The following is a 54,545-nucleotide window of genomic DNA, read 5'->3' as shown; positions in this document are numbered from 1 at the left end:
AGGACGGACAGACCGTACCGCTGCCGGGTTCGTCGGCCCGCTCCGGAATCGTGTGTTCGGTCCCACAGTTGTCACACTCGAGCCAAACAGACATACGATATCCTACGAGCGACGCCTGTATGACGGCACTGCGGGAAAGCGACGGGTCGGGCCGGAACCGGGTGGCTCCGGCAACGCTGGGACTCGCGCCCTGAATCTCGGAACTCGTCGAGCCGGGGAAAACGAAAGAACGTCAGCCCGCAGCGTCGAGCGCGGACTGACCGGCGTGCGAGACCGCGGCGTTAGTCGAGGAACCCTTCGATGTGGTCGGCGACTTCCTCGGGAGTATCGCCGACGGGGACGCCGGCGTCGTTGAGCGCGCTGATCTTGCTCTCCGCGGTCCCGGTCCCGGAGCCGGAGACGATCGCACCGGCGTGGCCCATTCGCTTGCCCGGTGGCGCGGTGCGGCCGGCGATGAAGCCCGCGACCGGCGTGTCGACGTAGTCGTCGATGAACGCGGCGGCCTCTTCCTCGTCCTCGCCGCCGATCTCGCCGCACATGACGATGGCGTCGGTGTCGGGGTCGTCCTCGAAGAGTTCGAGGGCGTCGACGAAGTCCGTCCCGATGATCGGATCGCCGCCGATACCGATGGCCGTGGTCTGGCCGATACCGCGGTTGGTCAGGCTATCGACGACCTGGTAGGTCAGCGTCCCCGACCGGGAGACCAGACCGACGTTCCCCTCGGAGAAGATGTTGCCGGGGAGAATGCCCAGTTTGGCCTCGCCGGGCGTGATGAGGCCGGGACAGTTCGGACCGATGAGTCGCGTGTCGGTCTCGGAGAGGCGCTTGTTGACCCGCGCCATGTCCTGGGTCGGGATGCCCTCCGTGATCGCGACCGCGAGGTCGAGCCCCGAATCGAGCGATTCGAAGACGGCGTCGCCGGCGAACGCCGGCGGGACGAAGATGACGGACGTGTCCGCGTTCTCCTCGTCGACCGCTTCGTGGACCGTGTCGTAGACCGGCACGCCGCTGACTTCTTGTCCGCCCTTGCCGGGGACCGCACCGGCAACGACGTTGGTGCCGTACTCCATCATCTGCTCGGCGTGGAACTTCCCTTCCCCGCCGGTGATGCCCTGTACCACGACGCGCGTGTCGTCGTCGACTAGTACACTCATTACTCGCTCACCTCTCCAGCGTACTCGACGGCACGCTGAACCGCGTCCTCGAGGGTCTGTTCGACCGTCACGAGGTCCTCGTTCAGAATCTCCATCCCTTCCTCCCAGTTCGTCCCGGCCAGTCGGACGACGACCGGCTTGGGGATCTCGTCGAACTGCTCGAGCGCCTCGTTGATCCCGCGGGCGACCTCGTCGCCGCGCGTGATCCCGCCGAAGATGTTGAAGACGACCGAATCCACGTTGTCGTCCGAGAACACCATGTCCAGCGCGTTCGCGATGCGGGCGGCCTTCGCGCCGCCGCCGACGTCCAGGAAGTTCGCGGGCTCGCCACCGTAGTGGTCGACGAGGTCGAGTGTCGTCATCACGAGTCCGGCACCGTTGCCGATGATACCCGTGTTGCCCTCGAGTCGGACGTAGTCGAAGCCGTACTCGTCGGCCTTCTGCTCGAGTTCGTCGCCGCCGGCCGCTTCCTCCTCCATCTCGGCGAGTTCGGGCTGGCGGAACAGCGCGTCCTCGTCGATGTTCATCACGGCGTCGGCCGCGATGACCTCGTTGTCGCTGGTGACCATCAGCGGATTGATCTCGGCGTCGGCGCCGTCCTTGTCGTCCCAGAGCTGATAGAGGGTCGTGAGAACGCTCGAGACGTCGCGCGCGACGGACTGATCGACGCCGGCGTCGTAGACGGCCTTCCGGGCCTGGTAGGGATGCATCCCGAAGGCGGGATCGATGTGTTCGCGGGCGATCGCTTCGGGATCCTCCTCGGCGACCTCCTCGATGTTGACGCCACCCCTGGTCGAGACCATCGCGACGGGTTTGCCCTCGCCGCGGTCCATCGTGATCCCGACGTAGAGTTCGTTCGTGAAGTCGACCGCTTCCTCGACGAGGACGCGATCCACGTGATACCCCTTCAGATCCATTCCGAGGATGGACTCGGCCGCCTCGCGGGCCTCGTCCGCGTCGTCGACGAGTTTGATCCCGCCGGCTTTCCCCCGGCCGCCGACCTGTACCTGTGCCTTCACCGCGACTGGATAGCCGATTTCCTCGGCCGCGGTGACGACGCCGTCGACGTCGGACGCGAGCTGCGAGTCCGGCGTCGGTACCCCGGCATCGGCGAAGACCTGCTTCGCCTGGTACTCGTGTAATTTCATACCATTCGAACGGCCGTTCCGACCTTGCTTAAATCCTGCCAGTTTCCACTCGGCACCGGGTATCCATCGACGTGTATCAACGACACGACCGATGTGAGTCCCGTAGCGTGTTCTCGTTCGCTACGTTTGTGTGGATTTTCAATTGAAGCGGGAGAGAGACAATCACGCGTCCGAACTCGACCCCGCAGCGGCGTCACGAGTGGTCGATCTTCAATACCGTCAGCAACCGTCCGTCCGAGATAGACTGCGGAACGCCTCGGACTCAAGCGTATAGGGTATGACAGTACACTCACGGTATTGCCACTCGCATGCACGGTACTGACACGCATATACACGGTACTGCCACTCGCATGCACGGTACTGACACGCATATACACGGTACTGCCACTCATATGTACGGTACTGTCCCCTACACCCGCGCCAGCTCCCTCCACCCTGGCCGCGAGCACCGGAGCACCGAGCGGTTCGACGTCGACTCGAGGGGCGACCTCCAGCAGAGCATTCAATGCTCGCCTATACTAACGACGCGTAGAGGTCGCCCTGTGACCAACCCTACCGCAACGCATCGATCGTCGGGGTGGCTGTCGTCGGTAACGGCCGTGCTCCGATTTCTGGTCCACAGCAATCTCTTTATCTCGCTGGCGACGGTCAGCGTGGCCGTCACGACGATACTTCTCGTGAACCTCTCGCTCGAGCCCCTGCCGCTGTTCATCGTCTTCGCGGCGACGATGTTCGTCTACACCGTCAATCGGTTCACGGATCTCGAGGAAGACGAGCAAAACGTCCCGCGGCGCGCGGCGTTTACGAAGCGGTACGGCCGCCTCTGGCTGACGGCCGGGATCGTCCTCTACGTCGCCGCGATCGGGATCGCCGTCGCGCTCGGTCTGCCGGGGGCCGCGTATCTGTTCCTCCCGCTCGCGGTCGCGCTGCTGTACTCCCTCGGCGGCGTCAAACGAACCTTCCTCGTGAAGAACCTCGTCGTCGGGCTCGCGTGGGGTGCGATCCCGCTGGGAGTCGGCTACTACTATGATCGGGTCGCTTCGCTCGAGATCCTGTTCCTGTTCGCCTACGTGACGGTCATGATCACGATCGCTGCGGTGATCTTCGACGTGAAGGACATCGAGGGGGATCGCGAAGAGAGCATTCCGACGGTTCCGAACCTGTTCAGCCCGCGAACAACGCGCGTCGGGTCGCTACTCGCGACTGTCGCCGTCGCCGCCGCGGTCGTCGCCCTCGTAGCGACGGGCATGCTACCGCGCGAGTTCCTCGTCGTGCTCGCGATGAACGCCTACGTCTGTGCGTACATTCCCTTCGCGACGCCCGACCGCGGCCCGCTGTACTACGGCTTCGTCGTCGACGGCGAGCACGTTTTCCTCGCCGCCCTCGTCTGCGCGCTCGAGTGGCTGGTCTGGTGAATCACACCCCGTTCTCAGTCGTCGTCTGCGACGCCGGTCGCCCGCAGGTACTCCTCGAGCAGCGTCGGAAACTGCCCCCCGCGGACGTACCGGAGACCGAACTCGTCGGCCCAGGAGATGATGCCTCGATCCTCGGTGACGACGCCGGCGTCTAACTCTCGAGCGAGAACCAACAGGTCGAAGTCCTCTCGAGAGTCGAGCACGCCCTGCCGGAGCGCCTGACGATACTTGTCACGCATGTCCGAGAGAATTCGATCGGCGTCGGTCATGTACTCCTCGCGCCCGTCGTCGGCGTTCGAGCCACCGGCGAGCGCTTCGGGATCGAGCTGTTCGACTTCGCGGATCGCCTTCTCCGAGACGCGGAGGCCGCGGTCCACGCGGTCGCTCATCTCGTCGATGAAGTTGTAGACGATGTTCGCCGGAATCGTGACGCCGTACCGGTCGGGGCTCTTGCGAACGACCCACGTGTTGAGCCGCGAGAACACCGCGTCGTCGACGTCTCGCTCACGCAGCATCGTCGCGAGTTCGTCGTGGATCGACGGCGGCACGTAACAGGAGATGTTGAGTTCGAGCCGTGCAGTCGCGACGAGATCGAGCAGGCGGATCACGGCGTCCTCGAGCGATTCGTCGTCCCGACGGATCTCCTCGGTGATGAACAGCGACGTGTCGAGGACGAACCGTTGGCGCGGCAGTTCACCGGGCATAGTCGTCAGTTGAACGGGAATCCACATAGACCTCATCCCGCGATCGATTCGGAGCGGCGAACGGCCGAACCGATCGACGATCGGGGGTCGACCGGGTGTTTTTCACCGGGAACGTGGTCGGAGAGGTATGGACCGCAACGAGTACCTCGAGCGGCTCGAGGCAACCACGGAGGAGGCCGACGACCTCTTCGAGCACTTCGAGCAGCGGTCGGCGGCCGGCCGGACGCACTACGTGCTTACCGCCGCTCGCCACGGCGTGGAGCGTGGAACTATCATCGTCGAGGAGAGTGATGTCGTCGTTCGCGGCTATCCGAGTATTCCACGGATTCTCGTTCTCGATCCCGGTATTCCCTCGTTTTTCGAGGCGAGCGAGACGATCGCAATCGAGGAGAAGCTCGACGGCTTCAACGTCCGGATCGCAGCTGTTGGAGCGGGTGCCGGGGAGTCCCTCGCGTTCACCAGGAGCGGCTACGTCTGCCCGTTTACGACGGCGCGAGCGCGCGAATGCCTCCCGCTCGAGGAGTTCTTTTCGAGCCATCCGGCGAAAGTCCTCTGTACCGAACTGATCGGACCGGAGACGCCGTACACGACCCACGACTACGAGGGCGTCGACACCCACGAGTTCCGGGTGATCGACATCCGTGACCGCGAGTCTGGCGAGCCCCTCCCCGTCGCCGATCGGCGGTCTCGCTGTGAGGAGTACGGATTCGGACAACCGCGCCACTTCGGGCGGGTGGACCCGTCGACCGCAAGTACGACGGTCAAAGGGACGATCGACGAACTCGATACGGCGGGACGAGAGGGCGTCGTCCTGAAGTCGGCTGACGGGCAATCGATGGTCAAGTACACGACCGAATCACAGCACCACGAGGAACTCGCGTACGCCTTCTCGCTTCCCTTCGATCACGGCCGTGACTTCGTCCTTTCCCGAATCGTTCGGGACGCATTTCAGGCGGCCGAATTGGACGAGACCGATGCTCGGCTCAGAGCGCGGGCGCACACGCTCGGCGAATCGATCCTCGAGCCGATGGTCTCGACCATTCGGGACGTGGCGGACGGCGAAACCGTCGGGGAACGGCACACGGTCAGGGGCGATCCCGACGCGATCGACGCACTTCTCGAGCACCTGCGCGAGCAATCACTGACGCTCGAGTTCGAGTCCGATCGGCGGGAAGACGGTGAGCGTGTCGTCGAGTTCGTGAAGGTGGCCGAATCGAGTCGGGACCGGATCCGGTACTATCTGGACGGTGGGACACGAGACGAATGACGGGAGAAGCGGTACGAATCCCGAGTCCTGTCCGACAGTAGCGGGTCGAACGAGCCGCTCAGTCTCGTGGAGCCTCGGCCTCGATATCGGACACAGATGCGGGATCGGTCTGGCTCGACGCAGGGGCCGAATCGACGCCGCGGAATTCGAATCTGGCACCGCCGCGCTCGCTCTCGACGGCCGTGACGGTCCAGCCGTGAGCCGTCGCGATTCCGTCAACGATGCTCAGCCCGAATCCCGTTCCCGCCGGATTGGTCGTGTAGCCGTCCTCGAAAACGTCTTCCTCGTCGAGCAGTCCCCGACCGTCGTCGGCAACGTAGAACCCTATCGATCCACCGCCATCGTCCACGGCGATGGTGCCCACCTCGACCTCGAGCGACGACCTGATCGGGTCCGCGCCGTCGTCCGTTCCGTCCGGTGTACCGTGTTCGACGCTGTTCCGAAACAGGTTCTCGAACAGGCGTGTTACCCGCTTCGCGTCGGCGAGAATCGTCATATCGAACGTCACGGAGAGGGTGGCATCGCCGGTGTCGACGCTCTCCCAGGCTCGCTCGGCGAGATCGGCGAGTGCGACCGGTTCGGGATCGGTGACCGCCGAGCCCTCCCGGGCGAGCGCGAGCACGTCCTCGATGATCGTCTCCATTCGGTCGTGTGATCGCTCGATCTCGTCGAAATACTGGACCGGATCGTCGGCCTCGCGAGCGAGATTCAGATAGCCGTCCGCGACGTTCAGCGGGTTTCGAAGGTCGTGTGACACGATGTTCGCGAACTGTTCCAGACGCTCGTTCTGTTGCTCGAGGCGTTCTTCGTGGCGTTTCCGTTCGGTGATGTCACGGATGATGAGCAGCCAGCCGACGTGGCGATCTCGGCTGTCCTCGATCGGCGTCGACCGGACGTGGTAGGCGACGGTATCGAGCGAAAACTCCCGCTCCGATTCGACGGGGGCAGTCGTGATCTCGTCGTACTGTTCTTCCAACACGGAATAGCCGTCGATCAACGAGTGGACGTCGGTTCCGATCACCGATCTGTCGGTGCCCTCGAACAGGTCCCGCGCGGCGGGGTTGATATCGATAATCCGGTCGTCCGTGTCGACGACGAAGACGGCGTCAGTGACAGTATCGATGACTCGATCGCGGGCGATCGGGACGATGTCGGCCAGTCGGTAGCGAACGATGGCGACCGCGTACAACGATCCGGTCACGACGAACCCGATCGGTGACGTATCGAACTCGACGAAACCGGCGGCGTAGACGCCGTTTGCGACCCAGGTCGCGAGCGTTCCGGCGAGGAGTGCGGCACTCTGGCCCTTGTACAGCGACCGGGACCGGTAGAGAAATCCGAGTATGAGGACCGTCACCAGTCCCGAAACGAGGTACGCGTAGCCGACGTGTGCCCAGAGCAGCGGGCCGGGCTCGAGGACCCCGTCGAACGACTCGAAAAAGAGATGAAACGGATTGACGACGGCGAGGATGGCCAACAGTATCGGTTCGGCCGACAGGACGGCGAGTGTCGGAGTCGTGAGGAACTTCTCCCGTCCGGTGTACACGAGGGTGAAGACGAGAGACGCCATCGTCGCGAATCCGACGCCCAGGAATAACGTTCCGGTCAGTACGGTGGTTGCAAGGGGATGATCGATAACGGACAGCAACACCAGCGACACGTCCCACAACCCCGCCGCGAGGACGGCCCCGAGAAGCGAGATCACACCGGTCTTCCCGCGGTGCTGCCAGAGAACCACCGCGAGTGCAGCGCTCACCAGCGCCGAAAGGATGTAAATCAATAGGATGGGGTCAAGTCCCTGTATCATCGTCCGTACTCGAGTGCCGAGTATGTAAAGTGCAATGGCCATTTCGCAGGATACCAATGCTTGCGCCGGTCCGAAAGAGGGGCTCATCACAAACACGTGAGATCGCGGTCGGCGGTCCGCGCCCGTCTCGGTCGGTCGATCGGGAACGAACCATTTAGGCACCGGCCGACGGTACGGTGGTGTATGCCCGTCCCCAAATCGGAGTTCGAGAACCTCCCGCCGTGTGACTTCTACACGCCGGCGGAGCTCCTCGAGGACGACCAGATGTACACCGTCTACGAGATCGCTCGATTGTTGCAGGGACTCGAGCCCGACGCGGATATCGATCGCGAGACCGAGGACATTCTGCTCGACTGGGCGATCCCGTGGGTCATGACCAACGCCGAGGACCTCGTGGTCGCCGAGCCGCGGGACGAAGACGAACCCGGCTACTACGGCCTGAGCGAATGATCCTCCTCGTGGTCGGTGCCGATCGCGTCGACGCCGGCAAGACCACGTTCTCAGCCGGCCTGCTCGATCGAACCGGCGCGGCCGGTTACAAGCCCCGCGCCGGCAACGACTTCTGGTTCGACCACGACGACTGCCGTCGCGCCCTCGACGGCGGGCGGCTCTACGGCAAAGATGCGATGCGGCTCTCGGCGGCAGACGGCCGGGGCCGACCGCCCGAACGACTCAATCCCGTCCACCGGCTCTGGCGACCCACCCCCGGCGACGGAAGCGGCCTACTCGGGAGGACCGATCGGGAGTTCGTCGTCGACCGGATCGGTCGCGGGATCGACGAGTCGCTGTTCGTCCGCAACGCGACCGCCGAGATTCCGGACGCTGTCGCCGACGCCCTCCCGCTCGCGGACGCGATCCCCGTCGAGACCGTCGAGGAGTACAACGACCTCGCCGAACGGGAGTACGTCCCCGCGTTCGAACGACTGGCCGACGAGATCGAGGCGGCCGAGGTCGCCGTCGTCGAATCCTACAGCGACATCGCGCTCCCGCTCGCGTCGCTGGATCCCGCGTCGATCGCCGCCGTCGCGGCTGTCGAACCCGGTCGCGTTGGGATTTACGACGGCGATCGCTACCGTCGGGCCTGCGAGATCGCGAACTCGAGCCCCAGAGACGGAACGCTCGAGAAGCGCGTCCCCGACGTACTCGAGTATCTCGATCCCCTCGAGCGCGTCCGGCTGCCACCGCTCGACAGCGACGCGCGTGACGATCCCGCACGGATCGCACGCGCGTACGATCGCGCCTACAACGCGTTGCTCGACGCCGCTGGGCGAGTATCGGTCTCACCGATTTCCGACTGATCTAACGGCTCTCCGCGAGGATCCAGCCCGCAAACTCGAGGCCGGACGAACCGAGTCTACATCTGTCGCGCCATCTGCGCCGACAGTTCGACGTGATCGTAGGGGTCGCTCGTCACGCTCGGCCCGTGACCGGTGTGCATCGCCTCGAGTTCCGGATCGATCCGCTCGAGCACCCGATCGATGCTCTCGATCAGGGCCCCCCGGTCGCCCTCCTCGAGATCAGTTCGACCGAAGCTCCCGTTCTGGAAGACGAGGTCGCCCGCGAACAGCACACTCGCGTCGGCCGAGTACAAGCAGAGGTGATCGTCCTTATGTCCCGGTGTGTGGAGCGCGACGTAGTCGTCGTCGCCCAACTGGACCGTCTCCTCGTCCGCGATCGCGTGGTCGACGCCGTCGATCGAGGTGTCGTACCCCCACGCGTCGACGTCGAAAGCGTCTTTCACCGCCGGGAGGTTTCCGACGTGGTCGCGGTGCGTATGCGTCAGGATGACGGCGTCGATTTCGTCGATTCGATCGCGGACGGCGTCGACGAGGTCGAAGTTCGCACCCGTATCGACGAGCACGGGCCGGTCGCCGGGGACGAGAAAGACGTTGCTGGTAAACGCCTGTACGCCTTCCGCGAGGTTCGTTATCATGGCCGGCGCTACTCGGTCGAGTGATTTGTGGCTATCGACACGGGTCGGAGCGAGCCGAGGGGACGGTGCAACGTGACCCGGCGTTTCGAGAGTTTCGGGCGGATGGCTCTCGGGAACGCTCCACCGACTGCCCGGCCTGTGATCCAGTTTGCGTCGATACCGCTATTCACAAGGATTTTTAGCACCGGCACGTACTGAGTAGACGAATGAACCGGTCGGGCTCCGTCGGATTCGTCGGTCTCGTCATCCTCGCGCTCGTGACCGGGGTCTGCGGACCGATCGCGTTGGCTGACACTGGATCCGCTTCGCCATCAGTGACGGAGCCGGCTCCGACCGAGACGCGATCCGCGACGATGGTCACCCAGGCGGACGGGAGCCCGCTCGTCACCCAGGAAACGCAGGACTTCGACAATACGACGTTCGAGATCACCGTCCACGAGAACGGCAGCGCGACGTGGACGTTCAGATACGAGCGGCGGTTCGCGAACGATGACAACGCGACCGCTGCCAGGGAGAACTTCGAGGCCTTCGCCGAGGAGTTCGAAGCCAACGAGACGGATCTGTACGACGGGTTTACCAATCAATCGCGTACCCTGACCGAAATCGGTGGACAGGCGACCGGTCGAGAGATGGACGCGACGAACTTCCGTCGCTCAGCGCAGGTCGAAGAACAGTTCACCGCCACGGGCGCTACCGGGAACGAATCCACCGCGACGGGCGTCGTCGAAATGTCGTTTACCTGGACGGAATTCGGCGTCGTCGAAGCGGACCGGATCGTCGTCGGCGACGTCTTCGAAAGTATCCCGCTCGCATCCAATCAGGCGATCGTGATCGAGGCGGGCGGCGATCTCACCTTCCGATCCATCGAACCCGACGATGGACAGTACGCCGGCGCCTCGCTCGAGGACGCGGAGTCGGTTCGGTGGAGCGGCCAGCGAGAGTTCATCGACGGCCGGCCCCGGGCGGTGTTCGATCGGCCCGGCGCCGCGAGTAACGCAGCCGGACTCCTCGCGACGATAAGTAGTCTCGGTCTGGGCTGGTATCTCGTCGGTGCCCTCCTCTGTGCAGGCATCGGCGTCGCAGCCGTGGTCTGGTACCGACGACGCGGCCCCGGTAGCGAGAAAGTCGCCGCTACGGCGTCCGATTCTACCGGCGATTCGGCGCCGCCGCCAGCAGCGGCCGACACGAATGATGAGTCCGACGGTGAGCCCGAACCACTCTCCGACGAGGAACTCATGACGGACGAGGACCGCGTCGTCACGCTCATCCAGGAGAACGGCGGCCGGATGAAACAGGTCAATATCGTCGAGGAAACCGGCTGGTCGAAGTCCAAGGTCAGCATGCTGCTCTCCGATATGGAAGACGACGGCACCATCAGCAAGCTCCGCGTCGGCCGCGAGAACATCATCAGCCTCGAGGGCTTCGAACCGGAAGCGACCAAGTCGCCGTTCGACGAGTAACGGCCACCGACGAAACGCCGGCCACTGATCCGCTCTCGCGTGGCAGAGGTCGACAGCCCCGAAACGAAACGGAATCCTTAAACATCGTACTGCGCAACGATTGAATAGAGACGACGCCCGCTCCGACGTCCTGTGGACCACCGCGACGCAGGGCCCGGAGCGAGACGGCGCGTCGCGCTCCGATGGTGTAGTCCGGCCAATCATATTGCCCTCTCACGGCAATGACCTGGGTTCGAATCCCAGTCGGAGCATCCTTTTCGCGACCTACACCGTGAGCAAGCCGTATATTCGACAATGATCACAGGCAATTCGGCTCAAACTGAGGAATGCCGAGCAACAGTTCGACTGGCACGCTCAGCTACCGGTCGACGAATCGGTAGATCTGACTACGGAAGGTCGTCCATTGACCGATGGTTCTTAAAATTTGTCACTTTCGAAGAATCGTAAGAAGTCTCTATTCAAATAGGGATATGCTAACTACGGAGTGTAAACCCACACGCAGTATGATTTGATATAACAGCTGTTGCCCGTTTCGACGCTTTGTTTCACTCTACTTATAAACATTTGTGGAGAACTATTAATATACTACAACTCAGTATCAGCATAAGAAGGGATGATTTACTTGAAGAGAGACAATCAGGTGCAACAGTATCGAACAGTGGGATCCGCAGGGAAGACTACTAATGCGTTCCAGTAGACGGCAGCTGCTCGCGACACTGGGGTCCGGAACACTTGCAGGGTGTTTCGGAGGAAGCGATAGCGAAGGGGCGAAGGCATCGCTACTCCTCAATTGGAAACCCAACGGCCTCCACGTTCCGTACTTTACCGCCGCTGAACGAGGGTTCTACGAAGCGGAAACGCTCGAGTTGACGGGGATCGAACCCGGAGAGGGGTCCGACTTTTCGGCAACGCAGGCCGGGTTAGGCAATTCGAAATTTGCGATTACGAGCGCCGGCCAAGTCCTGAACGCGAACGCCAACGAGCTTGACGTCATCGCAGTCGGCATTATCATGCAGCGGGGACCGGTTCAGGTGTTTACCGCCCGTGACAATTTCGGAGCGGAACTCTCAGGGAGTGAACAGCTGGCCGGCGTCACACTCGGAAGCGGTCCCGGGATGGTTCGGCAGATGACGGAGGCGTATCTCGAGCACGAAGGAGTTCTCGATGACGTCGAATACGTCGATAGCGGATTCGATACGGTTCAGCAATTGCTGTCCGGAGAAATCGACGCAGCGAGCGGTGTGTTCAGTGACGTCGTCGATGCTCGCCATCAAGGGTACGATATCGAGACGCTCTCGGTTACCGACGTGATCCCCTCCTACGGTCACGTGATTGCGACGTCGCGATCGTTCGCCGAATCAAATCCCGACACGGTTCGATCGTTCCTTCGGGCGACCGCTCGCGGGGCAGTCTGGGCGAACGACAACCCCGACGACGCGACGGGACTGCTCCTCGAGGCCGTGCCGGAACTCGAGGACACTCGCGCGAATCAGCGCGACAAGTGGAACGAGCTCCGGACGGAGTTCATGCTGTCGGAAGCGGTTCGAGAACACGGCTGGGGGTGGAACGAGTCTGCCGTCTGGGAGTCCCTCCGAACGACGCTTGCGGACGGCGATTACCCGGGTGGAGACGTGACGTCCGAGGACGCCTGGACGAACGACTATCTCGACACGGACGACGAACACATCGGCGAATACGGCGAGCTGGTCGAGCCGACGTGATGAGCGACGACAACGCGGGAACGATGCCTGATCAACCGACGAAGTGGCTCCCGAATTCGTCACCAGCGGTCCGACAGCGTCTTCGCCGCCGGCTCGACGGCGGTTTTCGTGGACCCGCACTCGGGACGATACTGTGCGTGCTCACCATCGGGTGCTGGCATGCAGCTGTCGTCCTCTCTGATCTCCCGACAGTCGTGCTTCCCGCTCCGGCGGAGGTGGGTGTCGCGCTCATTGATCTCCGTTGGATACTCGCCGGCGACGCTGCAGTAACAGCGCTGACCGCCGGACTCGGACTAACGGTGGGGCTCGTTATCGGGACGGTACTGGCGTTTTTCATGGCCATCTCTCGATCCGCTGCAGCAGTTATTCTCCCCTACGTAGTTGCGCTCCGTATCGCGCCACTCGTTGCCATCGCGCCGCTCCTGTTCCTCTGGTTTGGTCGTGGGGTACCGGGAAAAGCGCTCCTCGTGACGACCATCACTGTCTTTCCGATAACCATCGCGTCGCTCGACGGACTGCGATCAACGCCCGAGTCGTATCTCACGCTTCTCCGGTCTGTCGGTGCGTCGCCGTCGATGGTCTTCCTCCACGTTCGACTTCCAGCGGCTGCTCCGAGCGTCTTTGCTGGAATAAAAAATGCGTCAACACTCGCAGTGATTGGGGCGGTCGTTGCCGAATTCGTGACACTCGACGCGGGTATCGGTTATCGAGTGTTCGAAACGTCCACTTCCCTCCAGACAGCCAATTCGTACGCTGCACTCGCCGTTCTCTCCGGGCTCGGACTCCTCTTCTACGGCATCCCATCTCTCCTGGAACGGGCAGTCAGAACGAGATTCAACTGACTCAGGAAAGCGGCAGTCGGCGATGGACTATCCGCTGGCAAACGCCGACCAGCCCGTACAGCGCGAGTCCAAGGACCACGAGGACGACGAGTGCGGCGATAATAATATCAGTCCGAAGGTTTTCCAGACCCAGGAGGATGAGGTAGCCGAGCCCGGTGCTCGCGACGACCCATTCGGCGACGATCGTACCGACGACTGTGAGCGTGACCGATTGTTTCAATCCGGCGAACACGTCCGGAACCGCGTACGGCAACCTGAGATGAACGAACGTGTTCACCCTGCTCGTGTCGACCGAACGGAGTAACTCGACGTGTCGTTCCGGCGTCCGTGAGAGCCCTGCAACAGTGTGCAATACCAGCGGGAAGAAGGCGATGAGCGCGATGAACACGATCGCGGTTGTCATTCCCGTTCCGAGATAGATCAGCAAGAGGGGTGCGATCGCTATCTTCGGGAGCACCCGAACGGTGACCAGATACGGATACAGTGCCGTCCGAAGTACTGGAACAGTCCCCATGAGAACACCGAGCCCGAATCCGGTGACGATACCGATACCGCCGCCGTAAACGACCTTTTCGAGCGTCGAAACGAGGTTCCGGAGATACAACAGTGGGCTACCGAACAGTTGTGCGAGGACTGCCCCCGGTGACGGTAACAGAAATGATGGGATAGCCAGCAGCGCCGTTCCGAGCCACCACATCGAAACGCCGACGAGCAGTGCTGCTACCGGGAGCATCATTTCGCTCCGCCGAACATCGATCGTGTTCTCCCTCATCGTCCGTCTTCCACACTGTCGTACAGCTTCCGCCTGATATCCGCGACCTGTTTTTGGTATTCGACGCTTCCAAACAGCTCCGTATCCCGCTGGTCCGAAAAGTCGATCTCGAGCGTCGTTTCGATCCGTCCCGGCGCGTCCGTGACGACGGCACACCGGTCACCCAGAAACGCCGCTTCCGGAACGCTATGGGTGATGAACAACGTCGTTTTCTGTTCCCGTTCGTGGAGTCGGCGGAGTTCGACTCCGAGCTGGTCTCGCGTGAGCTCATCGAGCGCGCCGAACGGTTCGTCCAGAAGCAAGACGTCGGCATCCAGATGGAGGGCTCTGACAATAGCGACGCGCTGTTTCATTCCGCCGGAGAGCTCTCGTGGATACGCATCGACGAACTCATCGAGCCCGACCGATTCCAACAGTGAGCGCGCCTGTGCCTCGTCCGGGGGTTTTCCCGCCATTCGTCGGAGGAACTGGACGTTCTCGAGTGCCGTCTTCCACGGGAGAAGCGTGTGGTCCTGGAAGACGAAGCCGAGGTCACCGGCGTCACGACTGACCGCTGGTTCATTGCCGTCTATCGTGACGGTCCCTGCGGTCGGCGACTCCAGTCCGCCGATCACGCGAAGCAGCGTCGTTTTCCCACAGCCTGACGGGCCGACGATGGTGACGAACTCGCTCGGCTGGATCTGCAGGTCGATATCGGCGATCGCAGTGACCGTTTCGAAGGCGACGGTCACGTCGTCGATGGCTATCATGGTCTCGAAAATCGTTGCGTGTGGGCCAACGCTGTCCGCACGCGCTCCCACTCGTCGTCTCGGTGGACGCCCCAGCCGTCGTTTCGGCGGGCTTTACTGTCGGCAAACGACTCGATCGCCCGCCGAAACGTCCGCTCGATTTCCTCGTCCTCGGCGGCGACGTCGGCTGCGATTCGTCTCGCCGCCGGTGTCGGATCCGATCGTCCGGCACGCCACCCCAACATCGTCCCTGTCAGAAACCGCTCGAGCTGCGCCGTCGTCGTCTCGCTGGTCGATGGATCGACGACGAGCGCTGGCCCGTAAATCGGGAATTGGTCCGAGATCGTGAGCACGTCCACGATCTCGTCGTGGGGAAGCGTCCACGGGTCCGAGAACGATCCTGCGACGACGTCGGCGTCGCCGGTACGGAGGGCGTCCGACTCTTCGCCGGTCGTTTCGAATATCTCGACGTCGTCGGCGACGCCGGCCTGTGAAAGGAACAGTTCGGCTAGCAGTCGTGTTTCCGTGTTCGGAGACATGCCGATGCAGCGATCACGGAGCTGGTCGCTCTCGGCGAGTGGCTCGCCGAAAACCGTTCGCGTCGTATACAGCACGGTCATCGCTCGCTGATAGAGCACTGCGAGCGGGGTGATCGAGTCGCCGCCGTGTCGGCCATCGATGAGGACGGCAGCACCGACTATTCCGACGTCGACGTCGCCGGTAGCGACGGCTCGAAGCGCCTGTTCCGAGCCGCTATAGTGGACGAACTCGACATCGACCGGGTCGTATGCCCCTTCCATCCGTGCCGCGTAGAACGGCACGTGAAGGCCGTTCGGTTGCCAGTTGAATCCGAGGCGAATCGCTCCACGGTCGGTGGTAGTTGAACCCGACAGATCGGCGTTCACGGTATCGGTAAGTCGTGCGGCGCGTGTCGCGTATGCGTCGTACATCGCCGTCTCGACCGAGTGGTCGGTTGACCACGCTTTCGGCGGCCGCCCTTGCTCGCTGTCTAGCGTCGTTTCCGTCACTAGTCCCCGACCGGAAAGCCGTGACAGTGCGTCGGCGACGGCCTGGGTACCGAGACCGGTGCCGAGACGAATATCTAGCTGTCGTGCCCGTGGATCCTCGATACGATCGTCTTCGGTTCGGCGAACGAGGTACGCAAGGACCCGAGCGGACTGCGCTCCGAGTCCGATTTCGAAGTCAGCGGCGAGCTGCTCATCGTCACTGTCCAGCACCCAGTGCTCCGCTGACTTCATCGTGCTGGCACCATTGTGGCGGTATTGTTCGCATGTCAGTATAAGCGTACTCCCGACTGAGAGACGCCCTTCGTTCGCGGTAGTCGAGTTTCGGTTGCGGCAGTCGAGACGCGATCTGATCGACTAGCTGCTCGAGCGACAATGCGGTTATTCCGGGGATGTCTCGTTGCCTGCGAGATCCAGGTCGACGAACCGATCGTCGTCGTGTCGATCGATTTCCTCGATCGCCGCGTCGAAATGGGCGGCAGTCAGGGTGATCTGGTCGGGATCCGTGGTCGTACTGTCGACGTACTGTCGGACGGCGACGGTCGCGGCCTCGCGACAGATCGCCTCGATATCGGCACCGACGTGACCGTCGGTTCGTTCGGCGAGAACATCTAGATCGACATCGGCAGCGAGGGGCCGATCGCGCGTATGAACTGTAAAAATCTGTCGTCGGGCGTCCTCGTCCGGGGCATCGACGTGGACGTGTCGATCGAATCGCCCGGGACGCATCAGCGCATCGTCGAGAAGGTCAGGGCGATTCGTCGTCGCGATAACGACGACGTCTTCGAGTTCTTCCAGCCCGTCGAGCTCGGTCAGTAGCTGTGAAACGACGCGTTCGCTGACACTGGAGTCGGCGCTTGCGCCGCCGCGTTCGGCCGCGATCGCGTCGATCTCGTCGAAGAACAGGACAGTTGGAGCGTTCGTTCGCGCTTTCTCGAACACGTCGCGAACGCCTTTTTCGGATTCGCCGACGTACTTGTTGAGTAACTCGGGACCCTTGATCGAGATGAAGTTCGATTGGGCCTCGTTAGCGACGACCTTTGCCAGCAGCGTCTTGCCGGTTCCCGGCGGCCCGTGCAGCAATACCCCCTTGGCCGGCCGAAGTGCCACTCGATCGAAGGCGTCGGGGTGTTCCAGCGGCCACTGGACGGTCTCACGAAGTCGTTGGATCGTTTCCGTCAGTCCGCCGACATCGTCCCAGGTGGCGTCCGGCACTTCCACGAATACCTCCCGGAGCGCAGAGGGGGTCGTACTCCGAAGCGCTGCCTCGAAATCCGCTGCCGTGAGCGTCATGGATGCCAGCGCCGCGTCGTCCGGGTGAGCCTCGTCCGGATGAACGTCGTTCCGACGGAGGGTGTGTAACGCCGCTTCGCGAGTGAGGGACTCCAGATCCGCGCCGACGAATCCGTGTGTGCATTCGGCGAGCGACGCGACGTCGACGTCGGCGGCGAGTGGCATCCCGCGAGTCAGAATTCGAAGGATCTCCTCGCGGCCGTCGCGGTCGGGGACGCCGATTTCGATCTCGCGATCGAACCGGCCGGATCGACGCAGCGCCGGGTCCAGCGTCTCGGGTTGGGTGGTCGTTCCGATGACGACGAGACGGTTGTCGGCCTCGAAATCGTCCATGAGCGAAACCAGTGGCCCGACGCCGTCGATCGAGTTCCCGGTATCGTTCTGCGTTCCGGCGATCGCGTCGAGTTCGTCGATGAAGACGATCGCGGGTTCGTTCGCGGCGGCGTTCTCGAATCGATTCCGGAGGCGTTCCGCCGTTTCGTCGCGGTGTGTCGAAACGACTGCGGGGCCGCTGACGGTTTCGACGTGGATATTCGCCTCGTTCGCGATCGCCCGGACGATGAGCGTCTTTCCCGTTCCGGGTGGCCCGTACAGTAACACGCCGTTCGTCGGTTCGATGCCGAGCCGGCCGAACAGGTCGGGTGAACACAGCGGCAGTTCGACGGTCTCTCGAATCCGGGCGAGCTCCGCGTCCAGGCCGCCGATATCGGTGAAAGTAACTCCCGTCGAGCCGCCGGGGCGGTCGACAGCAGCCGAAAGATCCTCAGCGGGATCCGGTGCCACCGAAATACGCGTCCAGTCGCGCACGAGAACGATATCACCAGGTGACGCCGCGGTGATGCGAACCGGAACTGTCCGCCGAGCGGGATCGTCCACCGCTCGCGATCGGACGGAGACCGGAACGACCTGTCCCACGACGACGGCCCGACTGATGAGTTCGTCTCGCAGGGAGAGATCGAGAGTGGTTCCGTCGTCGAACCCCTTCGGGAGTGCGACTGTGATACTGTCGGCGGGAGAAACCTCGACCGGTTCGACGGTTACCGTCTCTCCGATGTCGACGTCTGCAGTCCGTCGAATCAGTTCGTTCGTGCGGATGGTCCCGTCCTCGATATCGTCGGACGGCATAACTTGTGTGACTGCGCGGTTCCCGTCCGATCCGCGAGCGAGGAGGAAATCGCCGCTGTCGAGCGCGAGTTCGGCGAGCGTTTGACGACTAACGACAGTGAGACCATGGCCAGGATCGCGGTCGGCAAGCGTCTTGACAATGAGTTCCATACGCTTCGCTCGAGCAGTAGTGTTGCGGGACTTATAAAAGCATAGTAGTATCGAGGATTACTTGTATAGTTTCGGGGTTTTTCACACGTTGCAGATCTAGAGTCTCATTTTATACTCTCCACTCAAATACCCCGTCTGTATATATGTGTAATATGTATGAAAGGATAGAAAAGCTATTTGTGGTATCATATGGCATAGGTCAGTGGTGCTGAGATGATTAATGCTAACAGACCTCAACCAACGGCCGAAGAAGCAGCACAGTTGACCGAATACCTCGGCGCTGACGACTCGGTCGTCGATGAGGAACTGACGCTATCGGCGCTGAAATCGGGGATAACTGGGGAGATCAACGACGAATTCGCCTCGATGGGCGAGGCGATCCGAAACGATCTCGAGGGGTCGCTCGACGCGGAGTTGCTCACTGCTGCGTTGTCAGACCTCGAAGCAGAGATCGATCGGCTGTCGGCGGTTCGGGAAGCGGGCATTCCGGACGGGAAGCGCGAACCCGAGCAACTCTACCGGGAACTCGTCGAACCGGGGTGGCGACTGTACGACCACCTCGTCGACGTCGGCTTCTTCGAAAGCGTCGACGAGAACGCCGTGCGATTCTCCGCCGAACATATCAGGAACACCGGTTACGGTCTGGTCGAGGCGAACCCGCTTACGTCAGAACTCGAGACGATCGGCTTCGACGAAGGGGAACAGCTCAGTCTGATCGCGGACCTGCTAAACAACGACAGGGAACTCGCGCGGTGGGTTCCGACGAAGGAGATCCCGGCCGACGTCGAGTTCAACGTCGACTTCGTCCCGCCGCTCCACCAGCGGGCCGCCGGTGGGACGCTGCTGTGGATACAGACACTCGACGTCCACCTGTGGCAGAAACGAGTGCTCATCACCGACGAGATACTCGACGACGGCTACTGGGACGTCAAGGGAATGCTGGGGGGGCTGTACCTGCTGGGTCGGGCCGCACGAGAGATCGCGTCCGAGACGGAACGAACCCTCACGGACGGACAGCTGATGGCGGCACTGACGGCCAGTGCGGCCATCATGATCATCAACCAGCAGAAAATCTGCCAGGACGTGTTTTACATCACCGAGGAGATGCGGGCGGAACCAGAAGCGAGGTAATCACAAATGTCAATAGAAGAAGACAGAGCGGTTCAGGCTGCACAGGATACGGTCGTTCGAGAGACCGATAACGGCTACCGGGTGCTCGGCTCGCCCGAGGAGTCGGTTACCCATCAACACGACATCGATCGCATACCGCAGTTCGACGTTACCCAGGAGATGGTAAGCGGATCCGGTGAAAATCAGGAGGCGTGGCTGACGTATGGCGGTAACTACGAAATGCACCGCTATACGACGGCCGACGTCATCGGCCCGGACAATGTCAACGACCTCGAGGTCGAGTACGACATCAGCGTCGGTTCCGGGTCGAGTATGGAGGGATCGCCGGTCATCGTTCCCGGCGATCCGACGGTCATGTATCAGTCGAACGGGCCGAATCACATCAAGGCGATCGACGCCCGTAACGGCGACGTGCTGTGGAGTTACACCTACGCAGTGCCGTCAGACGTGGTACTGTGCTGTGACGATAACAATCGTGGACCCGCCGTCTGGCAGGACAAGGTGTACATGACGACACTTGACTCGGGGGTCGTCGCACTCAACCGCTATACCGGCGAGGAGGAGTGGTACACGTCCACGGCTGACCACGAACGGGGCTACTCCGCGACGTGGGCACCGATCGTTCACGACGGAACCATCTACACGGGATCCGCCGGCGGCGAGTACGGTGTCCGAGGTTTCCACACGGCTATCGACGCCGAGACCGGTGAACAGAAGTGGTTCACGCGGACCTGCCCCGAGGAGGAGTTCGTCGGCGACTCCATCAATCAGGCGGCCGGCACTAACTGGATGACGGCGACGTACGACGAGGAGCGGGACGTCCTGTACATGCCGGTCGGCAACCCAGGACCGGACTTCGACGGCTCCGTCCGTCCGGGACCGAACCGCAACACGTGCGGGACGCTGTGTATCGACGCCGAGACCGGCGAGCGCCTCTGGTTCCACCAGGAGTCGCCCCACGACGTCTGGGACTACGACTCGGCATCGCCGCGGATGCTCATCCGCGACCTCGAGTTCGACCACCGCGACGAGGTACGGGACACCGTCGTCAACGCCGGCAAGACCGGCTGGGCGTACTCGATGGACGCCGAGACGGGGCAGCTCATCACTCGATCGGATCCGGGTGTCCAGCAGCTGAACATGTTCAGCATGATCCCGCACATCGACGACGGCCGCCGCGGAACGTTCATGCCCGGCGGGATGGGCGGCTGTGACTGGCATCCGGCGACGTACAACCACGAGACCGGGCTAGTGTACTACAAGATGCACAACAATGCTCAGGAGGCGTGGTGGCGATTCGAGGAGTTCGAGGAAGGCCGCAAGTACTGGGGCGGTATCCTCGAAGACGAGACCGAGGCGATGCCCGACGAGTACAACGGCCACATCAGTTCCATCTCCGCGTTCGATCCGACGACGGGGAAACTCGTCTGGCGCGACTGGATCGACAGCGACACCTACCTGTGGGGAGGGACGATGTCGACCACGACGGGTCTGATGTTCGCCGGCACCCAGAACGGCCAGTTCATCGCCTACGACGCCGAGACCGGCGAGCGCCTCTGGGAGTTCGACACCGGCGATGCCCCGCTCTCGTCCAGCCCCATCAGCTGGTACGATCCCGACGAGGGCAAACAGTACATTGCCATTCAAGTCGGCGGTAGCGGCTGGCTCCGACGCGGCAAGCGGGACGACCGCGTCGTCGTCTTCTCGTTGGCCGAGTGAGTCAACCGCTAGTTGTTATTTTTCGTGTCGTCGAATCATCGGTCGCATCGAGTCGCATCACGTCGCCCGGTGATTCACAGGTAGGACAAGCTAACACGCCCTTGATCGCCGTCCTCGATTTCACGTGGGGGAACGTCGCCCCGCAGCGTCTACACCGAGCGTTCTGGCGAGTACCGAGCGACGTTTGCTTTTGCGGAATGCCCTGGACGATGCCGTGGCCACAGGTCGGACAGGTGAGCCCGTCACCACTCGCTCTTTCACCGAGTCTCCGGGGGAATCTCTCACCGCAGTCGACGCAGCGGGCGTCTATCGGCTGGTTCATTATCGGATACTGCCGTCGAGTACGGTTCGGCCTCTTGCTTGCAAAAGTGTGCCTGCGGGGCGCAGAAGTCGCAGTGGCTCCTCGAGCGGTCGTTTCCGGCTGTAGCGACCGTTGGATACCCCGTTCTCGTATCGGTCGCAGTTACCCAGTCGTCGTTTTCGGCGAGGCCACGTCACGCGATCAAGCGGTCATCGACCACTGTTCGACGGTATATTCGCCGTCGTCGAGCCCGCAACTCACCGCAGTCTATGAAACCCAGCGGCACGTATCTCATCCCGTCCTCACCCTGCCATGGCACCGAACACACTCACTATCGAACTTACCGGACGGGAGAAACGTGACGTCGTTCGCGCACTCCGTACGTTCGCGGACGAGAAAGAAGCGGACGGAGCGTCGGCCGAAGCGGATCAGCTCCGAAGTCTGGCGAGTCGCATCGAACGCGAATGAGTTCCATTCCGTACTCCCCTGACATCGCCGGCACCGAATAATCCTGTGAACAGTGATAACTTATATCGTGCTGTGTGTTGATTTGTGCCATATGTCGCCAACAGATCATTACCGACAGACGCCTCGAAACGGGACCGAACAGTCGACGACCACTGAGACGAACGACGCTGGAGACGGCGATACCCCGTCCGAGACGGGGGCCGTCGAAGGATTGATCGAAGAGCTCGTCGAATCACAGACGAACGAATTGCGTGACGAACTCGACGCGCTCGAGCGACAGATCGAGACGGTCGACGACTTTGCTCGCATCAGTCTGAACGAGCGGAAGGTCAAACAGAACGAGGCGAAGCTCTCCGAATTCTCGGAATCACTCACGGCGTTCGCCGAGAAAGCGTTCAACAATATCAACGCGCTCGAGGACCGCCTCGACAGGCAGGCGCTCTTGCTCGTGGCGATCCTCGACTCCCTCGAGGACGATGTCGACCTCTCGACGGTCCGTCGCTACGAGAACGATCGGCTTATCGCTGACACCGCTCCCAACGAGCGGCTGGCAGCGGCGATTCAGGGAGCGGACCCGAACGAGAAATAGGCACGAGCGTCCCGGCGGGGGGACGAGGGCTTTCCATCGTCGCCCGACCCGAGGGCCGGAGCAGCGCTATCCTCGCAGTAGAACCGGACGGAAGCAGCGCTAGACTTCCCGTTCGCCGACGACGTTCTGAAGGTAGTCGGCGCGCCTGGCCTCGTAGATAACCTTCAGTTCGTCGCTCGCGGGTTTTGCCACGCACGTCAGTCGAAGGTTCCGCTCGTCGACTTCCTCGTCGGTCAGAAACAGGTTCATATCCATCTCGAGGTCGCCCTCGACGAGGAACGCACAGCAGTTTGCACAGGAGGCGGCCCGGCACTCGAACGGCCAGTTGTGGTCCGCGTTCTCGGCCCCGTCGAGGAGATACTCGTTCTTACTGATCGCTATCGTCCCGTACTCGCGGTCGGTAAGGTCGGCCGCAGCCGCCTTCTCGAAAAGGGTCTCGTCGTCGCGACTCCACCCGTGGCGCTGCAACGCTCCGTAGCTGAGGTACTCCACGGTGGCAGTCTCGTCGTCTTCCGCCTGGTCCAGGCTTCGATCCCCTCCGCGTCCGGCTTTGATGTTCGGCAGCTCTCGATCGTCAGACATACGTTCACAATGAACATCGATGTGTACCCATTTATTTCCACGGACGATACCCGTTTCAGCGCGTGTGGTCAATCGGAGGAGGAACCGACGCTACTCGCTGGCGTCATTGAGTTCGAGCAGCGGATCGGAACGCGCGCTGGGTCGGTCCATCGTGTTCGCGATCGACCGCCTCGAGTGCCTCTTCGAAGGACACGGCAATGATATCGATCGTTACGGTCCTGGTCTGCGGCTTTCTCGAAGCGGCCGTCTTCGGCGTTCCAGCCGTTCTAACGATGGCACTACACCTGGGATACTCGAACTTCGCTGGCGGGAAATCCATATATCGTCGAATAACGGGGAGGCTATTTTCTCGCGCGGACTGCTCGATCGCTCGGGACAGTGCCGACAACAATGACGTACCCGTCGTCACGTTCGACTACGTCACTGACGGTGAGTCCGGCTTCAGCGACTAGTTCCCCCCAATAGGCCGCCGGCTTGGCAGCCTCATTGTGCGGGTACGGAAGTGCGAGCACGCCGACCGTCCCACCGGGCGTACAGACGCGATGTGCTTCGGTGAGTGCCTCGCGGGCATCGGTAGCCGAAAGGTCGTGGAGCACGCGACAGAGCGTCACGGTGTCGACGGTATCCGCCGCCAGTGGGATACGTGCAGCGTCTCCTCGTATCGGGGTCGCATCGACGCCGGCAAGCCGTGCGTTCCGGCTCGCTAAACGCGGTCCATTGCCGAGAATGATCCGATCGTCGAACACGTCGACGGCGAGAAGCGAGCAGTGGTCGGGGATGGCGGGTGCGAGTCCGACGAGGGACCGCCCGGTTCCACATCCGATATCGAGTACCCGCTCGGACTCCGAAAGCGGGATTTCGGCGGCCAGTGCCTCGTACTTTTCGCGATCGAGTACCCAAGGCGGCGGGGAAAGCAGCGACATCGCTGCCGACCGGACGGTTGCACCTCCCCAGCAGACCAATACGAGGGCGACTGCGATCGCGGTCCGTCCTCGAGGTCGACGCTCGGACTGGCCAATGGCGAGGCCCGTTATAACGGCCAGCAAACCCAACACCAGTCGGCGACCGCGTTCTCGCCAGTGATACAGCCCGAAATTATACCGATGCGACGGAGTCGGTTCCCCGCCTCTCATTCTCCCGACAGGGGTTCACCTCGACGCGTGATTTTTGTTGCTGGAAGCCCAGCTCGGTCAGCGTGTTCGCGGACTGCGTCCTCGCTTTCCGCGCTGTAGTGACAGAACGTTCCGACAATCGCTCCGTTTTCGTTCGTTAACACCTCCGAATCGACCCAGCGGATGCCGACACCCTCCTCACGGAGTTCGTTCAGCGTCTCTCCGGATTGCTCCGCTGCCGCATCCAATTCGTCGGTCGTAATCGGCTCCGGAAGCTCCCGCAGAATCAGGAAGTCGTCTGTTGGCGGACTCATGCATCAACTACTATAACAAATGTATTTGTAATACTTTCGGGCGATATGAGAGGAACTCTACCGCCAAGAGTGCTGAGAAGATGGAAAATTATTCTTCAGGCAATGCGTCAAACAGGCCAGTGACAACCTCCTCGCCGGAAACGGGAGGATTTGCTCCTCGAGTACCGGTCGTGGCGGCCTACGGTGGCGTGTCGCCGCTCCCGTCGGTGGCGATGGTCTCTTCGTCGTTGTGGCCTTCCTGTGCGCTTTGTAGATATTCCCGCCCTGCTTCCGTCTGCCAGAGCTTTTCGTCGAAGACGGAGGAATTGGCGTGGAATTTGTGCACCGTTGTGAGCTTCGTGTTATCGAACTGCGCGATGAGCGATCCGTGCTTTTTGAAGAAGTGGTGCATCCATCGCTCCGCCTCGCTGTCAGTGTTGAACTGCATGAGAAGCTGCCAATGGTAGCTGCTATCCGCGTTACAGAACATGACGACATGCGGGTCCTCCATGAGTTCCCAGTAGCATGCTTCCCACTGCTGCTCGAAGTTGGGGTAGTGAAACGCGATTCGAAAGCTGTGATAATCGAGAATTCGTTTATTGGGAAGAATGGACTCGCGGAAGACGTCTCTGTCAGACAGATCGTGGAGAAGTTCGTTCACCCGGTTGTGTGACAGTTCAATTTCGTACTCCTCCGCAAGAATTCCTCTAATTTCCCGAACGGGGGCCGTCGGGTTATCCATCCGGACTTTCAGAAGAACGATCTCTCTCGGAGAAAGGTCGACATCACCGTCGCCTCTAGTATTCATTCTGCTCTCGAGAGTGGCTTGATACAGTCGCGTAATAAACCTTCATACAATTACCGAATAAGAGGGTTCGATTCCGTAGGCACCGTCTAGTTAGCGCAGTTTGAGAAGCGAGCAGGTCGTAGAGCTAGTTTGGCCATGCAGCTCGCAGACCTGCTCAGCGAGTGCTACGTAGCGGAATTTGATGAATCTTGGGAGCGAGATCGGACGGCGATTGCGTCAGGGTGTTCGCAGTTCGACTCCACGCGACCGGCTGTTCGCTTCGAGAGGCACAAGCTATTCTTCGTTTGCTCGGCGTTGAACGCTCTCATCGAGCAATCTGGCACTGGGTACATCGGCTGGCTGACAGCGTACCAGACCCGCCGACGACTTCGCCGTCGCAGGTCGCCATTGATGAGACCGTTGTCAAGACCAACGGCGATTGGTCTTGGGTATATGCTGCAATCGACTTAGATTCGCGGTTGATTCTCGATATCGCAGTCTTCGGACGACGGGGCACAGATCCAGCCACTGCGTTCCTGTATAAGTTGACCGAGAAACACGATCTCTCCGAGGCGGTGTTTCTCGTTGATAGCTATGGCTATCTGACTTCCCTCTCCCGATTGGAATTGAGCGGCCAGCTCGACTACGTTGATCGAAACCTGATCGAAAAGTGGTTTCACACCTTGAAGATGCGCGTTGACCGCTTCCATAATTCATGGGTGGGCAGTCGGGCGAGCGTCAGAGAATGGATTGAGCAGTTTAGACACTACTACAATGTACAACGACCGCACCAATCACTTAACGGATAGACGCCAGTGGAGGTGCTCAACTAGACAGTGCCGTGCAGAAGATTTATCAATAGTAATGATGTATGGTAATTAGAATTATGCGAAGACGTAACATACTCAAGACCATCGGCGGTATCGCAGGAGCAGGAATAGTCGGGACGGTTACTGTCAGCGCCGACGACTGTCCAGGTGACTTTATCAAGCCAGGTGGTCCGTTCCCACCAGAGACGGCGAACATCAACTATAACTCGTTCACGAGCAACGAGACACTCTACAACACGCTCGAGAAACTCGATACAAAGAGCAACCTTGAGTACGAACCGATCGGCGAGACGTGGGAGGGACGACCCATCCCCTATGTACGCATCGACGGGGGTGACACCGACGTCTTCTATGTGACTCAGCAACACGGCAACGAGCAGCACACGACAGAGGCCGTCCTGAAACTCCTTCAGAAGTTCGCCGCTGGAGGACGCCAGGTCGACAAGATCCTTGATGAACTGACACTCCACGTCATCCCACGACACAACCCCGACGGTTGGGCGCCGGCGGACGACAACGAGATGCCACAGCGAGAAAACGCGCGGCCGGAGGACATCTGTCACGACGGTCCGTACTTTGGACCGGATCAGTGTGGTCCGGTCGATCCGAACCGGCAGCACTATTTCGGTATCGACCCGGATGTCCTTGCCGACGCCGATGGTATCAACCCAGATCTGATTCCAGATGAGAACCCGTCACCTGAGACGCAGGCGATGCTCGACAGGACTGCGGAGGTTGACGCTGACATTATCTGTGACTGGCATCACCAGGGTACCTATCGGAACGAAGACTGCGAGCTAATCAACGCGTCGACGCTGTGGCCTCTCAACGAGGCAGCGCCCGAAGCGGCGGTGAACCTCTCGCGGAAGATTTCCGCACATGCCTATCAAGAGACCAAAGACCTTGGTCACACGACCTGGGACACCTATCCCGGCGGGACCACCGCCAACATTGCACGGAACGGTCACGGTGTTCGAGGTCGCGGTAGCGTCCTCTTCGAGTTCCGCGGTCAGGCGGAAGATCTCGGCAACGCGGGGAACGGAATGATCACGACCATCATCAACACGGTCATGAACGAAATCTTAGAGGGTCTCGCATCTGACGAACTTTACGAGGTTGACCCTGCTGCAGCCGATGATATTCCTCCCCGCGGGGATTACTTCTGGAAAGAACTGCCGCGGGAGGAGTGGAACCCAGAGCACGAAGCGTATGCGGAGTGACGACTAATTCAACCGATTCCCTATCAACTAACGCGTGCAATGAGAATTACGGCTAACGTGTCCCATCCGCGCTATTGAACGCCAATACTCTCGCCAGTTGGCCAGAGACAGGTCTCTGAAGCGCAGGCTTGGATCTTAGTCCGTTGGATGCGTGTTCGATTTGTACCGATCCGTACTCCTGCGGGTTGACGATCATGTGGGGCACGTATCCCACCCCATTCCCGAGGTCGTCCTTGCTCACTGTGGGTGATAACTTAGAAACAGACGTTCATGACTAAATTATACTATTTTCTACCACCGCCTATAGTGCTAATACTTATCATGGTTGCTAATGCCAATCACCTATGGGACAAGATGGCCCTAAAGCAGAGTCGAATGACTCGGCAGAAGATACCACAGAACGCGTTACGACAACAAAGCGGACGTTCCTTCAAGGAACAGGCGTCACGCTGGGAGCCAGCATGGTCCCAGTCGGAGCCAGTAGCGCATTCGAGCGATCGGAAATAGCGTCTACATCCAATACCGTCACAGAAGCTGCCGACGGAATGGTCTCGAGCGTCCATTCGCAGGCGACGGAAGCCGGCGTGGAGGTTCTCGAGAACGGGGGGAACGCAATTGATGCGGCGGTCGCTGTCCAGTTCGCGCTCAACGTTGTTCAGCCCCACTCGTCGGGGATCGGTGGCGGTGGGTTCATGCTCGTCTATAGTGCCAAAGAGGATGAGATCATCGCGATCGACAATCGGGAGCGAGCTCCCCTCGGAGCGCAACCCGATATGTTTCTGAACAACCAAGGTGAGGAGGTCCCGTTCTTAGCGCGCCACACGAACGGCAAGGCAGTCGGCGTCCCCGGGACGCTGAAGGCCGCTGACGTAGCAGTCAAACGGTTCGGACGAACAGCGCTCAGCGAACTTATACAGCCGGCTATCGAGTTGGCTGCACCAGACGGGCGAACGGTTACTGTCGACGAGTTTCTGGCGAGTTCCATCGCGGACAACGTCGAAGATGGGGCACTCACACCGACTGCTCAAGAAGTGTTCGCTCCGGGGGGCGAGCCCCTCGAGGTGGGCGACGAACTCGTTCAGCCGGACCTCGCTGACACCCTCCGTACCATCCGCGACGACGGCATCGGCCCGTTCTATACGGGAGGGGTTGCAGAAGATATTGCCGAGACAGTTCAGGGTGCAGCACGCTACCGAAAGACTGGCGGGAGCATGACCGTCGACGACCTCGGCCGATACAACGTCAACATCACCAGACCCACCTACGAGACCTGCGACGGTGACGCACACGAGATCACTGTCCGGACGATGCGTTCGCCGACATCCGGTGGCTACGTCATCGCACAGATTCTCTCCCTCCTTGAGCCGTTCGATCTGGCGCAGTACGATCGGCGGTCGTTCGACGTGTACCACCGGCTGATCGAAGCGTTCCAGCTCGTGTTTGCCGATCGCAACGAGTACCTCGGCGACGAGGAGTTCGTCGACATCCCGTGGCAGGGAATGCTCGACGACGAGTACGTCGACGCTCGCCGACAGATTATCGACCCGGAAAAAGCGACGGACGCGACTCGCGAGCCCGGGGACCCCTTCGCGTACCAGCCCGGCGGACAGTATTATACGAGCCCTAGAGACCTCGAGCAGACCAAACACGGCAGCAACGCCTCGGGCGCACGAAACGGGGAACGCAACAAACCCCACACGAACAGTGCCGTGAGCCATCCCGGGCAGACGACGCACTTCACGACGGCCGACGCCGAGGGGAACATGGTCTCCTGGACCAGCACCATCGAACAGTTGTTCGGATCGGGAATCATGGTTCCCGGGAGGGGATTCATGCTGAACAACGAGCTTACAGACTTCGACTCCACCCCCGGCGGACCGAACGAGGTCCAGCCGGAGAAGCGCCCGCTCAGCAGCACGAGTCCGACGATCGTTACGCGTGACGGTGATCCCTTCCTGACGGTCGGCTCCCCCGGCGGCTGGTCGATCATCCACACCGTTTCTCAGATTCTCCTCAACGTCGCCGAGTTCGGCATGGACATCGACGACGCTGTCGCGGAACCACGCGTGTACTCCGCGACCGGGACGTGGGTTCAGGCCGAAGACGGTGTACCCGACGATGTCGTCGACGAACTGAACGCCGCCGGTCACGACGTCTCCGTCGTCGATTCCATCGGCAACGCCCAATCAATCCTCGTCAAAAACGACGGTGGGTACATCGGTGTCGCCGACCGCCGCAGAGACGGCTCAGCCGGGTCACCGTCGTGATAGGCTGGCGACCCGGTACTGAACCGCCTCGAGGTCTGCTTCATCTTGCGGTAGCGAGGAAACCCCGTCGTTCACAGTCGTTGCCGAATCAAGGTGTAGAACAAGCTGAAATCAATCGTTTCGTTACTTTCCGTGACGGTAGCAATCGGTGGCTCTTGAAACCCCATTCTTCAGATGTGAAATGGGCTGAAACTTCTGGGCAGTCTCTAACGGGGTTCGAACGGCTTCGCGCTCGGCGCGGAAGCCGTTCTCTTCGAGCGGGAGCACTGCAAGCGTAAACCGTGTTCCAGGTGCCACGATATACAGTGTCGCAAAACAATACGTCCGAGTCGTTCCCTGGTCGGGATAGGTGCTGAGAACGCGGTCTGTCACGGCTGAGCCATAGAATCGCCATTCCTGAAGGTCGATCGCAACGTCGACACAGCTTGGTAACAGCCGACGTTTCCGAAGAACTTCGAAGAGATCGTCGATGGCATCCGCGTCCAGATTCCGCAGGTGGTAGAGGAGCGATTTTGCAAGTGGATTTCGAGCTGTCGACGTGACGTCAACCGGCTTACCTTGGTTCAACTGGTGTGTTTTTCCACCTGTGTTGGCGAATTCCTGCTCGAAAGCGATACGAGAGAGGACTTCGAGAAAGTCCTCTCTCGTGTACATCCCACAGGATTTGATCTTAAAGTCAAGTTCTGGATAAAGAAGAGGTGATGCAGCTTAACAGACCTGTTTTGCTTCGGTTGTCTTCACCATAGACAACCTACCAGCAGTGTCGTAAATTAGGTTCGGCGTCTACTGGTTAGGACGGGCGAGGATGTCACCCCACGGTAGCCTGTCTCGTCTCGTGTATATTCGTCGCCTCACGACGATTTTTCGCCACGAGGGCGATGAACAGCGCCAATCCGATGCCACGAAGCGTGATATCGAGCAGGAGCGCATCGAACGAGACAGTAATACCGGCGAATCCGAGGAGATCAAACACTGATGCTGAAAGCAGCCGCGGTGCCATAAGCAGCAGTGAACTGAGCGCAAAGCCAGTGCGTTCGGCGCGATTGACGCCCGTATACAGTGTTCCGATGACGGTTGCACCCAAGGCGATCACCCCGAGGAAGACGCCAATCACGGGAACCACGATTTCCGGCACGGAGTACGATAACTCTGTGAGGTCGCTGAAGCCGACGACACGATACTGTTCGCGGATCGGCAACTGGTCGGCGTTGGCCTTCTCACGAAGTAGCACGACTCCAGGTGCAAGGACGAACGCGAAGGGGACGATCGCCTTGTTTAGTGACAGCGAGAACGCTTTCACGCCTGTCTCAAACGGATCCGACTTGGCGACGCCGCTCGCGGCATAGGCGGCGACAGCGACCGGGGGCGTGATATCGGCGATAACGCCGAAGTAGAGGATAAACAGGTGCGCGGCGAGCAGCGGAATCCCGAACTCGACGAGCGGCGTGGCGAGCATCGAGATGAGGATGATGTAGGTGACTGTCGTTGGCATCCCCATTCCGAGGATGATGCTTGAGACGGCCGTCACAACCAGCATAACCACAATCGATCCACCTGACAGCGCGAGCAGCAGCGACGTGAGGTTCGGACCGAGTCCAGTGACACTGATGACGCCCGGAATGATGCCGGCGGCTGCGACGGCGATGACGACCGGAACGGCCGTCCGCGCACCTTCATCCATTGACTTGATGACGAATGTACCGAAACGGAACAGTTGGCGATCGCCGAGATCGCGGCCGGTTCGATCACTGATCGAGTCAGCGGTCGTCTGGACCGCCGGATTGAGGTCGAACAGCGGCGCGTCAATGTCCGGACGAGATACCAACGTCAGCACGCCGGCCAGCATCACGTACCACTCGATCCCGTCGAGGACACGGTCGATCGCCCCGCCGATGGACACCCCCGTCCCGCCGGCCCCAGTGACGAGTCCGGTGACCGGGACGCCAGCGACGATATAACTCGCCAGTTCGACGCCAACGATAGCCACGAAAATCCCGAGAAGCCGCCCGCGCGTTTTCTCGTTGTACGCCGAGACCAACGCGATCAGCGCGACGAGCGCGACGAGCGTGAACCACGCCGACCGCGAGACGGACAGTCGCTCGATGATAAGGTAGTACAGGAGTAACCCGATCGGGACGAGGTAGAACCACCCGCGTTTGAGATGTGCGCCGAGCGAGACGGTGTCGACGTCCGCGACGCCACCGATCCCCTCATCGACCGCCTTGAGATGGACCATTACCCAGACGCCGAAGAAGAAGACGATCGCCGGAATCGTCGCGAGGATGATGATATCCGCGAACGGCGTCGCCGTGTACTGAACCATCAGGAACGCGGCGGCGCCCATCACCGGTGGAAGAATCTGTCCGCCGGATGATGCCGACGACTCGACCGCGCCGGAGAACTCGGGCGAGTAGCCCGACCGCTTCATCAGCGGGATCGTAAACGCACCGGTGGTGACTGTGTTGGCGATCGAGGATCCCGAGATCGTCCCCATGAAGCCGCTTGCGAGGATGCTCGCCTTCGCCGGGCCGCCCTTGCGCTCTCCGGTGGCCGCATACGCGAGGTCGATGAACCACTGGCCGGCGCCGCTCATCTCCAGAAACGCACCGAAGAGGATGAAGATGTAAATGAAGCTCACCGATACCGTCACCGGAATGCCGAAGACCCCGTTTTCGGTGTTGTACCAGAGGTTCTGAACGATGCTCGGCCAGTCCAACTCGTTGACCGCGAGCAGGCCGAGAAGCGGCGTTTCGCCGCTGATAAGGTAGCCCCAGCGCGCGTAGAGGATGAACGTCGCGACGATGATCATAAGCGGTAGGCCGAGCGTCCGGCGGGTGGCCTCGAGCACCAAGAGGATGCCGACCACGCCGAGTGCCATCGCGTAGGAGTACTCGCTCACGAACGGAACGCCACCGAGGACGGGCTGGAGGAACGTGTACACCTCGGTGATCGGCCGCCCAAACGTGAGTCCGAATACCCGCATGTTCTGAATTTCAGAGAACTCCATCAGGAAGTAGATCGCCGAGAGGCTCGAGGCGACGATACACAGGAGATCGAACGGCGTTACCCGCTTCCGGTCGGGGTCGAGAAACGCCCACCGAAACGTGGCTCGAACGCCCGCTAGAAGGCGCGTAATCGGGTTTTGATCCCCAAGTCTGCGGGATGCGGCAGGAACAATCCGACCCAGGTTTCGAGTGACGATCCCATCACCCATACTGGCCGGGAACAGTAGGAACGTGAGTACGAGCGCGAACGAGACGTGGACCGCGTTCGCCTGCAGGAGTTGGAGCGAGACCTGCCAGTTGTCGACGATCGGCACCCAGATCGTAAACGAAAAGCCGCGTGCGGCCAGGAACAGCTGGAAGACCGAAAACAGGATGCCGATCGCCGCGACGGCTGCCGCGGCGATCCCCTGGAGCGATCGCCGGCGCTCGATTTCGTTGATCAACTCCTCGGCCTGCTCCTGGGAGACCTCCTCAGTCAGTTTGTCGCTCGTTCCATCCCGGTCGCCGTTTGGTCCGTCGGAACCGTTGTCCGATGGATCGTTCGTGCTCATAGGATTCTCTCGATTAGCGATCGTTGTTCGATGTGGATGCGAACGTCGCTCGCATTCGTCGCTGCGACTAGATCGTACCGTCGATCGTCGACGATCAGCGTATGACCGGCGGTCCGTCCGGGTGAGACCGAAAGGCGTTGCAGTTCCGCGATCGGCTCGGATGGCTCGTACACGAGCATCCCGTCGACGGTCGTGACGTTGACCCGGGCAGGCAATCCCCAGCCGTAAGACTCGAACTCCATCCGGGTATTCACCAGGGTTTGATCATCCACGCGGTACTCATCGTATACGCGGGATTTCTCCACACTATGCATGTACTCGAGGCCCACGGTACTCCCGTCGGCGACTGGCTCGGTAAGGTACTGTTTGCCGGTCTCGGCATCCTCGACAACGAGCACCGCTTCGGTTGGGACCGTTGCGGCAATAGCGACGAGGACTAGTACTGCTGCTGCGAGGAGCGCGGCGACGCCGTTCGAACGGGAGATGCGGCTCATTCTTACGTGCTGTTTAGTGATAGATCCCGGTATCTGAACCGTCGCTAGGGCCTATCACAGTCTCGCAGGGTGTGACATCGTCCGTGTTCATAAAGCGGCCCCGTGGCCCGGCGCATGCCGATTGACCATGTCCGCATACGCCACCCGGTCTGACGGTACAATCCCAATCAAGCGTCGAAGTACGCCGCCGCGCCTTCGTGGATTTCGATTGGCATTCCGTCCTGTGCGCTGTCGACCGAGATGAAGTCGGTCTTGATCGAGAGTTCACCGAGGTTGTCGAAGATAGCCGCGGTAACCGTCTCGACAGTATCGGCTGCCACGTCGGCGTGTGTGGCGATCATCGCCTGCACTGCGACGGTATCGACGTCCTCTTCGACACCACTGTAGGTGCCACCGGGAATCGTATCGTCAGAGAACCAGGAGGCGTCCTCTTTGGCTGCCTCGCGGTTCTCGCCCCCGATCGGAACGATCACGATGTCGTTCGTGTTGGCGAGGTCCTCGATCGCGCCGACCGGCCAACCGCCGACGACGAACGCCGCGTCGATGTCGCCATTGGCGAGCTGTTCGGACGCCTGCGAGAAGCTGGCGTTTTGCTCCTCGAAGTCCGAGATGCCGAGCGACTCGAGGATCTGGAGGGCGTTGACCTGCGTCCCCGATCCGAGATCCCCCGTGTTGATCGTCGCACCGCTTAAATCCTCGAGCGACGAGATGCCGTTTCCAGCAAGCGTGACAAGCGTGATCGTCTCCGGGTATAGCGTCGCGACGCCCTGCAAGGTATCGATCGGGTTGTCTTGGAAGGCGTCGATTCCGGTGCCTTCCTTCGCAAAGGACGCGATGTCGTTCTGGATGAGCGCGAAATCGGCCGAGCCGTCCGCGAGACTGCCGACGTTCTCGACGCTCGCGCCCGTCGACTGGACGTTCAGCGAGAAGTCGATGTTGTCCTCGACAATGGTTTTGAACTCGTTCGAGAGCGGGAAGTACGTCCCGCCGGTACCGCCAGCGTGCCAGCTGAGGCGATTTTCGTTGCCACCATCACCGCCGATACAGCCAGCGAGTGCGGCTACACCGGCTGCACCAGCCACTTTGAGCAGTCGTCGTCGGCTCCCTTGGTGTGCCATCTCAACTCACACTTTCTCATGAGGGGTTATATTTCTGACTGTTATGAAATATTATGTGATATTACTCCAAGAACGGTCTAGTTCAGCACCTCCTGAGCTGTCGTTCGGCCACCGAGTGCTTGATTTGGCCGATCGTGGTTGTAGTGGTGTCTAAACCGTCTGAGCCAGCGACGTGCACTGGCTGGACTGCCCCGCCAAAACGAGTGAAAGCGGTCGATTCGCATCGCCACAGTCTGGAACCATTTTTCGATGTGGTTCCGGTCTGTGTAGTTGAGCTGACCGCTCAGCTCGTGTCGAAAGAGGGCAGTCAGATAGCCACCACCATCAACCAGAAACTCAGTGTCTGACACGTCGTGTTTCTCGGTTAGCCACTGCAAAAATGCCGCCGCGGGATCGGTCCCGCGGCGGCTGTATACGTCGATTTCGAGCAAGAGCTTCGACTCCGTATCGATCGCCGCATACAGCCATTTCTTTTCGCCATCGACCTCGATCTGTTTCTCATCAACGGCGACCCGCAACGGCGCTGCCATCGGCGGATCCGCCTGGCTCTCCGCGAGATTATGTGTCCAGTTCCAGACCGCTCCGTGAGACCGATCGACGCCAAGTAAGTCCAACACAGCGACGGCTTCCCGTATTGACGACCCCATCGAATGCAGGCGCACCCCGGACACCCTAACGGGTGTCGGGGTGCGTTCGTTCTCCCATACCTCATCACAATCCACATCTACGCTCTCTCTGAGCAGGTTGGCGAGTTGCATGGTCACTTCTTTCCCACCACCTGCTCGTTCCTCAAACTCTCATCTAGACAGTGCCATTCCGTAACAATTACCATGCCGGACCGATATGAATCAGCGTTGTAATTCTCCGTCGGGTTGTATCCGCGTTCGGTCGTTTCTCGAGCCGCTTCAGAGCCGGCCACGGATTATTTCGTCGAGAACGACGCCATCGACCCCGACGAAACCCTCCATGAACTCGGAGGAGACCCCAATCCGGAACGGGTGTCAGTGCCGATGAAGACAGTGCGGTGACCTCGAGCGACGACTGATCAGTTCGACAGAACGAGGTCGTATCGAAGAACCGGTCTCGAAGCGAGATCGTTTGACTCCGCGACCGCAACAGAAATCGCAGTCTCCGACGGACAACGATGACTGATACGGCGAGTACTATCTAGAACAGTAACCGACCGAAGCTATGCAAGGGACGCGAGTGCCGACACCCAAACAGAGCGCTGCAGGAGAGCAACTGCCGGTCCGACGATTACTCGACGTTCAGGTCACCTGCATCCGTCTTCGGTTCCTCGAATTCGAGTTCGATTTCGAGTTCGCGTTCCGATTGGTTCGAGAATTCTATCTCGACCTCAATCGGCTCGGCGAACGTGAACGGAATTTCCCAGTCGTCACCACTGACGAGCAACTCGTTACCGTCGTCGACAGCGTCCGCTAACGTTCGGAGGAACGCTGCCGTGTCCCCTCCGGACAGGTACACTTCCCGTTCGAAGAACCCATCCGTGATCGTGGTCGTATCCCGTGGTTGGCTGCTCGGAAAATCAACCTCATTGGCCATAGTATCTCATTTGTAACATCCATGCTTAAGTTTATGGATGATTTCATAATGATTCTCGAATAACTATTTATAACTGGATCGACTCATCTAGTTGCATGACGCTGCTCAAGGTGTTTGGAAGCAGCCAGCGCCTCGAAATCCTCCGTGAGCTCACGCACAGGCCGATGTACGTTTCAGAGCTTACCGAAGCAGTCGGAATGGACGGGAAAACCGCTTCACACCACCTCTCGGTGCTCGAAGACGCGGAGTTGGTGGAGCATTATTATCAGGGAAATCGGAAATACTACCGGCTAGTTCAGTGCATCCAGTTCGAGGCGTCGCCGCCACCTGAACGATCGTTCGTCCTGCAGGCCAACGAACGATCCGCGCAGTCTCCGTCTGATTGACTGCTAACAGGGGGTGCTCACCTCCGAATTGCGCGAACTCGTCCCGACGCATCAGCGTCAATACCGACTACCGCATCGTCGGCCAGTGGCGTCCCGCAGTCCGAACATGTGACTTCTATCAGCGTGTGTGGACGCTCACAACACGGGTCGGCCGTCCGTTCCGTAACGTCGACGGCTCCATCACACGCCGGACAAACGCGGAGAAAGAGGCGAAGGCCCCGGAGAAGAGCGATCCGTTCGTTCGGTTCCACCGTTTCCCATCCGCTGCCCCGCTCTGCGAGGAGACGACTCGCGGTGACATCCGCGACCAGTGCCGATTCGGAAATCCAGCGTATCGACTGATTCCCATCGACGACGGCCCCGGTCGCAGCGTGTCTCGAGACGTCGTCAGTGCCAAAGAGCGTCCGAAGCGCGGATTCATCGACGTCCTCGAAGCGGAATCGCTCGTTGGCTACCTTCCACGCGTTGGCAAACGAGTCGGTCAGCGCCGGGTTGTCTTTGACGGTAAACACTCCGATGGCAACGAGTTGTTCTTCGATCGTCGCGTTCGCGTCGATTGATCGTGCGCGACGCTCCGTGACCGATTCTTTGCCGAACAGTCCGAGCACCGACGCGGGGAGATACCGTTTCGTCAGTGTCGGCGTTCCCGGGACGAGATAGCCGTGGAGGTAGATGATCGCGAGTGCAACGAGGAAGAAGAGGATGCCAATGCCAGTTCCAGCGATGACCACCGCGGCCACGGCGAGTACTGCTGCAATACCGATGTTAACTATCGTGCACGGCATGCATCGGTTTTCTCCGGTGTATTCGTCCCGTTTGAGAGCGGTGACGGCCTCCATCTCGATTAGATATTGGACTGCCGAAGAATCAAATTTCCGGGTGTTCTACATTGCTGTTGATACCACACGTGATAGTGACCGATAGTACATCCCAGTGTGTCAGCGAGTCAGTTCCCGATCGGAACGCCGCCGAACACGACGATCGCGATCAGCCAGTAGGCGACATAGAGACCACCGAGCAGGAAGCCATGCCACCGCCTCAGGTGCCCTTCGTAGAGGAAGTATGCGGCGAGAGCCGTCACGATAATCACTGCAGGGAGATGCAACGTCAGCACGGACGAGTCGATACTGATCTCGCTGAGTAACAGTATCACGCCAACGTTCCCCGTCACCGAGAAAAGGACGCTTCCGATGACGTTTCCCACGCCGATCTCGGGGAACCCTCGTCGGATTGGCTCGATGGTCAGCATGATGTCCTCGAACGTGAGGATCAGCGTGAGGAACGTCGCTCCGAAAACGGTCTGATTGATGCCAAATCCTTCGATCACGGCTTCTGACCCGCCTTCGAGCAACATCGCCGCGAAGACGATGCCGGCGAGCGCGATACTGGAGAGAACGAGCCACACGATTCCGGAGTCGGCTAGTTCTCCGAGAAGTCGATCCTCGGGAATTTCCTCCAGCGAGTTGGGTCTGCCCACCCCGCCATCCGTCCGGATGTCTTCGATTTCCTGCCCGAATTCAGTGTTTCGGAACACCGGTGCGTCGCGCTGGCGCTCCCGGAGAATCACGTAGGCAAAGGAGAGGATGAAGAAGCCGATCAAAACGATACCGTGGACGAACGTCAGCGTTCCGAGAAGGACGAATGGGACGAGGATGAGCGGCGATACCGCGAAAATGACGAGGTAGTCCGTGGGTAGATCGACTGGGAACGGGCGGACGATAGCTGCCCCCGCAAGTGTGATGCCGGTAATCGCCAGCCCCGTCCCGAGCGCCGTTCCGAGGGCGGCGCCTTCCAGTTCACCTGCGGAGAACACGAACGCGAGGATCGTGTCGTCGAACTCGAACCCGGTGAAGAGTATCGCCAGTGCGAACAATGACATCTTCATGTTGAGTGACGCCCGTGCGAGATAGCTGATCAGTTTCTCAGTGCACACCATCAGTAACACGATGCTACCGAGGAGAATAATCACCGCACCGATCGTCCCCTGTGCCTGGATCAATCCGTCGATATCGCCTTCGCTTTCTTCGGCTTCACCACCCACATCGTCCTCCTGTGCGAGTGCCGGAGCAACAGTCACTGAGACAGCTACCAAGACGATAAGGAAGATGGTAAGTGAACGGTTCACACCTATACGGAGAATAGCAATAGTTTCGATTATTAATATATGCTCTCGGGTACAGAATTCCGTTGGAAAAGTATACACGGACTGGCGGGAACTATCGTGTATCGACGACATCGTCGACAGGACTTCGTCGAGAACGGCGACCTCGATCAGCGGACGTCTTACGGGAAGAACGGGTATCCGCGCCGCAAGGTCGCTAACCGTCGTTAGTAACGTCCGGATCGCTACTGGCACTGACGGCCGGCGTTCTCAGCACTGCTTCGTCGGCCTCTGATCGGAGCATCTCGAGCACGTCGACGAGATCGTTGCGTGGCTGGTTTTGATGAGTCACGCCCCCACGATTTTGTCACGGCTTCGTAGCGGATCGTGTTTGACGTCTCGCTCGAGTACTTGATGGCAGTAAGAAGCATGCCCGGGGAGGGATCTACACCCGACCTTTACATGCCCACACTTATAGTATAAGTCATGACATCGAACCCAGAACAGTCGATCAAACGTCTCCGTGAGCGGGTTGACGGTGTCGAGGAGATGGACGAGGACGACGCCGAGGCGATCCGGCGCATGTCCGATACCATCCGCATCCTCGGTCCGTCGAAGTACTCGGACTTTGCTCACGAGAAGTACCTCATGCGCGCGGTGAAGATGGCACAAGAGATCGGCGGCCTCGCCGACGCCCTCGAGGACCGCAACGCTGCCGAGCAGCTCGTCGCCTGGATCAACACCGAGAAGGCCGACTCGCCGGAGACCAACAAGGACTACCGCGTCACCCTCCGCCAGTTCGGCAAACTCGCCAGCGACGATGACGACGTCGACGAGATCCCCGAAAGCATCGAGTGGGTTCCCGGCGGCTATCCGAGCAACTACGATCCGGCGCCGGATCCCGGTGACATGCTCCGGTGGGAAGAGGACATCCTCCCGATGATCGACGCCTGTGCGAACCTGCGCGATCGTGCTCTCATCGCCCTCGCCTGGGATCTCGGCCCGCGGCCCTACGAACTGTTCGACCTGACGCCGAAGCAGGTCTCCGACCACAAATACGGGCTGCAGGTCACTGTCGACGGTAAGCAGGGACGACGGTCGCCCGTCCTGATCCCGTCGGTCCCCTACGTCAACCGCTGGCTCGAGGTCCATCCAGGTAGTGGAAGCGATCCGCTCTTCTGCAAACTCAACTCGGGGGACTCGATCTCGAACAACCGTGTCCGTGACATCCTGAAAGAGAAGGCCCGAAAGGCCGATATCGACCGGCCGGTCACGCCCTCGAACTTCCGGAAGGCCTCGGCGTCGCACCTTGCGAGCCAGGGAGTCTCCCAGGCCCACCTCGAAGATCATCACGGATGGACGCGCGGCTCGGACATCGCTGCCCGGTACGTCTCGGTCTTCGCCGACGCGAACGACCGAGAGATCGCGAAAGCCCACGGCATCGACGTCCAGGAAGACGAGCACGACGATCTCGCTCCGATCCCCTGCCCCCGGTGCGATCGGGACACGCCCCGCGAAAACGATGTCTGTGTCTGGTGTGGCCAAGCACTCTCTCAGCGAGCGATCGACGAAGACGATGAACTCGAGCGTCGATGGATGGAGTCCGCCGGTGCGGTCGCCAATCTCGAAGATCTCACACTCGACGAGATCCTGGAGGCGAAGGACGCCGTCGACGACAACGCTGCGCTTCGACAGCTGCTCCTCGGAGACTGACGCCAACATCTATTCGCCACCTCCATCGACGAGTTCGAGAACGCGTTCGATGTCGTCCGAGATCGGAAGATCAGCCTCGGCGATTCGCTCGAACAGGTCCTGTTTTTCTTCGACGGTCTCTCTTGCTTCGGTTTCAGGGTCGGGGGTTTTGGTACTCATTGATTGGTCACCTGATTGCGGACGTACTGCTGTTCGTCTGGAGATCGATCCGACAGGGGAATGCAGGTCGTCATCGTGCCGTCTTGGGCCACCAACAGGACGAGATCCGTCTCGGTGTGGTAGCGTGCGTGTTCGCTAGGCGGCTTGAGACTCGGGTAGTGCACCGACTTCGCCTCGCTCCACGCTGCCCGTGGATCCAGATGCGGCTGATGCGATCGCGTCTCCCAGCGCCGTCGGGCGTGACCTGATACCTCGAGCTCGGAGTTCCGCGGAGACTGCGTGGTCGCGCTCATGGGACAATCGCCCCCACTGTGATCACGCCGACGAACACGAGACCGAGCACGACAACGAGCAGCCCGGCTACTCGTGGATCTGCCTGAGCGCGATCGCGCTCAGAGTCCGGTTGTGATGAGTCGAGTGCAAGAATACTAGACAGAGCCTTTTGCTTCTCAGACCATTGGAAACCATATGAGCTCCCAACCGCCAGTCGAATGTCCCCTTTGTCACAAAGACCTCCCCCATGGCCAGAACGTTGACGAGCATCTGGTCGAGGATCATTCGAAGAAAGAACTGGCTGTACACATTGTCTCAGAACCAAACGCCTCGAGTGGAGACATCTCTTAAGCCAGGTTAGAGGATGGATGACCTTGCCATTCAGTTGGTCCGTCCCGATCGAAGAGTTCGAGAAGCTCATCGCGACTCACCCCGCTCGCGTGTGTAAATGTCTGTCATAGGCCCACGGACGGACGTGCTGCCGCGTCCCGTGTCGGTGACCATCCGGATGTCGCTGTTCTCGTCGACGCGCTGAAGGACCGATGCCCGCCAGACGCTGCCGATCGCGGAGCGCAGCGCCGCCTGGACGTCCGGGTTGTCGACCTCGTCGCGGAGCGCCTCGAGCTCGGAGCAGACGTCGTCGATGCGATCGACGACCTCGCGATCGCCGACCAGGAGGCCGCCGTCGCCGGCCTCGGTGATCGTCTCGCGGCGGAAGACTTCCTCGAGATTGCCGTCGGGCTCCTCGTCATCGGTGAACCAGTCCTGACGTTCCCCGCAATCGGGACAGTACCGCGCCGACGCACGGATCTCGGACTCGCAGTCGTCGCAGTGGGTTCGGTACGAGCCGCCCGTCACTGCTGGTCACCTCTCGACTGTAGTAATTGTTTCAGTGATCGTGATAGTTGGGGAAGGTTATTGCCGTAACCAGTAGTAATACCTCCCGATAAGATGGCAGAAAGAACAAATCGGATAGTTCTAATCTGCGACCGATGTGGATTGATCCAGCCTGGAATGGATATCATAGAAGGAGAACCGAAGAAAATGGGACGAGACTTCTGTAAGTGCGGCGGAACCAGCTTCACTCTTCTTGAGGACTCAAACGGACAAACCCCGCTCAGTGGCTGATCGACGCCCCCGTCGGTCGCGACCTCGCGCTCGGCGTTCTCGTCGGCCTGCTCCTGCTTCTTCATCGCGATGAGCTTGTTGCACTTCCCGACGAGAATCCCCCGCGTGATATTGTGTTCTTCGTGCTCGACGCGGGTGATCTCTCGAAGTCGGTCGATTTCGGCACGGGCCAGCAGCCCATGCCATGAGAGGAGGTCCTCGTTGTCGACCGCGCGGGAGATCGCCACCTGGACGTCCTCTTTGGTGACGCCGTCGAGCTTCCGTCTGTGATGGACAAGGTTGCCACGAGAGCCCCAGCGAGAGTCGATCCATGCGGGGTACTCGTGGATGTTCTCGAGCACCCACTGGTAGACTTCGACCTCACCGCCGTCAGCCCACAGCTCGCTCGCCAGTGAGAACTCGCCGCCGTCGGGGACGGTCTCGTCATCATCGACCTCGAGATACGCCTCGCAGTCATCGCAGGTGCGCTCGTCCGCGAGTCGACGCGGATCGTCGCGGACGTCGGCGACCGGCGTCTCGAAACACTCGCCGCAGGCAGCGGCGTGGCGCGTGCCCTCGAAGTACATCGAGGCGTGCCAGGTCTCGTCGATCGCCTGGACCCAGCAGCGGACGCCGTCGGTGTCCTCGTCGAAGTTGTCCGACGGACGGCCGTGGCGGTCCTCGAGTTCCTCCATCTTGCAGCTCTGGCAGAGGTAGTCGCGGTTGCCGCAGGTGGGACACGACGACATCAGGCCTCACCTCGCATGGCTCGGACCTCGTTGACGCGTGAGCGGGCGTCCACGAGGATCTCGTCGACTTCATCTAGGTCGGCGTCGCCGGCGATCGCGGTGGCGAGGGCCGTGTCCAGCTGGTCGCGGAACTCGTCGGCGCTCATGCTGAACCACCACACTCGTAGCCGCTGATCTCACGAAGGTCCGCGAGCAGGTCGTCGAGATCGTCTTTGCTGATGTCTTGCTCGTGGCAGAACCGCCGGAGGCGCGTTCCGATATCGCCAGGGGTACCGTGGTGATCGTACCCGAACACTCGCAGAAGTCGGCGCCCCTGTCGGTGGGTCAGTTCAAAGTCGACGAGCTCGTTATCCGCGTAGAGTGGATTATTGACGAACAGGCAGTTCGGACACTGTTCCACCTCGCTGCGGGGCTTGACAAGTTCCCCGTCGGGACAGACCGGACAGTCTTCGCCGGTCGCCTCGGTCGGGACGCCCTTGTCGAGCGTCTTCGTGTCTCCGCTCATGCTTCCGCCCCGCTGTCCTCGAGCGTCGCCTGCTCAGCGCTTTCGTCCTCTTCGACCTCGGCCTCGTCGTCGAACGTCGCGACCGGGACGATCTCCTCATGGATGAACCGCCCGAGCAGCTCGGGCTTCATCTCCTCTGGTTCCCAGATGGCTAGATATCCGCTCGAGTAGATGACCAGGCGGACGAACTCGCCCTGCCAGTGAGTCGTCAGCGCAACGCCGACGTCGGCGTTGACTGCCTTCGACTTGAGCGCTCCGTGACCCCACTCGATCGTGACGTCGTCGAGGTTGGACTCGTGGGTGGCCATCTCGACCGACCACTCCCGATCGGCGTCGCGCTGGTTGCGGACGAATTCCCAGGGCTTGAGGCGGACTGGCGCGATCTCCGGGCCGGCGAACCGCGAGAAGTCGTTGAACGGCCAGTCGGGTTCGTGTTCGAGATCACTCGAGTGCGTACGCCCGGCGAGGATCCAGCCCTCACCGTCGACATCGGCGACCCACTCGCTCGCGACCTTCCGGGTGACCTTTCGCGTCTCGGTCTCGATCTCGTGGCCGTCCAGGAGGACGCGTTCTTCTTCCTGGGGAACTTCGCCAGCGACCAGTCCCGACTGGATGACGAGGTCGTCCAGGTAGGTCTGGGTCTCTTCAACCTCGAGGGCGCGGCCGGTCTGGTCGTGATGGTCCTCGAGGGGGGCGGCGGCGGGCTCGGCGAGGAGTGCGAGCTGGCCGGCGATCATCGCAGATCATCCTCGCCGACCGCCCAGCGGCTCGTGATCCACGCGTCGTCGCCGTCGCCTTCGATACAGTAGCGCCTGGTGGGAGTCAGCGTCCCGATAGGGCGAGTGTGTCGGTCGGCCCATGCGTCCTTCTCGACCTTGTCGAAGCGCCGAGCGATGTCCTCGCGAGCAGCGCGTCGAGCCGCGTGTTCGAGAGCCGCCGAGTCTCGAGGGATACGACCGTCGGTGTTGGTACTATTCGATCCGGTATCGTCTTCTGTATGGTTGTCGTCTGCGTACATGGTTTCAGTCGTACCGGGGCACATTCCAGCCCCGGATGGTTGTCGTCTGGAACCCGCGGACAGCCGGGGCGCGAAAGTTGGTACCTGGCGCGCTCCGGCCGTGGCCGCGAGTGGCTGATTCTCTGTTGAACCTGATACACACTAAAAGCGACCCGCGTCATTTCGAAACAGCTACTGACGGGCAATCGCCGGTTAACGGCTGTTGCAACCGTCTTACCCGCTGTGTAACTATGACCGCGTGTTGCGTCTGTGATCATGCGTTCAGGGCTTCTCGAGTCGGGCGCTGAGGACGCCCGGCTCACTGCAGTTAGTGAACTATTCTTAGCTGCCGCTAATTGCTACTCAATACATCTTCGCTCCACTCGCCGCTCTTATGAAGGCTCATGTGGGAGCCGTGAGACATCACCTCCAGATTATCGTGTCGGTTGTCCCATGGGATGCCGTTCTTGTGGTGTACATCGTTATCACAGACGGCTTCAAATCCGAACTCAGCAACCGCAACCAAGCGGTGTACGAGGACCTTCTGCATCTCGTACTCGTGTTGCGATTGCCACATCTCATACCCTTTCGTGTGATGTCCGAAGTGGGGGACTTGATTCCGATTGCATTCCTCCACACCGTTCATCTTGTTCCGGGTGTCGATCCCATGGCGATCCATCCACCGATGAACGGTACCACGACCACAGCCCAACTTGTCCGCTATTTCGCGTTGGCTGAGTCTGTCGCCGTGATATAGGTCTCTGAGTGTTTGTTCGCTACGCCACGGCGCATCGGCGGTGGTATCAGCGTTTTTCATGGCTATGCTCTACAGCGCGTTCGTCTCGACAGTGTATGATTCGGGAGCTTCCCATTCTCCACTGTCTTCGGCCTGGAATCGTGCGACGAGGGCCTCTCGAACGTATCTGCTTTTGTTCCCGTCCTCGCCAGCGCGACTCTCCAGATCCTCCAACATTTCATCGGGCATCGTAAACGACGGTCGCGCCATATCACTACCATAGTAAAGCATCACCATAATGCTATCGGATAGTATTTGGTTAAAATGGTACTTCTGGATGCTACATTCTTATGGTGCTGTGGTAGAATGGCAACACTATGACCGAACGAGACAAGCAAATCTCGGCGTACGTTACGGAGGAAGAGCAGCAGAAGATTCGGGTGAAAGCTGCTAAAGAAGGGTACTCAGGAGTATCTGGATGGCTTCGGGATTTGGCACTTGGCGAATTAGAGGAGGATACAGAGGGAAATCCGAAGACGGTTCAGACAGTAGCGACAGCTGACTAATTCGCTTCTGCAGTCTCTCGCGGATCGAACTCAACAGGCGCTTCTAACTCTTCGTCGGTCGCTTCGTACTGTTTCGCGTTCGTGTCTCCGAGCATTCTGATCAAATCGTAGTCGGCCATCTTAGTCGCCGTCCAGTACGGGTAAAGCAGTTATTGGAAGGCTATTGATCTATCAGTTCATGATACCAAAGTAATTAGCGAGTAGTTTTAACAGAGAAAGGGAAGAACGCTCAGGCAGTTCCGATTTTTAAAACGGAGATACATTGATTTACATGACTGAAAACAAGACTAATCCCGACATTTTACTTGTAGAGGATAACCCCGGGGATGTTCGATTAACTCAGGAAGCCTTTCGGAAGGCCGAGTTTGACGTGAGAATGCATATTGCCACAGATGGCATTAAGGCGATTGATTTTTTGAGGAGCGATGAATCACCGTGTCTTGATTTTGTGTTGTTGGATTTGAATCTGCCACGCAAAGACGGACTTGACGTATTAGAGGAGATCAAGGGGGATCCTGAAATGGAGCAGCTCCCGGTGCTTGTACTGACCAGTTCGACGGCCAGAGAGGATGTCATTTCGAGTTATGAGCAACATGCGAACGCGTACTTAACGAAGCCAGACAATCCTGAGACGTTTGTTGATTTAGTCCAAGCTGTTGAGAATTTTTGGATTGGGAGGGCTCGATTGCCGTCCTGCTCTTAAGTGGTTTAGAGCAAGACTGCCACCTGAGAGAACTCTCGATAGTAAGTACGCACACGTAGTTACCGAATCAGGCGTATCCGTTCCGCTCCCGATTCTGAATGAAGAGATCGTATTACCAACTACCGCTATTCCTCTGATTCAAGCCACTCGTCCAGCTCGCCGAGCTCCCCATCCGCGCAACCAGGTGATCGTACTCCGCGGGGTCGAATCGATACTCATTCTCCTGTAGCAGCGTGACGTAGAAACGCGACTCAGATAGTGAGACAGTCTCGCCGGTCACGGCACAGACGGCCGTCCCGTCGTGGTTGGTCGTTCGACGGGCCACGGCCAAGACTAGCCAGTCGTCGCGATCGGGCGGTGAGCGACCGCGGAAGCGTTAGGTTCGGGACTGCGTGTCGGGCATAGGGGGACAGTCGGGACTCGAGGGGCGTAGTTCCATCAGGAAGGTGGAATGCGAGGACCGTGGTCCTGTTCTCCCTGAGTGGCCGACCGTCCGGCCATGCGGAGTGTCTCTGTCCCGTGGGATATCGCTTCGGGAGTGACTCAGTGGGTGAGAGACGGCTACTGGTCAAACATCCAGGCAACGCTAAAGACGACGAGAATCGGCAGGATAACCCCTAGTGTGATGACCGATGTCGTCTCGATGTGCGTGCCCCCAAGTGCGAGGTTCCCACCGATTACGGCAAGCGCACCAACAGCCGCGAGGACACAGCCCGTGGACAGCCAGTCAGTTGGCTTGTAAAACTCCATACAAGATGGGCAGTAGCTGTGCATATAGTCACGGAACCGGCTTATGCAGGCCCACCGGCCGAAAACGGCCACGCGTCGGCCAACTCGAACAACGGCACCACGTCGGTCGTCGCGTAGTGAATGAGAATTGCCTCGGGAGGATCGACGGCACACGGCGAGTGTGTGACCGGTGTGATGGACAGAAAGCGGAGTACGACGGCTGTAAGACCTACACCGAGGTGAACGTCGCCGCCGCTCGAGACGAGCGGGCACAGCGCGAGGGCGGCCAGCGGAATCTTGCCGGCGACTATTGACAGTAACCGTTCCCGGTTTCCGCTAGCTTTTTGCTGTCTACAGAGTGACACATAGCCAGCTCGTTCAAGGTCGTGTCATCTTTCCGAATGTTAGTCAGTTTTCTTGAAATTTGTCATGGAACCATATATTTAGAGAAGTCCGCCAAATGTGTGTACATTCGTAAATTTATATTACGCATTCTGGCAGGCTGAGAACGGATTCGCCATCGTGTATAGTTTCAGATGGCATTGTTGCCAGTAATAGTCGATGGAAGACAATACACCGATAGACGAACCTCAAGAATCAATTACAAACAAACCAGAAAATCCCTGCCCACTGACAAATTTAACGGCATTCAAGCGGGACCAGTTGTTTGTTATCAGGTTGCTGGCCTCTCAGAATCCACATGGACTCGTCATCAAGGAGAAACTTGACGACTACTATGATGATGAAATCACTCAGGGGAGATTATATCAGAACCTGAGGGAGCTTATCGAAGAAGGGTACGTTGAGAAGTATCCACTTGACGGGAGAACCAATGCATACCGTCCAAGTGAGTTTGGGGACGCTAGTCTTGAAGCACACCTTGAGTGGGAACGGTGTTGCTTCTCTCAGAATGAGGACTGAATAAGACAGGCAAACGTTCCGTTCGCTTATCTACTGTCGGACTATGCCGTCATAATAGTCCGGCAGTATCGGAGTAGGAGTTGACGTTACAAGACCTCATTCGTAGCAGTAGTCGGTAATGCGGTTTCTTTATTCAGAGTAATCTGTGAAACTTGTGGTCAGTACAGAGCAAGCAGTTACCGAAGCGGATATCGATTTGACCAAAATATGCCAAAAGTCTCCTGCTGAATATAGAGGATGTATGCATCACGTTAATACCATCTCTCCGGCAACTGCCGGAACCCGGCTGCTGAATATAGGGGCTCGGCCTCGTTTAGACGCTAGCCTAGTGAGAGCAGCTCTGAGGCGTAATTCTGATCCAATATGCGAATCGTCGCCGAGAACTTCGACTACCGTTCGAGGCGATGATCATATAGCCTCGGTAGAACGCGAGATTGTGGTGACGGGCTTTTGTTCGATAGCACCTCTTACTTTCGCGTGACGACACCCGACTGTGGGTTCTATCGCCTTTGAATCTCGTGTCTAAATACGGCCCATGGACACTATTCAGCGGGTGGTTCCGTCCATATCCACCCGGATGAACCCCTCCAGCGCCGGTCTGTGATGCCCCGGGGAGAGATTACATATCCGGTGGTGCCGTAATGACTCTATGACAGGTAGGGACTCGCCTGACGAGGACGAGACAGGAGAAAATCAATCCCTCCATCCCAACGAAGTCGAGGAGCGGGTCCGAGACGCGCTCGATCACTCACAAAGCGGCGCACCCGCTGCCGGCGCAGCCGTTCGCGACTGGTTTTCGACCGACGAGATTTTCCAGCGGATCGTCGCGACAGCTGAAGAAGAGATCGACTCGAGCAACCGCGAGCTGTTTTACAGCGGATTGGCAGCCGGATTCGCGATCACACTGACGTTCCTCGGTCACGCCGCAGTCGCGGCAGCGGTGCCCGGTGAGCCGACCGGCTTACTGGCAGCGACGCTGTACCCGATCGGGTTCCTATTCATCGTCATGGGCCGGTACCAGCTGTTCACCGAGAACACGCTTCCACCGGTGACGCTGGTGTTGACCCGTATCGCCAGTCTGCCGCTCCTGTTACGTCTGTGGATGATCGTTCTCGTAGGCAACGTCTTGGGTGCGACGATGGGCGCGCTAGTACTGGCGAAGACTGGTGTGTTCTCCCCCGAATCGACGCAGTTGGCCGTGGAGTTCGGATTAGATGCCGTTAAGACGCCGTGGTGGGATCTGTTCTTCAAGGCGATCTTCGCTGGATGGCTCGTCGCGGGCATGGTCTGGCTCAACCATGCGACGCGTGACTCGACCGCCCGTCTGCTGCTCATTTATGGGATCATCTATATGATTCCAGCGACCGGACTCCATCACGTCGTCGTCACATCCTGCGAAGCCATGTACTTGGTGTTCTCCGGTGCAGCCAGCCTGGCAGCCGTCACCGTGGATCTCTTCCTCCCGGTCCTCCTCGGCAACACGGTCGGAGGCGTAGTCCTCGTGGCATTGCTGAACTACGCCCAAACCCGTGAACGGAGGTTCCCCAAGCAGCAAGAGCGAGGGGCCCAGCTCACGCGATCGGAGTGGCTGTTCGGGAGTCTCGCAGGCCGGTCTCGAGTGCCACCCGCAACGGAAGCACCAAGTTCGGAGTGACTGGGACGACGAAAACCCCGCATGGCACCAGGTGAACCTGTCTCTGCGTTCGTTGCGATACTAAATACGCGCTGTGTATTCAGCACGACGCTACGAACCCCACTCGAACCTGATAGAACGCTCGCTGGTCAATAAGCACAGGTAGTTACCGAACTGGCCGATTCAATTTCGCGTATAATTCTGACTAAAGAAATCGTGCTACGATCTACTGGTAGGTGAAAGCGTGTCGGCGTCTAGGCCATCCTTGTGTTTGTCGACAATCAATGACCGTTTCCCACCTTCGATACTATTTTGCTGTCCACAGGGGTGTGTCATAGAACAATTCACATGGGATTTTTTGCCCCATTCGGACTGAACTATCTGTTCACTATACCTGCATACTTACCGCTGTAACTTTTATCATATACGAGTATATTATAAGAATCGTATTGAATGCAGGGCGCGTATCTCTCACAACCCTGTTTCCGGTGGATTGGTAGGTTTACGTTGGTGATAAAATATGACGAGGCTGATTCTGTCGGCTCCATCGTTTATTTAGAGCTATTTGCAGAATTCGGTCAGTTCTTGGTTGAGTTTTTCTTTTTCCTCGTAGAAGAGTGCATGACTACTCTCCTCGAAGGGAACGAGCTCCGTGTTTTCGATTCCGTCGTGGAGCTTCTCCGCCGTCAGCTCGAACGGACAGGCCTGATCGTGGACACCGTGACAGATGAGCGTCGGAACAGAGATGTCTGCGAGGTCGGAACGAAGATCCATCTCCGCGACCGCTTCGATCGAGTCAGCCATGGCCTGCGGCGACGATTCCATGCTCATGTTCCAGAGCCAATCTTTCAGCTCGGGACTCGGGTCGGAGTGAAACAACGAATCACCGAAGTCACTGCTTACTTTCGCCCGGTCCTCATAGCATCCCTCGGCAAGGTCCATGAACGCGGCTTCATCGACGCCTTCCGGAAAGTCGGATTTCTCGGTCAAAACAGGGCTCGCAGCACCAAGCAGCGCCAGTTTTGACACGTGTTCTTCGTTATGCCGACTCATATACCGAGTGACGACTCCCCCACCCATCGAAAAACCCGCGAGTGTTACGTCATCGACATCAAGTTCATCGAGAACCGTCTTGAGATCGTCAGCGAACATGTCGAAATCGTATTCACTCCAGGGTTTACTGGACTGTCCGTAGCCACGGAGATCGATACCGATACACCGTACGCCCTCCCTCGGGAGTTGGATGTACTGATATTCGAACATCCTGTGGCTCAGTGGCCACCCATGAATAAACACAAGCGGATTACCTGATCCCCAGTCCTGAACGAACAGTTCTACACCTTCTCCAACGTCTATTCGGGCCATATTGACCAAGGTTCAGTCCCACATGAGAGCATATAAACACCTAACCAACTCTCTTGACTATTTGATTGTTTTCTACAGAGAAAGAATTCTCTTCTATGTATGAGTTCGGTATAAACTTGAAAATTAAGTAGAAAACCGCCGGATCGTCCCGCTTCTGCTTAGAGATGTATTTGACAGAAAGTCTATTTTTGCTGCATAGATTCTCTGGGCCTTATTCAGTAGGTCCTTTCTGATATTCAGCCGAGATGTGGGTAGCCGCTCCGGTAACGCCTTCGCCTGTACTTACCGTTTGTCGGGTAGTCACAGAGAGGAATGGGAACTTTTCTATGACACTCTTGTCCACAGGATAATACGATACCGGCGCGCTCAAGGCGTTCGTCACGGTCGGCCAGCGGGTCGGCCTTCTAACAGTGGATAGTAGCACGATTCCTTTATTCAGAACCGCTCGTGAAACTCACATTCAATACAGTCGAAGGAGATATCATGATTCTCTATACGGACAGTGGATCGTGCCCGAGCTGCTGGAGCATGCCAAAGATATCGAAGTTTGCCCACCGTTCGGCGACTTTCCCGTCATTGACGCGGACGACGTTGATTCCCATTATATCTATGCGGTTACCAGTCGGTTTGATGTCCATGAATGAGCCTTTGTGGGTTCCCGTCGCCCGTCCCCAGAACGAGACTAGGTTACCCTCTGCGATATATCGGTCTACGGAGAAGGTGAGATCCGGAAATGCCTGGTGATATCCTCGGATGAATTCCTTGAACTCTGAAAGTGGTTCTTCTCCATCACCGGTCGGGTCGTGGTACACCTGATCCTTGGTGAGGATCTCGTCCATCTCTTCGATGTCCCCTTCGTTCCATACCACCTCAACGTAGCGGCGAGCGACTTCCTTCGGATCTGATTCGTCGTTTGTCATGCTCAGTATATGCTCTGAGCGGCGATAAACAAATCTCTCAATAACACACATATCGCAGCGAGTTCTCGGTCAATAGGCAGCTGTAGTGTGCAGTAGTTCCGAAGGTAGGATGCTTCGAATAATCTGATTTAACCGAACAGATCAATTCACTTCTGTAGTCTCTCGCAGATCGAACTCGACAGGCGCTTCTAACTCTTTGTCGATCGCTTCGTACTGTGTCGCGTTCATGTCTCCGGGCATCCTGACCAAATCGTAGTCAGCCATCTTAGTCGCCGTCCAGTACAGGGTATTCACTGAACGGTTGCGTATTCCAGCCCCCATTTTACGCTGTAGGTTGGTGCAACGATGAGTGATGGCAGTAACTCAAATTGACCACGTTGGTGAGAACGACCGAATGGCGGAATGCATCGACAACTGTTTCGAAGCCGCCCAAGCGTGCGAATGGTGCGCTGATGAATGCGCTGGTGAAGGCGAGGAGATGGCCAAATGTCTTCGCCTCTGTCGGGATGTCGCCGACCTCACGACGATGCACGCTCGTTTTATGGCCCGCAATTCCAGCTACAGCAGTGATCTCGCGGAGACGTGTGCCGAGGCCTGCGAGGAGTGCGCAGACGAGTGCGAACAGCATGACGAGGAACACTGCCAGGTCTGCGCCGACGTACTTCGTGAGTGCGCCGATTCCTGTCGAGATATGGCCTCGGCGTAGTACTCCCCTCAATCCCATCCAGACGGATTTCTATTTTTACGAGATGCTAGTCCGCACCTGTAGTGTGTAATTGTTCCGAAGATAAGAACCTTCGAATAATATGAGCTAACCGAACAGATCAATCCAGTTTTGCACCCTCTCGCGGTTCGAACTCGACGGGCGCTTCTAACTCTTCGTCGGTCGCTTCGTACTGTTTCGCGTTCGTGTCTCCGGGCATCCTGACCAAATCGTAATCGGCCATTTTGTCGAGATAGTTCCACGCCTGCCGCCACGAGACCGGATTATGCCCCTGTCCCTCGAAGATCTCCCCCTTGTGCTTCCAGTAGGCCTGTTTCATCTCACCACCGGAGATCGGCCCGAGCATGCGCACGATCTCGTACAGCCGTTGGTGGGGCAGCGGCAGACTCCGAAGGTTGTCCTTCCGGATCTTCTGCTTCGCCCGCCCGAACGCGTCCGCGACATCCTCATCGTGGAAGTAGTCGTGGTTGCGCTCGAGCGCCAGCTCCGCTGCGGACATCACCGACTTAATCGCCCACCGAGCAACGCCGTTCGTCTCGTCAGCGATCCATTCGAGGTGCCCGTCCTGGGTTGGATCCCCAGTCAGGCCATGCTCGACGCGGGGCTCGAGAATATCCACGAGCTCGTCAGTACTGTACTTCCGATACTCGATCTGAGAGTCACCGTGGAAGCGAGAGCGGAGATCGCGATCGATTCGGTTGAGCCACTCGACGTGCTGGTGCGTGATCGCGATGGTCGAGACGCCGTCCACGGAGAGCAGATCCTCGAGGACGTCCAGGTCGGGGATCACGTCGGCCTCGTCGAGCACGACGATAAACGGCCCGTCGACGATCTTCTCGAGCATCACGACGAGTTCCTCCCGTGGCTGGTTTCGATGGACCATCGTCCCTTTCGGATATTTCTCGATCGCCTCGTGGAGGATCCCGTTACCAGTCTTGCCCGAGCATTCGATCAGCGCCGAACTGACCGTGGACCGCTGACGGAGATCGCGTAGCATCTGGCGAGCGGTCGCCGTCTTCCCGACACCGCTGGGGCCGTAGATCAGGGTGTCGTTGGCGCGGTGGCCATGTTGGGCGGGCTCGAGCAACCGAGAGAGCGAGTTTTTCTCCTCATGTCGGTGGAGGATGTCGGTCGGGTACTCGTCGTCGAAAACCCATTGTGATTCGATCATATCTCGACAGTCTCACCTCTCCGACAAAAGTGGTGGACCCCGGTTTCCGATAGTTCCGATACAGGAGTTATCAGGGAGATTCGCCAGTACAACCGTCAGGAGAACGGTTTGTCGTTTCCGTTACGGATTCTGAAACCGCTATCAGTAGATAGTAGCACGGTTTCTTTATTCAGAGTATTACGTGGAACCTGCGATAAGTGCAAGTGAAGCACATCTTGTTCAATATAGCTGAACAATTCCCGGACTGTGCGTCAATAGCGGAAGAGAGCGTTGCATGCAGACAACTTGTTTATCTCGTCAACGTTATCTTGTTATACTACGAGCTTCATTCTCGAAGTTGAATCCGATGACTCAGCCAACTGAAGGTGAGACGAGAACATTTGAGCGAACGTTCACAGTTGAAGATGTACAGCAGTTTGCAGAGCTCACTGGTGACGACCAACCCCGTCATACCGAGCCGGATGAAGACGGACGGGTGATGGTACAGGGATTGTTAACCGCGACTCTGCCGAC

The 54,545-nt window shown here is 59.4% G+C and carries 61 protein-coding genes, 1 tRNA gene and 1 pseudogene (2 of these 63 only partly in view); 24 read left to right on the top strand and 39 right to left on the bottom strand.

Translation table 11 applies throughout. The annotated features are described in order from the left end of the window. The 3 genes from PGX04_RS11015 to sucC form a co-directional block, all read right to left on the bottom strand. A protein-coding gene (locus PGX04_RS11015; RefSeq protein WP_273738543.1) for a hypothetical protein crosses the window boundary here: on the bottom strand, positions 1 to 94 show its 5' portion. It extends 59 nt beyond the left edge of the window; the window shows 94 of its 153 coding nt (coding positions 1–94); the start codon lies at positions 92 to 94; the stop codon falls past the left edge of the window. Between the two features lie 187 nt (positions 95 to 281). Next, complete coding sequence (gene sucD / locus PGX04_RS11010; RefSeq protein WP_273738542.1) at positions 282 to 1,154, bottom strand: succinate--CoA ligase subunit alpha; 873 nt, start codon at positions 1,152 to 1,154, stop codon at positions 282 to 284. Next, positions 1,154 to 2,302: an ADP-forming succinate--CoA ligase subunit beta gene (gene sucC, locus PGX04_RS11005; RefSeq protein WP_273738541.1), complete on the bottom strand. Its 1,149-nt coding sequence runs from the start codon at positions 2,300 to 2,302 to the stop codon at positions 1,154 to 1,156. Before sucC ends, sucD begins: the two co-directional genes overlap by 1 nt. Positions 2,303 to 2,844: 542 nt before the next feature. Here sucC and PGX04_RS11000 point away from each other — a divergent pair. Further along, a complete protein-coding gene (locus tag PGX04_RS11000) occupies positions 2,845 to 3,717 on the top strand; it encodes a UbiA family prenyltransferase (protein ID WP_377042542.1) in 873 nt (290 codons plus the stop codon). Between the two features lie 14 nt (positions 3,718 to 3,731). On the opposite strand, the gene PGX04_RS10995 is transcribed toward PGX04_RS11000, so the two are convergent. After that, complete coding sequence (locus PGX04_RS10995; RefSeq protein ID WP_273738540.1) at positions 3,732 to 4,421, bottom strand: RNA ligase partner protein; 690 nt, start codon at positions 4,419 to 4,421, stop codon at positions 3,732 to 3,734. Between the two features lie 127 nt (positions 4,422 to 4,548). Between PGX04_RS10995 and PGX04_RS10990 the strand changes: the two genes are divergently transcribed. Beyond that, the gene (locus PGX04_RS10990; RefSeq protein WP_273738539.1) at positions 4,549 to 5,688 is read left to right on the top strand and encodes an RNA ligase; all 1,140 of its coding nucleotides are present in this window, start codon (positions 4,549 to 4,551) and stop codon (positions 5,686 to 5,688) included. Positions 5,689 to 5,746: 58 nt separating this feature from the next. Here the strand turns inward: PGX04_RS10990 and PGX04_RS10985 are convergent, their stop codons facing one another. Next, entirely contained in the window at positions 5,747 to 7,495 is a 1,749-nt protein-coding gene (locus tag PGX04_RS10985; RefSeq protein ID WP_273738538.1) for a histidine kinase N-terminal 7TM domain-containing protein, read from the bottom strand. A 183-nt stretch (positions 7,496 to 7,678) separates the two neighbouring features. On the opposite strand from PGX04_RS10985, the gene PGX04_RS10980 reads away from it, so the two are divergent. Further along, on the top strand, positions 7,679 to 7,945 hold the full coding sequence (locus tag PGX04_RS10980; protein WP_273738537.1) for a DUF5827 family protein: 267 nt from the start codon (positions 7,679 to 7,681) through the stop codon (positions 7,943 to 7,945). After that, a complete protein-coding gene (locus PGX04_RS10975) occupies positions 7,942 to 8,793 on the top strand; it encodes an ATPase (protein ID WP_273738536.1) in 852 nt (283 codons plus the stop codon). The genes PGX04_RS10980 and PGX04_RS10975 overlap by 4 nt, the downstream gene beginning before the upstream one ends. 56 nt (positions 8,794 to 8,849) lie before the next feature. On the opposite strand, the gene PGX04_RS10970 is transcribed toward PGX04_RS10975, so the two are convergent. Further along, positions 8,850 to 9,428, bottom strand: a complete 579-nt coding sequence (locus PGX04_RS10970) for an MBL fold metallo-hydrolase (RefSeq protein WP_273738535.1) — start codon at positions 9,426 to 9,428, stop codon at positions 8,850 to 8,852. Between the two features lie 206 nt (positions 9,429 to 9,634). On the opposite strand from PGX04_RS10970, the gene PGX04_RS10965 reads away from it, so the two are divergent. The 4 genes from PGX04_RS10965 (at position 9,635) to PGX04_RS10950 (ending at position 13,451) form a co-directional block, all read left to right on the top strand. Further along, positions 9,635 to 10,888, top strand: a complete 1,254-nt coding sequence (locus PGX04_RS10965) for a helix-turn-helix transcriptional regulator (protein ID WP_273738533.1) — start codon at positions 9,635 to 9,637, stop codon at positions 10,886 to 10,888. Positions 10,889 to 11,064: 176 nt separating this feature from the next. Continuing rightward, positions 11,065 to 11,139: transfer RNA gene (locus tag PGX04_RS10960), tRNA-Glu, on the top strand. Between the two features lie 432 nt (positions 11,140 to 11,571). Further along, positions 11,572 to 12,609, top strand: a complete 1,038-nt coding sequence (locus PGX04_RS10955) for an ABC transporter substrate-binding protein (RefSeq protein ID WP_273738532.1) — start codon at positions 11,572 to 11,574, stop codon at positions 12,607 to 12,609. Further along, positions 12,609 to 13,451, top strand: coding sequence for an ABC transporter permease (locus tag PGX04_RS10950; protein WP_273738531.1), 843 nt, complete (start codon positions 12,609 to 12,611; stop codon positions 13,449 to 13,451). Before PGX04_RS10955 ends, PGX04_RS10950 begins: the two co-directional genes overlap by 1 nt. Before the next feature lies 1 nt (position 13,452). Here the strand turns inward: PGX04_RS10950 and PGX04_RS10945 are convergent, their stop codons facing one another. The 4 genes from PGX04_RS10945 to PGX04_RS10930 form a co-directional block, all read right to left on the bottom strand. Further along, complete coding sequence (locus PGX04_RS10945; RefSeq protein WP_273738530.1) at positions 13,453 to 14,223, bottom strand: ABC transporter permease; 771 nt, start codon at positions 14,221 to 14,223, stop codon at positions 13,453 to 13,455. Then, positions 14,220 to 14,972, bottom strand: a complete 753-nt coding sequence (locus tag PGX04_RS10940) for an ABC transporter ATP-binding protein (protein WP_273738529.1) — start codon at positions 14,970 to 14,972, stop codon at positions 14,220 to 14,222. The genes PGX04_RS10945 and PGX04_RS10940 overlap by 4 nt, the downstream gene beginning before the upstream one ends. Then, a complete protein-coding gene (locus tag PGX04_RS10935; RefSeq protein WP_273738528.1) occupies positions 14,969 to 16,210 on the bottom strand; it encodes an ABC transporter substrate-binding protein in 1,242 nt (413 codons plus the stop codon). The genes PGX04_RS10940 and PGX04_RS10935 overlap by 4 nt, the downstream gene beginning before the upstream one ends. Positions 16,211 to 16,357: 147 nt before the next feature. Further along, positions 16,358 to 18,544, bottom strand: coding sequence for an AAA family ATPase (locus PGX04_RS10930; protein ID WP_273738527.1), 2,187 nt, complete (start codon positions 18,542 to 18,544; stop codon positions 16,358 to 16,360). Between the two features lie 213 nt (positions 18,545 to 18,757). On the opposite strand from PGX04_RS10930, the gene PGX04_RS10925 reads away from it, so the two are divergent. The 4 genes from PGX04_RS10925 (at position 18,758) to PGX04_RS10910 (ending at position 22,752) form a co-directional block, all read left to right on the top strand. Next, entirely contained in the window at positions 18,758 to 19,675 is a 918-nt protein-coding gene (locus PGX04_RS10925; protein WP_377042536.1) for a hypothetical protein, read from the top strand. 6 nt (positions 19,676 to 19,681) lie between these two features. After that, positions 19,682 to 21,394: a pyrroloquinoline quinone-dependent dehydrogenase gene (locus PGX04_RS10920; RefSeq protein WP_273738525.1), complete on the top strand. Its 1,713-nt coding sequence runs from the start codon at positions 19,682 to 19,684 to the stop codon at positions 21,392 to 21,394. 613 nt (positions 21,395 to 22,007) lie between these two features. Then, positions 22,008 to 22,163, top strand: coding sequence for a hypothetical protein (locus PGX04_RS10915; RefSeq protein ID WP_273738524.1), 156 nt, complete (start codon positions 22,008 to 22,010; stop codon positions 22,161 to 22,163). Positions 22,164 to 22,254: 91 nt separating this feature from the next. Continuing rightward, a complete protein-coding gene (locus PGX04_RS10910; RefSeq protein ID WP_273738522.1) occupies positions 22,255 to 22,752 on the top strand; it encodes a hypothetical protein in 498 nt (165 codons plus the stop codon). Between the two features lie 99 nt (positions 22,753 to 22,851). Here the strand turns inward: PGX04_RS10910 and fer are convergent, their stop codons facing one another. From fer to PGX04_RS10890, 4 genes are all read right to left on the bottom strand, one after another. Continuing rightward, a complete protein-coding gene (gene fer, locus PGX04_RS10905) occupies positions 22,852 to 23,334 on the bottom strand; it encodes a ferredoxin Fer (RefSeq protein ID WP_273738521.1) in 483 nt (160 codons plus the stop codon). Positions 23,335 to 23,675: 341 nt separating this feature from the next. Beyond that, positions 23,676 to 24,389, bottom strand: a complete 714-nt coding sequence (locus tag PGX04_RS10900; RefSeq protein ID WP_273738520.1) for a class I SAM-dependent methyltransferase — start codon at positions 24,387 to 24,389, stop codon at positions 23,676 to 23,678. 74 nt (positions 24,390 to 24,463) lie between these two features. After that, on the bottom strand, positions 24,464 to 24,760 hold the full coding sequence (locus tag PGX04_RS10895; RefSeq protein ID WP_273738519.1) for a DUF4242 domain-containing protein: 297 nt from the start codon (positions 24,758 to 24,760) through the stop codon (positions 24,464 to 24,466). A gap of 178 nt (positions 24,761 to 24,938) precedes the next feature. After that, positions 24,939 to 25,547 carry a helix-turn-helix domain-containing protein gene (locus PGX04_RS10890; protein WP_273738518.1) on the bottom strand — a complete coding sequence of 203 codons (609 nt, stop codon included), beginning with the start codon at positions 25,545 to 25,547 and terminating at the stop codon, positions 24,939 to 24,941. Between the two features lie 135 nt (positions 25,548 to 25,682). Between PGX04_RS10890 and PGX04_RS10885 the strand changes: the two are divergent. The 3 genes and pseudogenes from PGX04_RS10885 to ggt all read left to right on the top strand — a co-directional run bounded on the left by PGX04_RS10885 (position 25,683) and on the right by ggt (position 29,843). Continuing rightward, positions 25,683 to 26,335 (top strand): annotated as a pseudogene (locus PGX04_RS10885) (IS6 family transposase). A 77-nt stretch (positions 26,336 to 26,412) separates the two neighbouring features. Then, positions 26,413 to 27,576, top strand: a complete 1,164-nt coding sequence (locus PGX04_RS10880; RefSeq protein ID WP_273738517.1) for a M14 family zinc carboxypeptidase — start codon at positions 26,413 to 26,415, stop codon at positions 27,574 to 27,576. Between the two features lie 545 nt (positions 27,577 to 28,121). Further along, positions 28,122 to 29,843: a gamma-glutamyltransferase gene (gene ggt / locus PGX04_RS10875; protein ID WP_273738516.1), complete on the top strand. Its 1,722-nt coding sequence runs from the start codon at positions 28,122 to 28,124 to the stop codon at positions 29,841 to 29,843. Between the two features lie 123 nt (positions 29,844 to 29,966). On the opposite strand, the gene PGX04_RS10870 is transcribed toward ggt, so the two are convergent. The 6 genes from PGX04_RS10870 to PGX04_RS10845 form a co-directional block, all read right to left on the bottom strand. After that, positions 29,967 to 30,497 carry a hypothetical protein gene (locus PGX04_RS10870; RefSeq protein WP_273738515.1) on the bottom strand — a complete coding sequence of 177 codons (531 nt, stop codon included), beginning with the start codon at positions 30,495 to 30,497 and terminating at the stop codon, positions 29,967 to 29,969. Between the two features lie 154 nt (positions 30,498 to 30,651). Further along, a complete protein-coding gene (locus tag PGX04_RS10865) occupies positions 30,652 to 33,399 on the bottom strand; it encodes a TRAP transporter permease (protein WP_273738513.1) in 2,748 nt (915 codons plus the stop codon). Next, entirely contained in the window at positions 33,396 to 33,893 is a 498-nt protein-coding gene (locus PGX04_RS10860) for a DUF1850 domain-containing protein (RefSeq protein ID WP_273738512.1), read from the bottom strand. The genes PGX04_RS10865 and PGX04_RS10860 overlap by 4 nt, the downstream gene beginning before the upstream one ends. A gap of 167 nt (positions 33,894 to 34,060) precedes the next feature. Continuing rightward, a complete protein-coding gene (locus PGX04_RS10855; RefSeq protein WP_273738511.1) occupies positions 34,061 to 35,011 on the bottom strand; it encodes a TAXI family TRAP transporter solute-binding subunit in 951 nt (316 codons plus the stop codon). A 77-nt stretch (positions 35,012 to 35,088) separates the two neighbouring features. Beyond that, entirely contained in the window at positions 35,089 to 35,769 is a 681-nt protein-coding gene (locus PGX04_RS10850; protein ID WP_273738510.1) for an IS6 family transposase, read from the bottom strand. Positions 35,770 to 36,268: 499 nt separating this feature from the next. Next, positions 36,269 to 36,574, bottom strand: coding sequence for an amphi-Trp domain-containing protein (locus PGX04_RS10845; RefSeq protein WP_273738509.1), 306 nt, complete (start codon positions 36,572 to 36,574; stop codon positions 36,269 to 36,271). Between the two features lie 95 nt (positions 36,575 to 36,669). Here PGX04_RS10845 and PGX04_RS10840 point away from each other — a divergent pair, with 95 nt between their 5' ends. After that, positions 36,670 to 36,960 carry a winged helix-turn-helix domain-containing protein gene (locus tag PGX04_RS10840; RefSeq protein WP_273738508.1) on the top strand — a complete coding sequence of 97 codons (291 nt, stop codon included), beginning with the start codon at positions 36,670 to 36,672 and terminating at the stop codon, positions 36,958 to 36,960. Between the two features lie 17 nt (positions 36,961 to 36,977). Here the strand turns inward: PGX04_RS10840 and PGX04_RS10835 are convergent, their stop codons facing one another. The 3 genes from PGX04_RS10835 to PGX04_RS10825 form a co-directional block, all read right to left on the bottom strand. After that, positions 36,978 to 37,799, bottom strand: a complete 822-nt coding sequence (locus tag PGX04_RS10835) for a DUF8054 domain-containing protein (protein WP_465263805.1) — start codon at positions 37,797 to 37,799, stop codon at positions 36,978 to 36,980. Positions 37,800 to 37,906: 107 nt separating this feature from the next. Continuing rightward, positions 37,907 to 39,037, bottom strand: a complete 1,131-nt coding sequence (locus tag PGX04_RS10830) for a sodium:calcium antiporter (protein ID WP_273738505.1) — start codon at positions 39,035 to 39,037, stop codon at positions 37,907 to 37,909. Between the two features lie 241 nt (positions 39,038 to 39,278). Next, complete coding sequence (locus tag PGX04_RS10825; RefSeq protein WP_273738504.1) at positions 39,279 to 39,413, bottom strand: hypothetical protein; 135 nt, start codon at positions 39,411 to 39,413, stop codon at positions 39,279 to 39,281. 134 nt (positions 39,414 to 39,547) lie between these two features. Between PGX04_RS10825 and PGX04_RS10820 the strand changes: the two genes are divergently transcribed. Further along, positions 39,548 to 40,774 carry a tyrosine-type recombinase/integrase gene (locus PGX04_RS10820; RefSeq protein ID WP_273738503.1) on the top strand — a complete coding sequence of 409 codons (1,227 nt, stop codon included), beginning with the start codon at positions 39,548 to 39,550 and terminating at the stop codon, positions 40,772 to 40,774. A gap of 9 nt (positions 40,775 to 40,783) precedes the next feature. Here the strand turns inward: PGX04_RS10820 and PGX04_RS10815 are convergent, their stop codons facing one another. From PGX04_RS10815 to PGX04_RS10770, 10 genes are all read right to left on the bottom strand, one after another. Beyond that, complete coding sequence (locus PGX04_RS10815) at positions 40,784 to 40,933, bottom strand: hypothetical protein (protein ID WP_273738502.1); 150 nt, start codon at positions 40,931 to 40,933, stop codon at positions 40,784 to 40,786. Next, positions 40,930 to 41,226 carry a hypothetical protein gene (locus PGX04_RS10810; protein ID WP_273738501.1) on the bottom strand — a complete coding sequence of 99 codons (297 nt, stop codon included), beginning with the start codon at positions 41,224 to 41,226 and terminating at the stop codon, positions 40,930 to 40,932. The genes PGX04_RS10815 and PGX04_RS10810 overlap by 4 nt, the downstream gene beginning before the upstream one ends. Positions 41,227 to 41,623: 397 nt before the next feature. Beyond that, the gene (locus PGX04_RS10805) at positions 41,624 to 42,064 is read right to left on the bottom strand and encodes a hypothetical protein (protein ID WP_273738500.1); all 441 of its coding nucleotides are present in this window, start codon (positions 42,062 to 42,064) and stop codon (positions 41,624 to 41,626) included. Continuing rightward, on the bottom strand, positions 42,061 to 43,062 hold the full coding sequence (locus PGX04_RS10800; protein ID WP_273738499.1) for a hypothetical protein: 1,002 nt from the start codon (positions 43,060 to 43,062) through the stop codon (positions 42,061 to 42,063). Before PGX04_RS10800 ends, PGX04_RS10805 begins: the two co-directional genes overlap by 4 nt. After that, on the bottom strand, positions 43,062 to 43,208 hold the full coding sequence (locus tag PGX04_RS10795) for a hypothetical protein (RefSeq protein ID WP_273738498.1): 147 nt from the start codon (positions 43,206 to 43,208) through the stop codon (positions 43,062 to 43,064). The genes PGX04_RS10800 and PGX04_RS10795 overlap by 1 nt, the downstream gene beginning before the upstream one ends. Further along, positions 43,205 to 43,567 (bottom strand): hypothetical protein, encoded by a 363-nt coding sequence (locus PGX04_RS10790; protein WP_273738497.1) that lies wholly within the window; start codon positions 43,565 to 43,567, stop codon positions 43,205 to 43,207. The genes PGX04_RS10795 and PGX04_RS10790 overlap by 4 nt, the downstream gene beginning before the upstream one ends. Further along, positions 43,564 to 44,304, bottom strand: coding sequence for a hypothetical protein (locus PGX04_RS10785; protein WP_273738496.1), 741 nt, complete (start codon positions 44,302 to 44,304; stop codon positions 43,564 to 43,566). Before PGX04_RS10785 ends, PGX04_RS10790 begins: the two co-directional genes overlap by 4 nt. Beyond that, on the bottom strand, positions 44,301 to 44,585 hold the full coding sequence (locus tag PGX04_RS10780) for a hypothetical protein (RefSeq protein ID WP_273738495.1): 285 nt from the start codon (positions 44,583 to 44,585) through the stop codon (positions 44,301 to 44,303). Before PGX04_RS10780 ends, PGX04_RS10785 begins: the two co-directional genes overlap by 4 nt. Positions 44,586 to 44,916: 331 nt before the next feature. Beyond that, positions 44,917 to 45,381 (bottom strand): HNH endonuclease, encoded by a 465-nt coding sequence (locus tag PGX04_RS10775; protein WP_273738494.1) that lies wholly within the window; start codon positions 45,379 to 45,381, stop codon positions 44,917 to 44,919. Positions 45,382 to 45,390: 9 nt separating this feature from the next. Then, positions 45,391 to 45,570 carry a ribbon-helix-helix domain-containing protein gene (locus tag PGX04_RS10770; protein ID WP_273738492.1) on the bottom strand — a complete coding sequence of 60 codons (180 nt, stop codon included), beginning with the start codon at positions 45,568 to 45,570 and terminating at the stop codon, positions 45,391 to 45,393. Between the two features lie 107 nt (positions 45,571 to 45,677). Here PGX04_RS10770 and PGX04_RS10765 point away from each other — a divergent pair, with 107 nt between their 5' ends. Then, positions 45,678 to 45,866, top strand: a complete 189-nt coding sequence (locus tag PGX04_RS10765; RefSeq protein ID WP_273738491.1) for a plasmid mobilization protein — start codon at positions 45,678 to 45,680, stop codon at positions 45,864 to 45,866. Here the strand turns inward: PGX04_RS10765 and PGX04_RS10760 are convergent. Next, positions 45,863 to 45,985, bottom strand: a complete 123-nt coding sequence (locus tag PGX04_RS10760) for a hypothetical protein (RefSeq protein ID WP_273738490.1) — start codon at positions 45,983 to 45,985, stop codon at positions 45,863 to 45,865. The two genes, PGX04_RS10765 and PGX04_RS10760, sit on opposite strands and share 4 nt — an antisense overlap. Positions 45,986 to 46,137: 152 nt before the next feature. Between PGX04_RS10760 and PGX04_RS10755 the strand changes: the two genes are divergently transcribed. Continuing rightward, a complete protein-coding gene (locus PGX04_RS10755) occupies positions 46,138 to 46,569 on the top strand; it encodes a response regulator (protein ID WP_273738489.1) in 432 nt (143 codons plus the stop codon). Positions 46,570 to 47,130: 561 nt separating this feature from the next. Here the strand turns inward: PGX04_RS10755 and PGX04_RS10750 are convergent. Further along, positions 47,131 to 47,319 (bottom strand): hypothetical protein, encoded by a 189-nt coding sequence (locus tag PGX04_RS10750; RefSeq protein ID WP_273738488.1) that lies wholly within the window; start codon positions 47,317 to 47,319, stop codon positions 47,131 to 47,133. Between the two features lie 116 nt (positions 47,320 to 47,435). Between PGX04_RS10750 and PGX04_RS10745 the strand changes: the two genes are divergently transcribed. The 3 genes from PGX04_RS10745 (at position 47,436) to PGX04_RS10735 (ending at position 49,873) form a co-directional block, all read left to right on the top strand. Continuing rightward, positions 47,436 to 47,612: a hypothetical protein gene (locus PGX04_RS10745; RefSeq protein WP_273738487.1), complete on the top strand. Its 177-nt coding sequence runs from the start codon at positions 47,436 to 47,438 to the stop codon at positions 47,610 to 47,612. A 247-nt stretch (positions 47,613 to 47,859) separates the two neighbouring features. Continuing rightward, a complete protein-coding gene (locus PGX04_RS10740) occupies positions 47,860 to 48,219 on the top strand; it encodes a PadR family transcriptional regulator (RefSeq protein ID WP_273738486.1) in 360 nt (119 codons plus the stop codon). A gap of 649 nt (positions 48,220 to 48,868) precedes the next feature. Beyond that, the gene (locus tag PGX04_RS10735) at positions 48,869 to 49,873 is read left to right on the top strand and encodes a formate/nitrite transporter family protein (RefSeq protein WP_273738485.1); all 1,005 of its coding nucleotides are present in this window, start codon (positions 48,869 to 48,871) and stop codon (positions 49,871 to 49,873) included. Positions 49,874 to 50,413: 540 nt separating this feature from the next. Here PGX04_RS10735 and PGX04_RS10730 read toward each other — a convergent pair. The 3 genes from PGX04_RS10730 to PGX04_RS10720 form a co-directional block, all read right to left on the bottom strand. Next, the gene (locus tag PGX04_RS10730) at positions 50,414 to 51,217 is read right to left on the bottom strand and encodes an alpha/beta fold hydrolase (protein WP_273738484.1); all 804 of its coding nucleotides are present in this window, start codon (positions 51,215 to 51,217) and stop codon (positions 50,414 to 50,416) included. 491 nt (positions 51,218 to 51,708) lie between these two features. Continuing rightward, complete coding sequence (locus PGX04_RS10725; protein WP_273738483.1) at positions 51,709 to 52,137, bottom strand: ester cyclase; 429 nt, start codon at positions 52,135 to 52,137, stop codon at positions 51,709 to 51,711. A 141-nt stretch (positions 52,138 to 52,278) separates the two neighbouring features. Continuing rightward, a complete protein-coding gene (locus tag PGX04_RS10720) occupies positions 52,279 to 52,401 on the bottom strand; it encodes a hypothetical protein (protein ID WP_273738482.1) in 123 nt (40 codons plus the stop codon). Positions 52,402 to 52,489: 88 nt separating this feature from the next. On the opposite strand from PGX04_RS10720, the gene PGX04_RS10715 reads away from it, so the two are divergent. Beyond that, positions 52,490 to 52,843, top strand: a complete 354-nt coding sequence (locus PGX04_RS10715; protein WP_273738481.1) for a four-helix bundle copper-binding protein — start codon at positions 52,490 to 52,492, stop codon at positions 52,841 to 52,843. A gap of 118 nt (positions 52,844 to 52,961) precedes the next feature. Here the strand turns inward: PGX04_RS10715 and PGX04_RS10710 are convergent, their stop codons facing one another. Further along, a complete protein-coding gene (locus PGX04_RS10710) occupies positions 52,962 to 54,032 on the bottom strand; it encodes a Cdc6/Cdc18 family protein (RefSeq protein WP_273738480.1) in 1,071 nt (356 codons plus the stop codon). 346 nt (positions 54,033 to 54,378) lie between these two features. Here PGX04_RS10710 and PGX04_RS10705 point away from each other — a divergent pair, with 346 nt between their 5' ends. Beyond that, positions 54,379 to 54,545, top strand: partial view of a MaoC family dehydratase gene (locus PGX04_RS10705; RefSeq protein WP_273738479.1) — the 5' end (the start) only. It continues 220 nt past the right edge of the window; only the first 167 of its 387 coding nucleotides appear in the window; its start codon is at positions 54,379 to 54,381; the stop codon falls past the right edge of the window.

Source organism: Natrinema soli (assembly GCF_028618695.1).
The sequence above is the reverse complement of the archived record's forward strand: the minus strand, read 5'-3'. Positions and strand labels throughout refer to the sequence as shown.

What these genes read in the sequence shown, in the direction of transcription:
- sucD (WP_273738542.1), bottom strand. Translation starts at nt 1,154, where the DNA reads ATGAGTGTACTAGTCGACGACGACACGCGCGTCGTGGTACAGGGCATC.
- sucC (WP_273738541.1), bottom strand. Translation starts at nt 2,302, where the DNA reads ATGAAATTACACGAGTACCAGGCGAAGCAGGTCTTCGCCGATGCCGGG.
- PGX04_RS10995 (WP_273738540.1), bottom strand. Translation starts at nt 4,421, where the DNA reads ATGCCCGGTGAACTGCCGCGCCAACGGTTCGTCCTCGACACGTCGCTG.
- PGX04_RS10990 (WP_273738539.1), top strand. Translation starts at nt 4,549, where the DNA reads ATGGACCGCAACGAGTACCTCGAGCGGCTCGAGGCAACCACGGAGGAG.
- PGX04_RS10985 (WP_273738538.1), bottom strand. Translation starts at nt 7,495, where the DNA reads ATGATACAGGGACTTGACCCCATCCTATTGATTTACATCCTTTCGGCG.
- PGX04_RS10980 (WP_273738537.1), top strand. Translation starts at nt 7,679, where the DNA reads ATGCCCGTCCCCAAATCGGAGTTCGAGAACCTCCCGCCGTGTGACTTC.
- PGX04_RS10975 (WP_273738536.1), top strand. Translation starts at nt 7,942, where the DNA reads ATGATCCTCCTCGTGGTCGGTGCCGATCGCGTCGACGCCGGCAAGACC.
- PGX04_RS10970 (WP_273738535.1), bottom strand. Translation starts at nt 9,428, where the DNA reads ATGATAACGAACCTCGCGGAAGGCGTACAGGCGTTTACCAGCAACGTC.
- PGX04_RS10965 (WP_273738533.1), top strand. Translation starts at nt 9,635, where the DNA reads ATGAACCGGTCGGGCTCCGTCGGATTCGTCGGTCTCGTCATCCTCGCG.
- PGX04_RS10955 (WP_273738532.1), top strand. Translation starts at nt 11,572, where the DNA reads ATGCGTTCCAGTAGACGGCAGCTGCTCGCGACACTGGGGTCCGGAACA.
- PGX04_RS10950 (WP_273738531.1), top strand. Translation starts at nt 12,609, where the DNA reads ATGAGCGACGACAACGCGGGAACGATGCCTGATCAACCGACGAAGTGG.
- PGX04_RS10945 (WP_273738530.1), bottom strand. Translation starts at nt 14,223, where the DNA reads ATGAGGGAGAACACGATCGATGTTCGGCGGAGCGAAATGATGCTCCCG.
- PGX04_RS10940 (WP_273738529.1), bottom strand. Translation starts at nt 14,972, where the DNA reads ATGATAGCCATCGACGACGTGACCGTCGCCTTCGAAACGGTCACTGCG.
- PGX04_RS10935 (WP_273738528.1), bottom strand. Translation starts at nt 16,210, where the DNA reads ATGAAGTCAGCGGAGCACTGGGTGCTGGACAGTGACGATGAGCAGCTC.
- PGX04_RS10930 (WP_273738527.1), bottom strand. Translation starts at nt 18,544, where the DNA reads ATGGAACTCATTGTCAAGACGCTTGCCGACCGCGATCCTGGCCATGGT.
- PGX04_RS10925 (WP_377042536.1), top strand. Translation starts at nt 18,758, where the DNA reads ATGATTAATGCTAACAGACCTCAACCAACGGCCGAAGAAGCAGCACAG.
- PGX04_RS10920 (WP_273738525.1), top strand. Translation starts at nt 19,682, where the DNA reads ATGTCAATAGAAGAAGACAGAGCGGTTCAGGCTGCACAGGATACGGTC.
- PGX04_RS10915 (WP_273738524.1), top strand. Translation starts at nt 22,008, where the DNA reads ATGGCACCGAACACACTCACTATCGAACTTACCGGACGGGAGAAACGT.
- PGX04_RS10910 (WP_273738522.1), top strand. Translation starts at nt 22,255, where the DNA reads ATGTCGCCAACAGATCATTACCGACAGACGCCTCGAAACGGGACCGAA.
- fer (WP_273738521.1), bottom strand. Translation starts at nt 23,334, where the DNA reads ATGTCTGACGATCGAGAGCTGCCGAACATCAAAGCCGGACGCGGAGGG.
- PGX04_RS10895 (WP_273738519.1), bottom strand. Translation starts at nt 24,760, where the DNA reads ATGAGTCCGCCAACAGACGACTTCCTGATTCTGCGGGAGCTTCCGGAG.
- PGX04_RS10890 (WP_273738518.1), bottom strand. Translation starts at nt 25,547, where the DNA reads ATGAATACTAGAGGCGACGGTGATGTCGACCTTTCTCCGAGAGAGATC.
- PGX04_RS10880 (WP_273738517.1), top strand. Translation starts at nt 26,413, where the DNA reads ATGCGAAGACGTAACATACTCAAGACCATCGGCGGTATCGCAGGAGCA.
- ggt (WP_273738516.1), top strand. Translation starts at nt 28,122, where the DNA reads ATGGTCTCGAGCGTCCATTCGCAGGCGACGGAAGCCGGCGTGGAGGTT.
- PGX04_RS10870 (WP_273738515.1), bottom strand. Translation starts at nt 30,497, where the DNA reads ATGTACACGAGAGAGGACTTTCTCGAAGTCCTCTCTCGTATCGCTTTC.
- PGX04_RS10865 (WP_273738513.1), bottom strand. Translation starts at nt 33,399, where the DNA reads ATGAGCACGAACGATCCATCGGACAACGGTTCCGACGGACCAAACGGC.
- PGX04_RS10860 (WP_273738512.1), bottom strand. Translation starts at nt 33,893, where the DNA reads ATGAGCCGCATCTCCCGTTCGAACGGCGTCGCCGCGCTCCTCGCAGCA.
- PGX04_RS10855 (WP_273738511.1), bottom strand. Translation starts at nt 35,011, where the DNA reads ATGGCACACCAAGGGAGCCGACGACGACTGCTCAAAGTGGCTGGTGCA.
- PGX04_RS10850 (WP_273738510.1), bottom strand. Translation starts at nt 35,769, where the DNA reads ATGCAACTCGCCAACCTGCTCAGAGAGAGCGTAGATGTGGATTGTGAT.
- PGX04_RS10845 (WP_273738509.1), bottom strand. Translation starts at nt 36,574, where the DNA reads ATGGCCAATGAGGTTGATTTTCCGAGCAGCCAACCACGGGATACGACC.
- PGX04_RS10840 (WP_273738508.1), top strand. Translation starts at nt 36,670, where the DNA reads ATGACGCTGCTCAAGGTGTTTGGAAGCAGCCAGCGCCTCGAAATCCTC.
- PGX04_RS10835 (WP_465263805.1), bottom strand. Translation starts at nt 37,799, where the DNA reads ATGGAGGCCGTCACCGCTCTCAAACGGGACGAATACACCGGAGAAAAC.
- PGX04_RS10820 (WP_273738503.1), top strand. Translation starts at nt 39,548, where the DNA reads ATGACATCGAACCCAGAACAGTCGATCAAACGTCTCCGTGAGCGGGTT.
- PGX04_RS10815 (WP_273738502.1), bottom strand. Translation starts at nt 40,933, where the DNA reads ATGAGTACCAAAACCCCCGACCCTGAAACCGAAGCAAGAGAGACCGTC.
- PGX04_RS10810 (WP_273738501.1), bottom strand. Translation starts at nt 41,226, where the DNA reads ATGAGCGCGACCACGCAGTCTCCGCGGAACTCCGAGCTCGAGGTATCA.
- PGX04_RS10800 (WP_273738499.1), bottom strand. Translation starts at nt 43,062, where the DNA reads ATGTCGTCGTGTCCCACCTGCGGCAACCGCGACTACCTCTGCCAGAGC.
- PGX04_RS10795 (WP_273738498.1), bottom strand. Translation starts at nt 43,208, where the DNA reads ATGAGCGCCGACGAGTTCCGCGACCAGCTGGACACGGCCCTCGCCACC.
- PGX04_RS10790 (WP_273738497.1), bottom strand. Translation starts at nt 43,567, where the DNA reads ATGAGCGGAGACACGAAGACGCTCGACAAGGGCGTCCCGACCGAGGCG.
- PGX04_RS10785 (WP_273738496.1), bottom strand. Translation starts at nt 44,304, where the DNA reads ATGATCGCCGGCCAGCTCGCACTCCTCGCCGAGCCCGCCGCCGCCCCC.
- PGX04_RS10780 (WP_273738495.1), bottom strand. Translation starts at nt 44,585, where the DNA reads ATGTACGCAGACGACAACCATACAGAAGACGATACCGGATCGAATAGT.
- PGX04_RS10775 (WP_273738494.1), bottom strand. Translation starts at nt 45,381, where the DNA reads ATGAAAAACGCTGATACCACCGCCGATGCGCCGTGGCGTAGCGAACAA.
- PGX04_RS10770 (WP_273738492.1), bottom strand. Translation starts at nt 45,570, where the DNA reads ATGGCGCGACCGTCGTTTACGATGCCCGATGAAATGTTGGAGGATCTG.
- PGX04_RS10765 (WP_273738491.1), top strand. Translation starts at nt 45,678, where the DNA reads ATGACCGAACGAGACAAGCAAATCTCGGCGTACGTTACGGAGGAAGAG.
- PGX04_RS10760 (WP_273738490.1), bottom strand. Translation starts at nt 45,985, where the DNA reads ATGGCCGACTACGATTTGATCAGAATGCTCGGAGACACGAACGCGAAA.
- PGX04_RS10755 (WP_273738489.1), top strand. Translation starts at nt 46,138, where the DNA reads ATGACTGAAAACAAGACTAATCCCGACATTTTACTTGTAGAGGATAAC.
- PGX04_RS10750 (WP_273738488.1), bottom strand. Translation starts at nt 47,319, where the DNA reads ATGGAGTTTTACAAGCCAACTGACTGGCTGTCCACGGGCTGTGTCCTC.
- PGX04_RS10740 (WP_273738486.1), top strand. Translation starts at nt 47,860, where the DNA reads ATGGAAGACAATACACCGATAGACGAACCTCAAGAATCAATTACAAAC.
- PGX04_RS10735 (WP_273738485.1), top strand. Translation starts at nt 48,869, where the DNA reads ATGACAGGTAGGGACTCGCCTGACGAGGACGAGACAGGAGAAAATCAA.
- PGX04_RS10730 (WP_273738484.1), bottom strand. Translation starts at nt 51,217, where the DNA reads ATGGCCCGAATAGACGTTGGAGAAGGTGTAGAACTGTTCGTTCAGGAC.
- PGX04_RS10725 (WP_273738483.1), bottom strand. Translation starts at nt 52,137, where the DNA reads ATGACAAACGACGAATCAGATCCGAAGGAAGTCGCTCGCCGCTACGTT.
- PGX04_RS10720 (WP_273738482.1), bottom strand. Translation starts at nt 52,401, where the DNA reads ATGGCTGACTACGATTTGGTCAGGATGCCCGGAGACATGAACGCGACA.
- PGX04_RS10715 (WP_273738481.1), top strand. Translation starts at nt 52,490, where the DNA reads ATGGCAGTAACTCAAATTGACCACGTTGGTGAGAACGACCGAATGGCG.
- PGX04_RS10710 (WP_273738480.1), bottom strand. Translation starts at nt 54,032, where the DNA reads ATGATCGAATCACAATGGGTTTTCGACGACGAGTACCCGACCGACATC.